Below are 55,477 nucleotides of genomic sequence, written 5' to 3'. Positions count from 1 at the left end.
CGTTCGCCGCCCTCCAAGGCAGTGACCTTGCTGAGCCCCTCCAGGCCGTGTTTGGCGGACACGTACGCGCTCTTGTAGGCGGAGGCCCGTAGCCCATGGACCGAAGAGATGTTGATGATCCGGCCGAACCCGTTGGCGTACATATGCGGGAGTGCGGCCCTGATGAGAAGGAACGGGGCCTCCAGCATCAGGGCCAGGATCCGCCGGAACTCCGCGGGCTCGAACTCCTCGATGGGGGCAACTTTCTGGATGCCGGCGTTGTTGACCAGGATGTCGCAGTCCAGACTGAGCGCGGCCAGCGCGTCCACGTCCAGCAGATCCACCGTCCAGGCCGTGCCGCCCAACTCGTCGGCGAGGGCTGCAGCTCCGGAGGCATCGACGTCGGCCACTACTACTTTCGCCCCGCGGGCGGCGAGCGCCCGGGCGCAGGCGGCCCCGATTCCGCTCGCGCCGCCGGTAACCAGTGCTTTGCGCCCGTTCAAGGAGTTGTCCATGGAACTAGCCTTTCGAAGTGGAAGGAGTGGTCAGTCCGTGGCGCTCGGCGTCCGCCTGGTCCACGGCCTCCAGCGCGATGCCCTTGGTTTCCTTCAGCGAAACGACGGCGACGACGGTGATGGCGCAGGCGACCACCAGGTAGATCGCGGTGGGAACCCAGGATCCGGTGTCCTTGAGCCACTGGGTGGCCAGCAGCGGTGCGAGTGAGCCGGCGAAGATGGATGTGACCTGCGAGCCGAGCGAGACACCCGAGTAGCGCATGCGGGTGGGGAAGAGCTCGGACATGATGGCCGGCTGCCCGGCGTACATGAACGCGTGGAGGCAGAGGCCGATGGTCACGGCGAGCACGATGATCACGGCGTTCTTGGTGTCGAACATGGGGAAGGCGAAGAACGGCCAGGTTGCGCCGGTGATGGCGCCCACCAAGTACACGGGCTTGCGTCCCCACGAGTCCACCAGGCGTCCCACCTGCGGGATGACCAGGAAGTGGATGACGTGGGCGATCAGGAGTGCCAGCAGGAGCGAGGACGTGTCGTACTTATGGACGCTCTTGAGGTAAACGATCGCGAAGCTCACCACGAGGTAGTACATGATGTTCTCCGCGAAGCGCAGACCCATCGCCTGCAGGATGCCCTTGGGGTACTTGCGGATGACCTCGCCAACTCCGTAGCTGATGGCTTTGGACTCCTCCACCTGTGCCTTGGCTTCGAGGAAGATCGGCGCCTCGGTGACGTGGGTGCGAATGTAGTAGCCGACGAACACGATCACTGCGGAGAGCCAGAACGCGACGCGCCAGCCCCAGCCGAGGAACGCTTCGCTGCTGAGGGTGGTGGACATGACGAACAGGACCAGCGTGGCCAGGAGGTTACCCACCGGAACTGCGGCCTGCGGCCAGGATGACCAGAACCCGCGCGACTTGTTGGGGCTGTGTTCTGCCACGAGGAGGACAGCACCGCCCCATTCGCCGCCGAGCGCGAAGCCCTGGATGAAGCGGAGCGCCACCAGCATGGCGGGTGCCCAGTAGCCGATGTCCATGAAGCCGGGGAGGCAGCCCATCAGGAACGTGGAGACGCCCACGATCACGATGGTCAGCTGCAGTGTGGGCTTGCGGCCCAGCTTGTCGCCGATCTGGCCGAAAACGATTCCGCCCAACGGCCGGGCAACGAAACCTACAGCGTAGGTGATGAAGGCCTGGATGATGCCGTCCAGTTCGTTGCCGGTGCTGGGGAAGAAGTACTTGCCGAATACCAGTGTGGCGGCGGTGGCGTAGAGGAAGAACTCGTACCACTCCACCACGGTGCCCACCATCGAGGCCGCGACGATCTTCTTCAGGCCGGAGCCTTTTCCAGCATCTTTCCCGGCTCTTGATGCGGAGCGCTGTTCTACGCTCATATCCATCTCCTCAGTGTCCTCTTTGACCCTTGTGAACGTGATGTGATCCACAACACGAAATGCTCCACTGAGTATTGCCGCAGATTTGCTGCGTCTCAATAACCAAAGTGGCACTGAGTATGTGCAAAATTGCAGATATGAAACCGAACCCGGACGACCTCCTCATCTTGCTCGCCGTGTCACGTTCAGGAAAATTTACGACGGCGGCACAAGCCTTGGGACTGAACCACACCACCGTTTCGCGCAGGATAGCGGCGCTGGAGAAGTCCTTGGGTGGCCGGGTTCTCGCGCGTGCGGCCGGCGGCTGGGAAGTGACGGAGTTGGGCGCCGAAGCCGTGCAGGTTGCAGAGCGGATCGAAGCTGCGGTGGGCGCACTGGGACCCAGCGACCGCGCACCCGACCCCATTACCGGCGTCGTACGCATGACCGCAACTGATGGGTTCAGCGCCTATATCGCGGCCCCGGCGGTAGCCCGCCTGCGAAGCGATCACCCCGGCCTCAGCGTCGAGATCGTCACGGTGACGCGACGTGCCCTGCAACAGCGATCGGGCCTGGACATTGAGGTGGTGGTGGGGACGCCACAGGTGCACCGCGCAGAGGCCATCAGGCTTGGTGAGTACAGGCTGGGAATGTACGCGTCGCGCGCCTACCTGGCGGACCACGGCACGCCCGCCAGCGTCGAGGAACTCACGCAGCACCAACTGGTCTACTTTGTGGATTCGATGCTGCAGGTGGACGACCTGGACGCTCCCCGCCGGCTGGTCCCCACCATGCGCGATGGCCTCAGTTCAACCAACGTTTTCGTCCATGTCGAAGCCACCCGGGCCGGGGCCGGCATCGGATTCCTGCCCTGTTTCATGGCTGATCGGCACACGGATTTGGTGCGTCTCCTGCCAGCCGACTTCGCGGAACTCCTCCCCTACTGGATGGTCCTCCGGCCGGACTCCATGCGCCGCCCCGCCGTAGCCGCCGTCGTGCAGGCCTTGCGGGAGGAGACGGAAAGCCGACGGGAGCAGCTGCTGGGGGCCGCCTAACGCGGGGGAATCAGGACCCCAGCGGGATCACCAGCGGCGTGTGGCTCACGGGGTCGTCGATCACGATGCACGGCAGACCGAAGACGCGCTCCACCAGCTCCGCAGTCACCACATCGGCGGGTCGGCCCTCCGCAACTACTGCCCCGTCCTTCATGGCGATGAGATGCGTGGCGTAGCGGCAGGCGTGATTGAGATCGTGGAGCACGGCCACCAGGGTGTTGCCTTCGCGATTGAGCCGCCGAAACAGCTCCAAGAGCTCGATCTGGTGCGCGATATCCAGGAACGTGGTGGGCTCATCCAGGAGCAATAAAGGGGTTTGTTGGGCCAGGACCATGGCCACCCACACACGCTGCCGCTGCCCGCCGGAGAGCTCGTCCACCAAACGGCCGGACAGCGATGTCACGTTGGTAGCTTGGAGTGCAGCAACGACGGCCGCCTCATCCGCCTCGGACCATTGACGCAGCAACTTCTGGTGCGGGTAGCGTCCCCGGGCCACAAGGTCCGCCACGGTGATCCCATCTGGCGCTATGGAGGTCTGCGGCAGGAGTCCCAACCGTCGCGCCACTTCCTTGGCCCCGTAGGAGGAGATGCTCTTGCCGTCCAAAAGCACGGACCCCGAGGTGGGCTCCAGCAGCCGGGACAGCGCCCGCAGGAGCGTCGACTTTCCGCAGGCGTTGGGTCCCACGATCACCGTGAACCCGCCATCGGGAATGCGCACATCAAGCGACTCCGACACTGTTCGTCCGGCGTAGCCGAGGCTCACGCCTTCGGCGCTGAGCCGCGAACCACGTGCCGGCGCCGAGCCAGATCCCAGCGCCGAGCCAACAGAAACAGAAACATCCAACACATCAGTCACAGCAATCTCCTTCAATTCTTCACTCATTGCCGCTTCACCTCACGGGCCAGGAGCCATACGAGATAGCAGCCGCCGATGCTGACGGTCACTACGCCTACGGGCAGTTGGATGGGCGCAAAAAGGTTCTGCGCCACGATGTCGCTGGCCACCAAGAGGAACGCACCCATGGCAGCAGAGGGAACCATTCCCACGGACGCGGACTTGGTGAGGCGGCGGGCCAACTGCGGCGCGGCCAGGGAAACAAAAGCGATCGGGCCGGCAGCAGCGGTGACCATTGCCGTCAAAGCCACGCCCACCACTGCGAGGACCAGCCGCGAGCCTTCCAGCCGAACGCCCAAGGCCCGGGCGGTGTCGTCGCCCATTTCCAAAAGGCCCAATCGCCTGCCGTACAAGGACAGCACAGCCAGCAGCACGACGAATACGATCACCACCGGCAGCACCTGCTCCCAGCCGAGCTTGTTCAAGGATCCAGCACCCCAGACGGCAGCAGACATGGCCTGCTCCAAGGACGCCTTGAGGATCATGAAGGTGTTCACCGACGCCAGCATGGCGCTCACTGCGATGCCGGCGATGATGAGCCGGAACCCCTGGATGCCCTTTTTGTAGGCGAACAGGTAAACCAGCGCGGCCGTCACCAGCCCACCCACCAGCGCGCCGGCAGACACAGCAAAGTAGCCTCCACCCATCAGTAGGATGACCACCAGCGCGCCCGTGTAAGCACCAGTGTTGAAGCCGATCACGTCCGGGCTTCCCAGTGCGTTGCGGGTCAGCGATTGGAAGATTGCCCCGCTGACCCCCATGGCCGCCCCCAATAACAGGGCCAGGAGGACGCGGGGCAATCTCCAGTCCACCACCACCATGTGCACGGCACCGCTGGACCGGCCCAGCAACGCCGAAACAACGTCCTGTACCGCAATGCTGAACTCGCCCAAGCCAAGGGCGACGACGGCGAGCGCCAGTGCGGCGGCAAACAGGACGGCGGTGACAACCAGGGTGCGGACGTCCACGCGGAGTGAGACGCGGCCGCCAAAGCGGCGGATGGCGACGGTGGGACGACCGAAGTCGATGGGCGGGACCTGCTTGATGGTCGGGGCCTGCTTGATGGGCGGCACGGGATCGGTGCGCATCACAGGGTGCTCACTTTCCGGCGTCGGATGAGCCAGATGAGGACGGGTGCGCCAACGAAGGCGGTGATGATTCCTACCTGCATTTCGCCGGGACGGAGAACAAGGCGCCCCAGGATGTCGGACACCAGGAGCAGCACTGGCGAGAGCACCAGGGTGTAGGCCAGTATCCAGCGCTGGTCCGGACCGACGATCCATCGGGCTACGTGCGGGACCATGAGTCCCACGAATCCGATGGGGCCGGCGGCTGCCGTCGCGGCGCCGCAAAGAAGGGTCACTGACACGATGGTCCAAACCCGGGTGCGAACGATGTTGGCACCGAGGGACTTGGCGGTGTCGTCGCCCATGGCCACGGCGTTCAAGGGCCGGGCCATGGCGAGGGCGATGAGCGTCCCAATAAGGATGAACGGCGCCCCGGTGGTGAAGATCTCCCACGTTCTGTTGCTCAACGTTCCGGCGCTCCAACTGCGCATGCTGTCGAAAACGGCAGGGCGAAGCAGCGTGATGCCGGACGAGATGCCGCCCAGCACGGCTCCGAGGGCAACCCCTGCAAGGGTGAGGCGGAGTGGGGTTGCCCCGCCCCTTCCCCGTGACCCGATGAAGTACACGGCCACGGTGGCCGCTACGGCACCGGCGAAGGAGAACCAGATGTACTCCTGGATGCTGGTGACTCCGAAGATCGCAACGCCGAGGACCACAAAGAACCCGGCACCCGCGTTGACGCCCAGGATGCCGGGGTCCGCCAACGGGTTGCGTGTCAACGCCTGGATCAGTGCCCCGGACAGTCCCAGGGCAATGCCAACCACCACGCCCGTCGCCGTTCGGGGCAGGCGGAGGTCGTGGATGATGACGTGTTCCGGCGAGCCGTCGTAGGCAGTGATGGCGGGCCAGAGAGCGGCCATGTCCACGTCCTTGGAGCCCACCACCAGGCTCAGCCACAGCACCAGCACCAATGCGCCAATTGCCGCGAGAAGACCCAGTAGCCGGTAGCGGTTCACCGCCACCAAGCCGGCCGGGCGTGCGTCCGAAGTGGAAACCGGCACCGCGTCCTGCACCTCAGCTGCAACAGAACGCGGCGCCATGGTTCCGGACGCCATTTAGAGGCCCAGCAATTCGAACTTGGCGTCCTGCAGGTCCACGATTTCCTCGCGATCGCGCTTCTCGTTGGACCAGAGATCGTCGAACCAGCGGCGGGTTTCGGCGTCGAGGTTTTCCCAGCGCTCTTCCCAAGCCTCGCTCTTGTCCGTCCAGTAGCCGATCAGCTTGTAGGACTCGGGCGTGAGCTTCTTCTCATGCCGGAGGTACTTGCGGATTCCGCGCAGCACCTTGGTTTCGCCGGCCACCCAGATGTAGCCCACCCCGCCGGGGAGCTCCATGGAGCGCAGGACCTCATCCAGTCGGGACTGGCTGTGGCCGTTCCCGCCGTAAATCCAGGCGACTTCGGTTCCGGCGCCGAGGGCGAGTTCCTGTTGGTGCGATGGATCCTCAACCTCGATCAGGACACGGGTGCGAACACCGGGCGGCGTCTGCTCCACGAGGCGCGCGACTGCCGGGAGGCCGGTGGCGTCGGCCAGCAGGATCTGCCACTGCAGCCCGGCCGGCGGTTCGTACAGTCCAGTGGGCGAGTTGAGCCCGACGACGTCACCCACCTGGGCGCGCTGCGCCCAGGAAGCTGCCAATCCGCCGTCGTGAACTACGAAGTCGATGTCCACGGTTCCTGCGGCGGAGTCCACAGCGCGGACCGTGTACGTCCGCATGGCGGACGGTTCGACGCCTTCGGACCAATCCCAGGAGTCCCCTGTGGAAATGGGGAGGCGTGCTTCATGCGTGCCCGGATCGGGCAGGAAGACGCGGAGGTATTCGTCGCCGACACCCGTGGTGTCGAAGCCAGCCAGGCCGGAGCCGCCGAAGGTTATCCGGACCATTCCCGGAGTCAGCAGGCGGGTGGAAATGACCTCAGCGCGGTAGATGCTCATCATGACAGGAGCGCCTTTTCGAACTTCTCCAGCAGTGCGTACTGGCCGCTGGGCGAGCCGTAGATCATTTCGAGGTCATAGGTGTGGATCTGCTTGTTGGCCACGAATGGCAGCGAGGTCCACAGCTTGTTGTTGGCCAGCGGAGCGAAGGCATCCGGGTTGGCACCGTCCTTTTCGGGGACCTCGGTGGTGATGATGGCGTCGATGCCGTTGAGCTGTTCGAGCTGCTCGGCACTCAGCTTGGCGCCTTCGCCGTCGGCCAGCGGGGAAACTTTCAGGCCGAGGTCCTTGATGACCAGGCACGGCGTTCCGTAGCAGCTGACCGTCACCTGGTCCTCGTAGTAGTCCACGGGGCCGATCACCATGTTGCTCTTGCCGGCCTCGGCCAGACGCTTCTTCACGTCATCAACCTTGGCCTGGTACTTGTCCATCCAGGCCTGGTACTGCTCGGTCTTGCCGAAAGCCTCGGCTACGGTTTTGAACTTGGTGCGCCAGTCGCTGCCGTCGAAGCCGTTGAAGGTGTACGTCGGGGCGATGTCGGAGAGCTTGCCGTCAAGCTCCTTCTCATAGCCCAGGCCGTTCAGGATGACGTCGGGCTGTGCTTTGAGAATGGCCTCGAAGTTGAATTCCGGGTAGTTGGTGAACGGCGTGATGCCCTCCAACGCCTTTTGGTCGAAGAAGTACGGGAAGCCCTTGTAGCCGCTGTCACGAATGGGTTGCTGGCTGGCCAGCGGAATGCCGAGGGTGATGAGCATGTCCAGGTCCGTGGTGTACATGCCCAGGGCTTTCTTCGGCTCGGCCGGCATGACTACTTCTTTGACCTCGCTTTGGACCGTCCGGGTTTCGGATTTGGTGGTGGCGCTGGCATCGGTGGTGGCGCAACCACTCAGAAGCAGGGCTGCGGAAGCCAAGGCCGCAACGGCGGCAGACATGGTTTTAGAGCGTGAAATCACTGCGGTCCTCTTGATTCTCAGGGGAGACGGAGAGCTCCCGGTAGCGGCCGCAGGTTATCTCGGCAGGCCGCCGAAGTTAGGTATACCTACCCTAACAACGAGTCCATGCAGAAAACCGCTCGATTCTATTCGGAACCGGCCAAAGACTGGTGGTTTCCGGCCTTAAGCGAGGAGACGTACCAGCCTGGAGTGTGCCCCATCACCTTTCGGAACACTTGGACAAAGGCGCTGGGATTGTTATAGCCCACCCTCCGGCTGACCGTGGAAACCGGGTAACCGGCCGCCAGGAGCCCCAGGGCCACACGCATGCGGGCATGGATGCGCCACTGGGCAAAAGTCATCCCCGTTTCCTTATGGAACAGGCGGGACAGGTTCCGGACACTGATGGCCACTTCCACACTCCATTCCTCCAGCGAGCGGTCCAGGGCAGGGTCATCCAGGAGGGCACGCGCAATTCGCTCCAGGCGAGGGTCCACGGGCATGGGCAGCAGCATGGGCCGTGCGTCCACCACCTCCAGCAGGCCCACCACCACCTGCTCCGAGCGCTTGCGGATGGAATCGTCCATGTCGAACTTGCTCATGTGGCGCAGCAGTTCCTGCGCGGCGGTGGGCACGGTAACGGCCACCGTGCGGCTTTCCAACTGCGGCGCCACCCTGGCATTGATGTGCGAGCAGTAGAAGCCTGTCCCCTGGGTGGACTTCACAGCGTGCACCACGCCGGCCGGAATCCACAGCCCCAGCGTGGCAGGGACGGCAAAGAGTCCGCCATCGGCCTCCACCGTCAGCACACCGCGGGCACCCCACAACAGCTCATGGGTATCGTGGACGTGGTCAGTCCAGGTGGCAGGAGTGGGGCACTCAAAGTATCCCGTGTAGACGCCGTAGACCTGCGACGACGTCCGGCCCTCAACCGGGGCATCCAACTGCTGTTCCACCTGGACGTCCAACTGGGGAGCTGCCTGTCCGGATTGCGATATAGCTTGGCGGGTCATCTGGCCTTCTCGAAGTTAGGTGAGCCTTACTATGGTAAGCATGCCCTCCAGTTCCGCCACTCCGTCCTGCCCGCCTGGGCGTAACAAGCAAGCACCCTGGACGGTTTCCCGTCTCTTCACTTTCACTTTGTTCGCCAATCGCCGCTGGAAGCTCCTGTTGGTGGGCTGCGCCGGCCTCGTTTTGCACCAGGTCAGCGAGGCTTTGGTTCCGGCCACCATCGGAGCCGCCGTGGACAACGCGATTTCACCGCACGACGCCGGCGCGCTCCTTTGGTGGATTGGCGCCTTGGCGGTCGTCTTCGTGGTGCTGGCACTTTCCTGGCGCATCGGCACCCTGGCCACCAACCGGTCCTTCCTTTACGGTTCCCATGACCTCCGGCAGCTCGCGGTGGAGCGGACCCTTCACCCGCGGGGCATGGCCGCCCGGCGAGCGCCCGGTGAAATTGTGGCCATCGCTTCCTCTGACGCAGACAGGGTTGCAGGCTTGTCCTGGCTCATCGGTGGCGGACTCGCGGCCGCTGCCGGCGTGGTGACATCGGCCGTGACCCTGCTGCTGATTTCTGTTCCACTGGGCATCGCCGTCCTGGTGGCCACCCCCATCATGCTGGTGGTGATGCATCGCCTCACCAAGCCCCTTGAGGACCGCAGTGACGTGGAGCAATCTTCCGCAGCCCGCGCGGGCGCACTCGCAACGGACTTCGTCACGGGATCGCGGCCCCTCAAAGGCCTCGGAGCCGAGGAAGCCGCGGTGTCCCGCTACAAGGCCGCCAGCCGGACATCACTGCTGGCAGGGCTGAGGGCTGTTCGGTCCCGGTCCGCTTACAACGGCGCCAGCACGGCTCTCTCCGCTGCCTTCCTGGCCGGCATCGCCTTCTTCGCCGCCTGGTTTGCCGTCCAGGGAAGCATCACAGTTGGGCAGCTAGTGGCAGTTGTTGGCGTGGCCCAATTCGTCCAGGGACCCATGGCCGCGCTTGGCTTCCTCAGCGTGGAACTCGCCCGCAAGCGCGCCTCCGCCGCACGCATAGCCGTGCTGCTCGCGGAACCCGACGCGGTGCCCGCACCTGAGCCGAAGGAACGCACGACGACGGCTGCCGGCTCAGCTTCGGCAGTCGCCCCGCTGCTGGAGGCAGCCCCGCTGCTTGAACTCCGCTCCGGCTCCGATGACGCGGCGTTCCCGCCCTTCACGGCGTCAGCCGGAGAAATCGTGGGCGTCGTCCTTCCGAACGGAACGCAGGCACGGCTCTTGGTGGACACTTTGGGCTTCCGCACACCCGCACCCCGTGGTCTGGTGTCCATCGACGGCCAGGACGCTGCAGACCTGGATCCTGTCCACGTCCGTTCGAGGGTGTTCGCCGACAGCCACGATGGCGTCCTTTTCCACGGCAGTGTCCGCGCGAATGTCGCAACAGCCGACGCCCGGCTGGAGGAACGCGCCATGGCGGCCGCCGCCGTCGGGGACTTCGTGTCGCAGCTGCCCGAAGGCACCGAAACTGTACTCACCGGGCACGGCCAAAGCTTGTCCGGCGGCCAGCGGCAGCGGCTGGTCCTGGGCCGTTCCCTGCACCAAAAGCAACCGGTGCTGGTGCTGCACGATCCCACCACCGCCGTCGATACCGCCACGGAAGCGGTGATCGCCGATGGCCTGCGGAACTTCCCTGACAAGGCCTTGGTGCTGGTGACCACCAGTCCCACGCTGCTGGCTGTCTGCGATCGGGTGGTGATGGGCGGGGGCGGCGCAGCATCTGAAAGCGGCACGCACCGCGAACTGCTGGCTACGTCCGCCGGATACCGCGAGGTGGTGGGCTCTTGAGCACCGATATCCTTCCCATTGCCACACCCCGCGAGACCCGGAAGGCCATGTGGCGCCTGTTGGCGCAGCGGCCCGGCAGGCTGACCATCACCATCCTGGTGCTGCTGGCAGCGTCCTGCTGCGGACTGGCAGCACCGGCCATCCTGGGCATCATGGTCAATATTGCAGCCAGCGGCGGAGACGTCATGTGGCTGCTCTGGCTGGCAATCGGGCTTCTGGTGGCCGGTGGATTGGGTGCCCTGCTGGGAATCCTTGGCCAGAACCTGCTGGCCCGGATCTGTGAGGAAGCCTTGGCCGGGTTGCGCGAGGAAGTGTTCGCGGCAGCTGTCCGCAAACCGCTCGCGCACATCGAAAAGGCGGGCATCGGTGACGTCGTGGCCCGCGTGTCCGGAGACGTTGAAGCCGTCAGCGAGGCGATTTCGGGTGTCCTTCCCGCGTTCACCAGCGCCGCCTTCACCATCGCTGTCACGTTGCTGGGCTTGGGCGTGATTGACTGGCGCTTCGCGGTGGCGGTGCTCATTGCCGCGCCATTGCAGGTGTTCACCTTGCGCTGGTTCCTCAAGCGGACCGCCCCCATCTACCGGACGGTCCGGATCACCGAGGCCAACAGGACAGAACAGATCATCGAGACGGTCCACGGCTCCCCCTCGGTCCTGGCCTTGGGGCTCGGGGAACATCACGCCGGGCTGGTGGCGGCGGCTTCCCGGGAAAACATCGGCCATGCCCTTAAAGGCGTCAACTACCTGACCCGCTTCTACAACCGCCTCAACCTTGCTGAACTCATCGGCCTGTCCGCGGTGCTGGTGGTGGGATTCTGGCTGCACGCCGAGGGCGCCGTGACCATCGGTGCAGCCACGGCGGCCGCACTGTATTTCTACCGGCTCTTCGATCCGATCGGCTTGGTCCTGGGACAGTTCGACGAGCTCCAGAAAGCCGCTGCCGGGCTGGGCCGGATGTTCGGTCTGACCATGTCCCCCGGGCCGGCGGCTACCCATGCTCCGGCGGCGGTAGCCAGCGCAGGCGTTGTGCTGAACGACGTCACTTTCTCCTATCCCGGGCAGCGCCCCGCGCTGAACGCCGTTTCCCTCACCGTGAAGCCCGGTGAGCGCGTGGCGATTGTGGGCACCTCAGGCGCGGGCAAGACCACCCTGGCCAAGGTCATCATGGGCTTGGAACACCCGGACAGCGGCACCGCTTGGGTAGGTGGCCTGGACTCGGCCAGTGCCGCCCCGGCTGAGCTGCACGATCGGATCGCGATGGTCAGCCAAGAGGTGCACGTCTTCTCCGGGACACTCGCCGAGGACCTACGGCTCGCCAAACCCGGCGCTTCTGCGGAGGAACTTTCGTGCGTCCTGAAAGCAGTTGGGGCTGCCTGGGTGGAAACGCTCGACGACGGCCTGGAGACTTCCGTAGGCGCCGGTGGCCACCAGCTCACGCCCGAGCAGGCGCAACAGTTGGCTCTGGCACGGCTCAAGCTCAAGGACCCGCCCATTGCGGTCCTGGACGAAGCCACCGCAGAAGCCGGCACCGGGTCCGCCACCATGCTGGATCAGGCCGCCGAAGCCGCATTGGCAGGGCGGACTTCCGTGGTGATCGCGCACCGCTTGAGCCAGGCTGCTTCTGCGGACACCGTCGTGGTGATGGAGCACGGCCGGATAGTCGAGTCCGGATCGCACCAGGAACTGCTGGCTAACGGCGGCCGATACGCCACTCTGTGGGAGGCCTGGAACAGCTCACTCAGCAGGAGTTGAGGCAGGCTCCGGCGGTGGAACGGGGTCATGCCGGACCGGCGTTCCGGCGGCGAAGGCGCGCACTTTGGCATCATCCCAGATATGCGCCGGAACTCCGCCGCCCAGGAGCTTCCGGGCCAGCGTGGGGTCGTCGCCGAACGGTGCGTGGCTGCCCGCCATGATCATGTTGCCGTAGCGGCGGCCTTTGAGCATGGCGGGGTCGGCGATGATCATGGTGTGCTGGAACGTGTCCGCAATGGTGGCAGCATCTGCCCTGGCGTTCTTCAGGTCCGGCGCGTCGCCTGAGTTGACCACATAGAGGCCATCGGGGGCGAGGACTGCGTCCGCATGGGCCGTGAATTCGCGGGTGGTGAGGGCCCGGGGCGTGAAGGCTCCGGCAAAGACGTCCCGGATGATGAGATCCCGGGTGTCCGGGGTGAGGGATTCGGTCACTTGCCGGGCCTCTCCAACACGGAGCCTCAACAGCGGGGCCTTCGGCAGATCGAACCAGCCGCGCACGTAGTCGGCCAGCTTGCCATCAAGTTCAACCACCACCTGCCTGGCTTCGGGGTACGCGGCATGGAAGTAGCGCGCCATGGAACATGCTCCCCCGCCCAGGTGCAGGGCACGAAGCTTCGGTTTCTGCTCCCGCGGCCAGCGGGACTCCACCAATGCCGCAATCCAGCGCATGTACTCGAAGTCGAGGAACAGCGGATCGGCGAGGTCTATGTGCGAGCTCATCACACCGTTGATTTTCAGTAGCCAGCCGTTGGAGTTGTCCTGGTCCTGGATGAGCTCGCAGTCGCCGGTGTCGATGTAGTAGACCCCCGCCACCGGACCGTCAGGGCGGGTACCGGCGGGCACCTCGACGACTCCCGCCGTCGACCTTTTACCGCGTTTCGCCACTATTTCCGCCCTGCCTGAGTCATGCGTCAAGCCTAATGGAGCGCCACAGCGACCACAGTAGTAAGGATGCTTACAACTTTGACCGATTGGGCCATAAGATCACTCCATGGAGCTTGGTGAATTGGTGTGGGCGGAGGTCTTGACCGTTGTTGCTGCGTGGCTGACGGTGGTTTGCCTCCTGGTGGCGCGCGTACCCAAGCCTCCAAGCCTCCTCGACCCGCCCCTGGAGCTGAATCAGCCCGAGGACCCGGAACCGCGTTAGGGATAGGCCGGAAGCTCACCCGGCCGACCGCAAGCGTCAGGTTCCGATGATGGACGTAGCCTGGTAGACCATCACCGATCCCGCTGCCGGCGCCAGGCAGGTCAGCTGGCAGGGCGGTGCGCGGTGGGCCAGCAGTTCAACATCGATACGGGCCGGATGCGGCGGGCTTCCAGTGAGACGAATGCGCCAGCGGTCCCCGTCACGCAGCGTCTCAGTGACGTGGAAATCATTCCGGCCGGCAGGGCCGAAACGCTCCAGCACGGCAGCGACAGCAACTTGTTGCGGTGGGAAGAGATCCGTATATCCGCGGAGATACTTCGCGGATATACGGCCGGCCAGATGATCTTGAATCGTGGCGACGGAGGACTCCACGTCGAGACCGCCGTAGTACACGCCGTCGGGAGCAACCACCGCGGTAGCTGCGAACCTGTCACCGCCAACGTGGGAGCATTCCCACACCAACTCCGGCCAACGCTCACTCAGGGCGCGTCCCACGGGCCGTCCACGCACCGCGCAGCAGGGGTCATGCCGGCCATGAGCGCAGACCAGGATGACCGGTGGAAAGCCGGGCTCACCGGGAGCCGCCAAGGCAGAAACTATTTCCGCAAGGTCCTCGTCCCGGTCCCATGTTCCCCACAGCTGCTGATAGGCGCCCGGGCTTTCATGGCGCAGCACGGCCCAGCGGCTGGGTCCGGGGCGCCGACGAGGGCCCGGGCGCCGCACCAACAGGACCCGTGCCCCCGCAGTCCGCGCAGCTGAGGAAATGAGGGCTTTTGTCCCAGCCTCCAGATCAAGGCCATCAAAGCCCTCGGGTGGCCATCCACCCCGGTACTCAATGAGAACCCACACCACGCCGGGTGAGGCCGTGCCTGCCATGGGGTCGCCGCGCATCCGGGCGCTATTGGCACAGAAGAAACGTTCCGTCTCGGCCACGGGGGCATCAACGATCAACGGGGACAAGAACTCCTGCGCGCAACAGCCTTTCGACGAGCTCAAGGCCGAGGTCTGCCGCCACGTGATCCCCACCGTCCAGCAAGCGCCTCACGGACGGAAGATTTGCCTCAGGGAAGTCGAGCCAACCCACCCGGGTGGTCAATCGTGAACCCTCCAGCCGAGCTTCCAGGGCATCTCGAAGCCGGACCCACGAGTCAGCGCCAAGGTTCTCGACGGCGGCGAGCTGGGCCACCGGACCCAGCGGGGCCGGACGTCCCTGTCCCCTCCGGGTGCGGTGGAAAAGCGCCGTGGCATCGGCCTTCAGGACGGCGGCCGCCAAACGTTCACGGACGGCATCGATCTCACCGTTGGGTCCATCGACACCCAACGGCAAGGACCGGCGCATCTCAGGATCGTCACCCATTGCTGCAAGGGCAGCCTGTACGAGGTGCTCGGCCAAGGCATGGCGGGTCCAGCTGTGAACTCCCAACGTGAGATGGATGGAGACCTTGCCCTGTGCCTGGGCAGCATGCAACCACCCACGCGGCAAATAGAGGACATCGCCGGGCTCAAGGACTGTGTCGATGTATGGCGTGCCTTCAGCGGCCTCGGCCACGGCAGAGCGGCGGTCGGTCCACGGCTGGCTGCGCAGCGGATCCACGTGGACCGGCTCATGGATGATCCAGCGCTTGGTTCCCTCGATCTGCAGCACAAATACGTCGTGGATGTCGTAGTGGTCGTCGAAGCCACGGTTCTGAGGTGGGGTGATGTAGGCGTTGGCCTGCACAGGGTGTCCCAGCTCAGTGCTCAGCTGGGCGCTGAAGCTCGACACCGGCTCCCAAGTGCGATGCAGCGCTTGCAAGACCAAGGTGGCACCATCAGCGAACTTGCGCCAAAGCTCCGTGTCATCCAGTTGGTCAGAGATGGTTGCGCCAACGCCTGCCGGGGAAGTGAACGAGGACTCGGGAAGTGTAGAGCCACCCTTGGCCACGCGCAGGAAAGGCGTCCGCAGCCCTCTACGCGAAATCAATTCATCGACGGCGTTGGCAGAGAAGACATCGGAGAAATCGCTGACTCCGCGCGCGAGAAGCGCGGTGCGTCCCCAGACGTCACTGGCGAACTTCTCACGGCCAATGTCAATCAGGCGTGTTTCCAGGACCCCGGCGCCCTTCACCGCACCGGGGTCCTGGACATCAGTGCTGGTTGAGCTCAAACTTAGTTGCCTCGCTGTTCGGCGCCACCGTCAGCGCCGCCGTCTGCGGGGCCTTCAGCGCCACCATCAGCGCCGCCGTCGGCACCGCCGTCCGCACCGCCGTCGTGGACGCCCGCTGTTCCGGACGCGCCGCCGTCTGCGGGGCCTTCGGCACCACCATCAGCGCCACCATCGGCACCGCCGTCCGCACCGCCGTCGTGGACGCCCGCTGTTCCGGACGCGCCGCCGTCTGCGGGGCCTTCGGCACCACCATCAGCGCCACCATCGGCACCGCCGTCCGCACCGCCGTCGTGGACGCCCGCTGTTCCGGACGCGCCGCCGTCTGCGGGGCCTTCGGCACCACCATCAGCGCCACCGTCGGCACCGCCGTCGTGGACGCCCGGGGTTCCGGCTGCACCGCCGTCTGCGGGGCCTTCGGCACCACCATCAGCGCCACCGTCGGCACCGCCGTCGTGGACGCCCGCCGTTCCGGACGCGCCGCCGTCTGCGGGGCCTTCGGCACCACCATCAGCGCCGCCGTCAGCGCCACCATCGGCACCGCCGTCGTGGACGCCCGGGGTTCCGGCTGCACCGCCGTCTGCGGGGCCTTCCCCTTGGCTTGGATCCTGCTCTGGAACAGACATGCTTCCTCCCGGGAATCGAATGGCGTACTCAGGCCCCGGTGATCGGAACCTGATTCCAAACCGGACGATCTTTGTCCATACCGCCCGTGATCACAATATCGAGATGGGTCAGCTCTGGGAACAGCTCGTGAGCATTCAGAGCCGCACCATCCGATGCTCCGGCAGCGAGAACCACGACGGGTCACAGAGCTGCCGCTTGCCATCGGGTGCGAATCCGTTGCGCCGGTAGAAGGCCTGGGCACGGGGGTTGTCGTCGAGGACCCACAAGTAGGCAGGTCCGTCGCCGATCAAGGCGTCCACCAACGCTTGCCCAACCCCGCGGCCATGGATGCGCTCCAGGGTATAGAGCATGAAAAGTTCCCGTTCGCAGGGGCTGTCTTCATCTTGTCCGGGACCGGCCGCGCCAAGGCCCACCAAGTGCCCCTCGGAGTCATGGGCCAACAGCCGGGTGTGGCCCGCAGCGATGAAATCCCGGTACCGCTCGATCCTATGGGGCAAGGCAGCTTCCTGCTTCTCGAAGAACTCAGGGGGCAGCAGGCGCCCGTAGCTCTCTTTCCAGGACTGGACGTGCATGAGTGCCATGGCTTCGGCGTCGTCCACCGTTGCCGGGCGAAGTGTGAAATCCATGCGCTACCGCACCCTCGCTATCGCAAAACCGTCCCAGCCCTTGCTGCCGACGGTCTGAATGGCCGTAGCGTCCAGGCGGGGATCCTCCCCCATCATCTCCAATGCCTTCACGATGCCCGGCGCATTGACCTCGTCCCGCCCGGGCTCAAGGATGGCACCGTCCCAGATGACATTGTCCACCACAATCACCGTGCCCGGGTGGCCGAGCCGAATGGCCCAGTCCAGGTAGTTCGAGTCGTTCTCCTTGTCCGCGTCGATGAAGACAAAGTCGAACGATTCCTGGCCAGCCAAGGCGGGAAGAGTGTCCAAGGCAGCACCCACCCTGATGTCCACTTTGTGCCCTACCCCCGCGGCATCCATGTTGGCGCGCGCCACGTCGGCGTGCATTTGGAGGAATTCGCACGTCACTATGCGGCCGTCGTCGGGCAGTCCCTGCGCCATCCAGATGCTGCTGAATCCGGCAAGGGTGCCGATCTCCAGGACGCGCCTGGCCCCGGACATCTGCACCAGCATCCGCAGCAACTTGCCCGCGTTGGGTGCCACTTCGATGGCTGGCATGCCTGCCTCCACGGCGGACGTCAGGGCACGCTGATGGGCAGGATCGGGACGGACGACGACGTCAGTCAGGTAACGCTCGACGTCGACCCAACCGGGTTCGGTCACGTGTTCAATCATGGCCCCCAGTCTGGCACTCGCCGTACCCCGGGGGAAGGATCTAGTCCGTGGCGGAAATGGCGTCTTCGAGCCGCTCCACTTTGCCGGTGAGCTCACCGCTGTAGCCGGGGCGGATGTCGGCCTTGATCACCAGGGAGACGCGGCTTCCGTAGCGGCCAACGGCCTCCGTGGCACGCTTGACGACGTCGAATACCTCATCCCATTCACCCTCAATGGTGGTGAACATGGAATCGGTGTGGTTGGGCAGGCCGGAATCACGGACGATCTTGACGGCCGCGGCAACGGCATCGTGCACAGAGGCATCAGGGGTGGGTCCGTCATTGGCGGCGGAAGCGGGCTGGCCCGAAGGCGCGACAGAGAATGCAAGCAACATGAAATCCAGTGTTTCACGTACCGGTTTGTCATATAACAACGTACTCCCGCGTAACAACGGGCCAGCACGCCTGCATTGCTACTCTGACAAACATGGAACAGCCCTCTGAACGCAAGCCCCTCAGGGCAGATGCCGCACGCAATGTGGACAAAATCATTACCGCTGCCAGGCAGTGCTTCCGGGAACACGGTCCCGAAGTCCCCCTGCAGACCATCGCCGCCACCGCTGGAGTTGGCCCCGCGACGCTGTTCCGCAACTTCTCGGACAAAGAGCAACTGGTCCTGGCCGCGCTGTCCCGGCAATTGCGCCTGCACGTGGATCCGGTGGCCGCAGCTGCGCTCGACGGCATGGACGCCGCCGAAGGACTCATCAACGTCATCGATGCCGTGATGAAGGTAGCCAGCGACGACGCAAACCTCCTGGACGCCGTCGCCGGCCGACGCGGACTCCTGATGGGCATCACCGGAGGGCTCATCGGTTCCATGGCCACTCTGCTTGAGCGCGGCCAGGGCCAGGGTTCATTGCGGCGCGACATCACCATTGAGGACATGGTCCGGCTGGTGGCCATGCTCATCGGCGCGGTGGACACCATGGAACCCGGGTCTGAGGCCTGGAAGCGCCCTGTGGCCTTGATCGAGGATGCCATCCGGACCGAACGCCCTTCCCGTCCGCTCCCGGAGCAGTCGGGCATTCCGGGCGTGACGTTTACAGAGACGGTCTAGCTCTTAGCCCCAGCCCAGCAGCCTGAGCACGGCCGCAGCAGCAGCACCGGAAATGACTACTACGAGGAACGGCGCGCGAAGCCACAATGCGACGGCGGCCGCCACCAAGGCTCCGATGCGGGCATCCAGGACCAAGCCTTGTCCCGACGCCACCGCGTTCACGGCCGTCAAGGACGCCAGCAAGCCAATGGTCATGGTGCCGGCCACGTGCATGATCCGTGGACTCTCCAGCAGCTTGGCCGGGACAAAGTACCCCACCAGTTTGGTGAGGTACGCCAGGGCGCAAGCGATAAGGATCCATAGCCAAAGGTTCATTTCTTGCCCTCGTGATCGCGCTGGTGCTTCTCCGCGTAGGGATCAACATCCGGCTCAAGCCCTTCATCCATGCGGGCGTGGCTGAACCAGCCGATCACACCGGCCACCACGGCCGCCACCAGAATGGGAACCCCTGATGGCACGAACGGCACGGCCAGGATGGTGGCCAAGGCGCACGCAGCGGCGATAGCCCACGGTTCGCGGCCTTTCAGCCGCGGCCACAGCAAAGCCAGGAACGCCGCAACGGCAGCACCGTCCAAGCCCCACTGTTTAGGATCTCCCATGGCATCCCCGGCCAATGCCCCGATGGCCGTAAAGATATTCCACAAAATGAATATACCGATGCCCGCAGTCCAGAAACCGCGCCGTTGCTCGTCAGGATCCGACTGGCCGGACGCCGTAGCGGTCGATTCATCGATGGTGATGTGCGCAGAGATGTAACGTTTCCAACCCCCGGGGCGCAGCATCGCATTGATCTGCATGCCATAAATGCCGTTGCGGAGACCCAGGAGGGCACTGGCCGTCATGGCCGCAACCCCGGAGCCGCCACCCGCCACGACGCCGATGAACGCGAACTGCGATCCGCCGCTGAACAGCAGGAGGCTCAGCACCATCGTCTGCCAGAAATCAAATCCCGACGCAACCGCGAGGGCTCCGAACGACACACCGTAAAGACCCGTGGCGATGCTCAGGGAGACTGCGATTTTGAACGCCGGCGACTCCCTGAGTTTCATGGGAGCAGGACCGCTGGTCATTTCCGCAGGCTCCACGACCAGAGGATGAGTGGAATCTGGAGGGGCAGCCGAACAGTGTGGATGCGGCGCTCATTGGCAGTGCCATGGGGCCCGTAGGCGCGTCGCAGGGCATCAATATGCCCGGCAAGGAATGCAGCAAACATCGCGGTGGTCGCGTCCGCGGCAACCTTTCGCGTCGCCGGAATCAAAAGCCCGACGGCGGCGGCCACCTCAAGCAGGCCCGACGACGCAACCCATTCCTCGCGGGACATAACTGCCAGGGGACCGTTGGGAAGGCTGCCCGGCTCATCCTTGCGGCACAGGTAATCCGGAACCACAGGATAGTAGAACTTGGGATTGCGGAAGTGCTTTGCGGCGCTGGCCAGGAGCAATCCGCTTAAAGCGACTGCGGAGGTGGTTCGGGTTGCTTGTGCTGACCAGCGAAATGACATGAGACCACTCAATCACAAGCGCGGTAACCCCCAAAGTCAGCTGGAGACCATGAGCTGCGCGAGCACCTGCGCCGGCTTGTTGGTGGTGATCTCCTGGATGCCCAGGCCCTGGCAGAGAGCAACGTCTTTTTCCGAGTCAACGGTCCACACCCGGAAAATGCGGCCCGCTTCCAACCAACGCTGAACGTTGCGGGCATGCTCCCTCACGTATTCAATGCCCGGGCCGGCAATGTCCACTTCGCCTTCGTCCAGAACGCGTTCAGCCTCGAGCTGGGTTGCCCGCATGACATTGGCCACCGCACCTCCGGTAAGGAATCCCAAGCCGAGCTCCTCCCGGATCTCCTTCACAGTGAAGTCATCCACCAACTGGCAGATGTGCTGTCCCGGAACACTCTGCAGAAGCCGCTGGACCGAGTCTGTATCGAAGCTCATGAAGGAGATCCGGATGTTCTCCAGCCGTGATTCTTCCGGAGTCCATCCCTCATCCTCCAACAGGGCCAGAACTCGCTCCTCCAACTTCAGTTTGTAAGGGCTGGGGTGTTTGAGCTCGATCGCCAGGCCTATCTCGCGTCCCGCCCCGCGCAGGATGTCCAGCAACTCCGGCAAGGTGAGGAACTGATCAGACACTCCCCCGTAGGCCTCCGGAATCCGTGCGCCCTTCCACGAGGAGAAGTCCAACGCCCTGAGCTCCTCCAAGGTGTGCTCTGCCACTGGCCCTGTCCCGGTGGATGTCCTGTCCAGGTTGGCGTCGTGCAGCAGCACCACATGCTGATCCCGGGTCAGATGGACATCGCACTCCACACCGTCGGCGCCATCAGCGATTGCCTTCAGATAGGCGGCGCGGGTGTGCTCTGCGAAAGCAGCGCTGGCACCGCGGTGGGCGTAGACCTTGGGCCGGCCAGGGGCGAAGTCGTCGCTAGTCATGGGGACACGGTAGCCCACCTGGCTGGACACGCGGGGGCTACGCTGGGCTAATGCAGGTGAACTCTGAACAAATCCCAACCGAAGACGTCACCAACCCCACCACCCCGGCCCCGGCCCCGGCCCCGGCGACAGGTGCCGCACGCGCGCGGGGCCGTTCCGCCGTCGTCGGTCTTTCCGCTGGTGATCTTGAAAAAGCGGCTGCCCTTCTCCGCATGAAGAGGCTGGCACTGGGCCTGTTGATCGCCATGGCTGTGATCTTCACGCTGGCTTTCGCGTTTCAGAAGCAGTACCCGTGGCTGGAGTACGTCCGGGCGGCAGCTGAAGGCGGCATGGTGGGCGCCCTGGCCGACTGGTTCGCCGTGACCGCGCTGTTCAAGTACCCCATGGGCCTGAAAATCCCGCACACTGCCATCATTCCGCGCCGCAAGGACCAGATCGGCGAATCCCTCAGCGACTTCGTGGAAAGCAACTTCCTGTCGCAGGAGGTGGTGCAGGACAAGTTGGCCAGCATCGATATTGCCCGGAAAGCCGGGACGTGGCTGTCAGCCCCGGGCGGCGCAGAGCGCGTTGCCAAGGAAGGCGGCGCGATCATCCGTGGCGCGTTCACGGTGCTGAATGATGACGACGTGCAGGCCGTCATTGAGGGAATGGTCCGCAAGCACCTGCTCACCCCGCCGTGGGGCCCGCCCGTGGGACGGATGGCCGAACGGATCTTCGCTGACGGACACCACCACAAGCTGGTTGACCTGCTGGTTGACCGCGCCGCCGACTGGGTGGACGCCAACCATGCCACGGTGAACAGGCTGGTCTCCGACCGGTCTCCGCTGTGGGTGCCCACCTTCGTGGACGGTCTGGTGGGAGACAGGGTCTACGTTGAACTGTCCAAGTTTGTCCGCGCAGTCCAGTCCGATCAAAACCACCAGGTGCGCCAGTCCATTGACGCGTACCTCACGGATCTGGCGCAGGACCTGCAGCACGATCCCGCCATGATCGAGCGTGCCGAGACCATCAAGTCGCAGATCCTTGGCGACCCCGAAGTCCGGGAACTGGCCTCCCGCACCTGGGGAACGGTGAAGACCGCGCTGCTCAACGCCGTCGACGATCCCGACAGCGAACTGAGCCAGCGTTTCAAGGGTGCCGTACGCGACTTCGGATCGCGGCTGGTCAACGACGACGAACTCGCGGGCAAGGTCAACGCCTGGATCGGCGATGCCGCCGGCTACCTCGTCAACACCTACCGTTCGGACATCGCCGGCGTCATCTCGGACACCGTGGCACGGTGGGATGCCCAGGAAACGTCGCAGAAGATCGAGCTGCAGGTGGGCAAGGACCTTCAGTACATCCGGATTAACGGCACAGTGGTGGGTGCGCTGGCGGGGCTGGCAATCTTCACCGTGGCGCACCTGCTTTTCGGGTAGGTTCAGCTGTTCGGGTAGGTTCAGGGCTTACCCGCGCCCCTTTTCAGCGAGCTGCTGGACCTGCCATTGGTGCACATCGGCCAGCCACTCCAGCGGGGCCCCCGGACTGACGCGGGGATCGTCAGCAGCCCGGCCGTCACGGAGGGCCTCCACGTACGAGCGGTCCTGCGCGATGCGAGCCCGCAGTTGGCCCACACCTACCGAGCCATGCCCTGGGACCACCAGGCTGACGTCATCCGCCACGCTTTCGAACAGCCGCAGCCCGGCGAGGTAGTCGGTGATCGGATCCTCGGCTTGAAGGTCCAGGAAAGGCATCAAGGTATCGGACAGCATGTCCCCGGCCACCAGGACTCCGCGTTCCTCGATGAGCAATCCCGCGTGACCTGGCGCATGGCCCTGGTGTTCAAGGATCCGGACGGTGGGGCCATCCCAGGGGATCTCCGCCGCATCGGCAGGGAGCCCGGAAATGAGCCCCAGCAGCTCCATGGGAATTTGGTGGGCGTGTTCCGGGGGCAGCCCCTCCGCGACGAGTTCCCGCCAGTCGGCCCGCTTCAGCACTCCCTGAATGGAGTCCGCACAGCGGGCTGTCCCGTAGCGTGGCGGGTGGCCGAAATCGGGGTGCCACAGCACATGGTCCCAATCAGGATGCGTCGAGAAACCCGCCACCACCTGCTGGCCCAGCCCGTGGAGATCCTCGGCGAGGGATGCCATCTCAGCTGCGGTTATCCCGGGGTCGATGAGCAGTACGCCTTCCCGTCCCTGGACCACCAAGGAATTACTCTGGATGAACTCGCTCTGGTGAACCAGAACGCCCTCAGCGATTTCCTTCAGCATCACGCGCCTCCCAGTAGATGCACCATCTGTCCCGGCCTTGCTTGGCCGATCATGTCCAGGTCTTCGTCGCGGACCACCGCGATCACAGGCGACTCCGCCGTGGCCGGGTGCCCGGCCAGTGCAATGACAGGAAGGCCCGACGGCGGCAACAGGACCGAGCCGGAAGTCAACGGTTGGGGCTGGGCTGCTGGAGCTGCAGTCACCCCCAGCGGCCGGCCCACCAACCGCGCCCCCACCCGGTCCGACTCCGGGGAGAGAATCCATGGTTCTGTGGTCAACCGCAGCCACGTGCCGGCGTCGTCAATGGTGGCGTGGGCTGAGCGGGAAACCCGGGCCACCACCGGCCGTTTGGGGTCCACTGCCCGTCGAGCCGGTGCGTGATCCAACCGCGGAGCGTGTCCGTGGGGCGGCCCAAAGGTGAGGGATGCACCGGCGCGCAATGGTTCAGATTGGACCGGAATGCCTCCCTGCACGGCCACGTAGTACCGGATCCCGAACAACGCCGGAGCACATTCCAGGACTGCGCCGGGAGCCACCCGGACTGCCGTGTTCAGGGGCAGCTCGGCACCGTTGAGCGTCACCAAGCCCTCGGCGCCGGTGACGGCAATGGACGTTCCGGTGACGAAGCGGAGCCGGAGGCCACCCACCAGCACTTCGAGGCCGGCGGCAGAGTCCCGGTTTCCCAACAGGGCGTTGGCCAAATGCAGGGATGCACGGTCCAAAACCTGCCCGGGACTAAGTACAAGGGTCAAGGACCCCGGATCCACCACAACGGCACCCATTAGGAACTCCTCTACAAAGAACTGCGTCCCACCACTGATCTGCTCACGACGCTACGCGAATGCCTCAATTTGCACGCCGGCCTGTTCCAGGCCCTCCTTGACGGCCGCCGCCATGTCCACCGCACCCGGGGTATCGCCGTGGATGCACAGGGAGTCAGCCTGAACGGGAACAATTGATCCATCGATGGCCAGCACTTCCTTGCGCGTTGCCAGCCGGACGGCCTGGGCCACCACTGCAGCGGGATCGTGCAGCACGGAGCCTTCCTGCGTCCGGGGAACCAGCGTGCCGTCGGGTAGGTAGGCCCTGTCCACGAAAGCTTCCCGGAACACTGGATGTCCGGATTCCTCTGCCAGCCGCAACCACTCCGAACCCGGCAGGCCGAGCACAGGGAGCCCAGGATCGTAGGCGTGGACCGCCGCAACAACGGCCTCGGCCTGCTCGGCGTCACGGACAATCCTGTTGTAGAGGGCGCCGTGCGGCTTCACGTAGTCCACGGACGCTCCCACCGCGTGGGCCATGCCATCAAGAGCGCCCAGTTGGTAGAGCACGTCCCCAAAAAGCTCGTCGAACGTCATGTCCAGGGAACGCCGGCCGAAGCCTGCCAAATCCCGGTAACCCACGTGCGCCCCCACACGGACATCCAGTTCGAACGCGGCCCGGCAGCTGTCCAGCATGGTGAGGGGATCTCCGGCATGGAATCCGCAGGCCACGTTTGCGCTGCTGACGATGCCGAACATGGAAGCATCGTCCCCCATAGTCCAGGAGCCGAAGGACTCCCCCAGATCAGCGTTCAGATCCACTGTTGCCACCTTCCAGCGTCAGGTTGTCGGGTGTCGCCTCGGGAGCGACAACGTTATGTGGTGCGTTGGGGAGCAGTTCGCCCGGAACAGTGTCCGGCAGCGGGCCGAATGCCTCCTTCGCCGTGGAAACGACCGCCCGGCCCATCATCAGGTTGCCGGCACCACCCACCACGGCGCCTACACCGAACGGCAGGGCGCGGCCAAGGAACGCAGAACCTTGCCGCTTCACGAGGTTCTTCAAGAACGCACGTTGGATGGAGTCCCGGATGACGCCAAAGCCGCTGCCTGGGATCTTCTTGGTGAGGGTCCTGCCCCAGGCGTTGGTCACGCCTTTGCCGCGTCCCAACGACTGACCGCTCAGCGCGCCCAACATGGACGTGCCTTCCTCACCCAGCATGATGGCCATGACCATGGTCTGTGCGCGCACGGGATCGGTGAGCCTGATGCCGTGAAGCTCCGCCAAGGATGACGCGTACAGTGCGGTGGTTTCCAGGAAACCGACGGTCGCCAGCGCGGACAGTCCCAGCGATGCTGCGGTTCCGATGCCAGGTACGACCGCAGTAGCACCCACTGCAGCGCCCCCTCCGGAGATGGCCAGCAGGTAGTGGCGTTCAAGTTTGGCGGCAAGCTGCGCCGGGGAGTCGTTGGGGTGGCGTCGTTGGAGTCTTCGCAGATTGGCCAGGACCAGGGGTCGCTGGACCTCCACTGCTTTCAGCAGCACGTTGTGTACGCCTGGCTTGGTGTTGCCTTGCTCATCAAACACAGCATTGTGGGCTGTTTCCTGGGCGATTTTCACCGCAGGGTTGGGGCGCTTGGGCATCTTCACCTCTCCTTGGCAGCGGGGTCTAAAACGGGGGAACTGCTGGGTTCAGACTATGTCACACGCTTGTGGTGCGACGCCCTCACTTCGCCTTATGTGGACAGTATTCCGCGCAGGGCGGACCTCACAACGGCACACCTGCGGCGTAGACTGGGAGGCACTCACGGAAGCAGTCCAGCAAGGACAGGAAGTATCCGTCATGAAGGCCACAGACAAGAACGAGCATGTCATCCGGCACCATACCGACGCTCCTGCGGAGGGTGAAACGGAAGGCTGGGTTTCACACGATACCGGCATTCACAGCCAGGACCCGGCGGAAGGCCCGGACATCGACGACGACGCCCCGCCGTCGGGCGCTTCATGACGTAGCTTCCTCCCGCACCCCGCTACGGTGGCCCGTGCGGCCTCCACCATAGGCACCCCTCCACAGCGTCCACGGCCAGGCTTAGGCTAGTGAAATGGCCGCTTTGAGGGCGCTGCGTCCTTTTGCGCACCGTGAATTCCGGGTGCTGATATCCGCGCTGTCCATCTCGATCTTCGGATCCGGCATGTGGGCCGTGGCGATGGTCTATGAGGTGATCCACCTCGGCGGCGGCCCTTTGGAGTTGTCCCTGGTAGCCACCGCGGCCAGTGTGGGCCTGGTGGGGTTCGTGCTTGCGGGCGGCATCGCGGCCGATCGCTTCCCGCAACGGCTCCTGATCATCGCCGTGGAAGGTGCCAACCTGGCAGTCATTGGCACCATCACGCTGCTGGCAATGCTCAACGTCCTTCAACTCTGGCACTTGGCCATCGGCGCTTTTGTTCTGGGGGTGGGGCAGGCGTTCTTCTTCCCTGCCTACTCGGCCATGCTTCCGCGTATCCTGCCGGCAGAGGACCTTTTGGCCGCGAACGGCCTGGAGGGCACGGTGCGGCCGATCCTCCAGCAGGCTGCGGGTCCCGCCATTGCGGGAATCCTGGTGGCAATCCTGTCCCCCGCGCATGCCGTGGCCGGCGTGGCCGTTTGCCACTTCCTGGCGTTCGGGATTGTGAACCTGCTCAGCCGTCAGGCACCGAATGGCCCCGGCACCGCGGAACCGGACACCCAAGCACCGGACACCCAAGCACCGGACACTCAAACTCCTGCACTGGAATCTCAAACTCCGAGCAGAGTGCCGGCCAAGTCCTCATTGTTCAAGGACCTTCGGGAAGGATTCAGCTACACCATCCGGACCCCGTGGTTGCTGTGGACCTTGATCTGGGCATGCCTGTCCGTCCTGTTCCTGATCGGCCCCATCGAGGTGCTGCTCCCCTTCGTCGTCCGCGATCAGTTGGGCGGGGACTCGCGGATGTTCGGTTTCCTGCTGGCGGTGATGGGCGTCGGAAGTGCCTTGGCTGCACTGGCGACGGCGTCCTTCCCTCTGCCCCGGCGCTACCTGACGGTGATGGTGGTGACGTGGGGCCTGGGGAGCCTGCCGGTTGCCGCCATTGGTTTCATGGACAGTGTGTGGATGCTCGCGGCCGCGATGCTGATCTTCGGTGTCACCGAGGGCATCGGCGTCGTCATCTGGGGAACGCTCCTGCAACGACGCGTCCCACGGCATTTGCTCGGCCGGATATCCAGCCTGGACTTCTTTGTTTCGCTGGCACTGATGCCGGTTTCCATGGCCCTGGCCGGACCGGTTGCCGAGGTGGTTCCCATCTGGCTCATCTTCTTCATTGCCGGCCTGGTGTGCCCCATCATGGCCTTTGTGGCGCTGTTCGCCGCACGCATGATGACGGACGAGCTCCGGAATCCGCTGACATCGGCTGCCGAGGACCCGGAATCTGCAGACGCACAGCCCGACTCTGTGTAGCGTGTTCACTACTTCAGGAAGAAGACAACCATGGCCGCTGGAACCAAAGACGATCCCTGGCAGCTGACCACGCCACCGGGCTCTTCCGACTACACCATGTATAGGGATGAGGCCGCGGATCCCCCGGCCATCGTGTGCCAGGTCGGGTCCACAAAACTGTTGTACCAGCTCCGCGCCATCGAAGACCTGCATGCCTGGCTCGTGGAGCAGGGTGATTGGGTTCCGCTGGGAGCCGCCGACGAAGGCAAGGACGCAGCCGAAGGAACGGTGGAAGCGTGGGGCCGCAGCGAGAGCAACCCCGTGGGCGGTTGGTACGGCCTCAGGAAGGGCTACCGGGGCAGGTTCGGCATGTACATGCCGCCACTGCTCGAAGCCCTCGGCTTGGCTGAGCTCACCCATGAGAAGCGAAACAACAGCATGCGGGCGATCACAAAGTAGAAGCTCCGGCAGGCGGCACCGCAGTGCTAGCGGGCCCCCGCGGGCCCTGCCTGCGGGGCACACGCTTGGGATGCGAAGATGTTCAGGCCCAACACCCGGGAAAGGTAAGCCGTGGCCTGCTGCCCGCGGACGCTGTTGCCGGCCCGATCCAACCGGGGAGAGAAGGCGCCGATTCCGGCCTTTCCCGGAGAGACCGTCAGCAATCCACCGGAAACACCGGACTTCCCGGGAAGCCCAATCTCAAAGAGCCACTCACCGGACCGTTCGTAGAGCCCGTTGGCTGCCAGCACCGCCAGGGTGTCCCGGCAGACATCGGCTGAAACCACCCTTTGGCCGGTGACCGGGTTGACGCCGCCATCGGCCAAGGTTGCGCCCATCAGGGCAAGGTCACGGGCGCTGACACGCAGCGAGCATTGCCTGGTGTAGACGTCCACTACCTGTTGCGGGTGCCGGTCGATTCGACCGTAGCTTTCCAGGAGGCCTGCGATGGCCCGGTTCCGGGTGTTGGTGGCGGCCTCCGACTGGTAGACCTCCTCATCCACTTCCAAGGCCCTCCCGGCGAACGCTGACAGGCCGGACTGAACAGCTTTCCATTGCTCGTCCGGCGTTGACCCGGGCATCAGCGCCGTGGTGGCGAGGGCGCCGGCGTTGACCATGGGGTTCATGGGGTGCCCGTCGTTGAGTTCGATGGCCATCACCGAGTTGAAAGCCAGGCCCGTGTTGTTCACACCCACCAAGTCAGCTACCGCGGCATGTCCGTACTCTTCACAGACCAGCGCATAGACAAATGCCTTGGAGATGGATTGGATGGAGAACTCCACGTCCGCCTGGCCAGCCACATGCACTCCCCCGTCCACTTCCACCACGCAGAGTCCGAACAGCTCCGGATCAGCCCTGGCCAGGACCGGAATGTAGTCAGCTACCGCGCCGTCGCGGCAGGCACGGTTCCGCTCATGGGAGGCGACCACCAGCGAGTCAACACGTTCCCATTCCGGCAATGTTCCCGTGGAAACCGACTGTTCCACGCCTTCAACGTTCGATTCCAACACCGCTGACCCCCGAAGATTCCGTGGCTGGAGGATATGACCTATTTGCTGGACCCAAGGGTTCCAAGCTGGGTTCCGTCCTGACCGAACACCGCCAGCTTGCCGTCCTCCTGGATCCTTGCGGTTGCGGCGTTGGACAGCCAGGTGTCAACACCCTCGCAGGCCATTCGGGACGAGGAAAAGCCGCTAAAACTCACGGTCTTCCCGTCCTCTTTCCAGGAGCCGATCAATCTGTTGCAACCGTCCGTTCCTGTTGCGCTGCCGTCGGACTTGAGATCCAAAGAGGGTTTTTTGGCATCGTTGGGCTCACCCCAGGCGCCAACAAACGGGCTGGTCCCGCTGCCCGCACAGCCGGCGAGGAAAGCCAAGGTCACGAAGGCAAGGGAGACGACGCGGAACATGCGGGGCTGAGTCTGCACCATGCGGTCAGTCTAGGTTTGCCTCTCTGTGTTTCACCAGAGTCCGGTGCCCGGGATCGTGCGGTCGGTCGCGACTCAGACGACCGACCGCACTAGCCCGTTTACGCAGCGATGGCGCCCCGGGCGGGCCCCAGAACCCGCCACACCCATCGCTGTCACGTCGTCGATGCGCTGCAACACGGCCGAAAAGGGCAACGGGCGCATTCAGCGGTCCAACGACATGGGCACTGGATATGTGCTCTGACCTGCGCAAACGTGACGCGGAGTTTAAAAAGAAACTTCACGGACCTCGTGCGCAGACTCCGGGATAGACACCACGCCAGTTCGGGCAGCGCGTCCACGCCTGAGCAAATCCGCGCGGTTTAATGTGCCCATGAGCACCGTGGACCCCATCGCCCTCAAGAGACTGCGTGCCAACAAACGCCCAGGACCGATCAGTATTGTCGTGTCGCTGGCCTTCCAGTTCCTCGGCGGATTGGCAGCGGGCTACGGCTGGCCGCATGTGGAAGCGTTTGAGGACATCGAACCACCACTACTCCCCCTCGTGGCCGTCATCTCAAGCATTCCGATATTGGTGCTGAGCTCCATCGCCTGGACCGCAGTGGCCATGAAGCACAACAAACTCGGCCTGCCCCTTGGCGGAACCCTGGCGTGGCTGGGCGCCGCGCTGGGAGTGGCAGCGGCCGCCGTCGGGCTTGGCTATCCAACCGCCCTGATCTGGGTGGGGGCCGGATGCCTGGCGATTTCACTGCTGCTGGCGGTCCTGGGAGTTTGGGCTGCCCACAAACGCAGGACCATCGCCCACCTGGAAGCAACGGTGATGAGCACAGGCACCATGACATCCGCGAGGGTCAGCGACAAGGGGTACCTCTCGTTCAGCGACAGTGCGAAGATCCTCACCACGGTGACGTTCACGTTCCACGATGCGGGCGGGGTTCAACGTTGGGTGCAGCGCCCGTTGCTGATAACTGCCGCTGAGCCTGTGGTGGACGGCCAGGAAACAACCCTCTGGTACGACCCCCTGGACCCTGGCAACGACCAGAAGATCGTTGTGAAATTGGCCAAGGACATGCCCCTGCGCCGCCCCTGATCAATCTGACTCCTGAACCCGCAACACTATTGCGGGGTTCCGGCCACTCATAAGTAGCCGGAAAAATCAGCCCCGGATGCGCTGCAGGAGCACAAGTGAAGTCACCCCATGGAATGGCCGCTACCGCCGTCTTGTCGTTACCCGATGTACCGGACATCCGCCTGCTGTTCATGGGCGGACTGGTAGTGCTGACATGCGCCGCTGCGGTAAGTACGGGGATCCTGCTCCTGCTGTTGGCACCGCTCGCCGCGCTGATGAGCGTCAGTTACCGGCGCCGTTCTGTGGCCCCGGACTTCCCGGCCCGCACCCCCGGCCCGGCCCCCGCTTCCGGCCTCGCCCCCGCTTCCGGCCCAGCAAAAGGACAGTGGCGTTCGCCGCAACAATCAGCCCAATCCCGGCCCACTGCCCCACAGCAAGGTCCTGGCGCAGGGCCACCGCCCCGATGATCGCAGCGAACACCGGGTTGATGCTCATGAGGACACCGAACAGGTTTGCCGGGACCCTGCGCAGAGCCATCAGATCAGCCACGTAGGGCAGCACAGATGCCAGGATTCCGGCGCCCACAGCACAGAGAACCGAAAAGCCGTCCACGGGCTGGTTGATGAAAATCACGACGGCGACCGGCAGGAAGAGCGTGGCGGACACTCCCGTTGCGGCTGCTGTTCCCTCGATCCCCTGGATCCTTTGGCCGACCGTCCGGTTGAGAAGGATATAAGCCGCCCAACTGCACGCCGCGATGAGCCCGAATCCAATGCCGGGAAAGTCCATGGAGGCTTCCGGCTGCGTAATGGCCACCACCCCGACTGCTGCCGCCATGGCACACAGCGCACTGCTTTTCTGCCGCGAGCTGATCAGTGCCACAGCAAGGGGCCCAAGGAACTCAAGGGTCACTGCCAAGCCAAGGCCAATCCTTTGAATGGACGAGTACAGGGCCAGATTCATGGTCCCGAAGGACAGCGCGAGGAGAAGAACCGGCCACCATTGGGGCCAGCTCAGTTCGCGCAGGCGCGGGCGGACCACCGGCAGGAGCACGACGGCGGCTATGAGTTGGCGGACGGCGACCACGCCAACGGGCCCCAGGACCGGGAAAGCAAGGGAACCACTCGCGGCACCAAGCTGGTTGGAAAGTGCGCTGGCCACGAGCGTGGCAGCTCCGCCTGCCTTTCCGGACGGCTTTGCGCCGGCTGCACGTGTCTGGATCATGGTGAGATTCTGCGCTTGCACCACGCATCCCCTAAATGCATGGACAACGCTATTTATACGCTGGGCGCATGAATAGGATGGGCCTCATGGACGTTGAATTGAGGCAGTTACGGTGCTTGGTAGCCGTGGTGGATGAGGGCACCTTTACCGATGCCGCCATCGAACTCCGAATGTCCCAAGCCGCCGTGTCACGCAATATTGCAGCCCTGGAGCAGTCCCTCGGGACAAGGCTCGTGGAACGCACCACCCGGAGTGTGGGCCTTACCCCGTCCGGTGAGGGTGTGCTCGCCAAGGCCCGGCGAATCCTGGCTCTGTTGGCTGACCTGGAGGGCGAAGCCAGGGCAGGCACGGGACGCCTCCGGATCGGCTATGCCTGGTCCGCGCTGGGTCAGCACACCGCCGAGTTCCAGCGCCGGTGGGCAGCCACTTTCGCATCCACTGAGCTGCACCTGGTTCGCTCCAATACGCCCACCGCGGGTCTGGCCGATGGGAGCACAGACCTCGCCATCCTCCGCCGGCTGCCTGAGTCTGCCGCCGTCGAGCATGTGCGCATCGGTGAGGAGAAGCGGTACTGCTCCATGTCCTCCGACGACCCCCTGGCCCACAAACGATCGGTGACGTTGGCACGGATCGCCCAGCGGCCGGTCGCCATGGACCTGCGGACCGGCAGCACCACGCTGGATCTCTGGCCCGAATCGGAGCGACCTGGCGACGTGATTCCCACCCATGACGTTGACGATTGGCTGAACCTGATCAGCAGCGGCAAGGCCCGTGGGATCACGGCTGAGTCCACAGCGCATCAATATCGTCGGCGGGGCATCGTCTACAGGCCGGTGCGTGATGCCCCGCCCGTGCGGGTTTATGCGGCATGGTCCAGGAAGGAGCCACCCCGGGAGTGCGAACAGGTGGTGCAGTTACTGAAGGGGTTGTACGCCTGACTCCGGTGCGCAGCTGGCCTTCCGCCGGCCAACGCTGATGGCTAGCCTAGGCCCATGGAATCGGCATTGGCCTCCTGGAGCGAGTTCAACGTGGCGATCGCCGGTGCGGGGGCGGCGCTCGGAGGCCTGTTGATTGTGGCGCTGTCCGTCAACATCAAGCAGATCGCCGAGTCACGAGGCCTTGCCGCGCGGGCGGGTGCCGCCATCTCGGCGCTCATTCTGGGCGTGGTCCTGGCGTGCGCAGCGCTCATCCCGGAGCAGGAGTTGTGGACCTTCGGCGTGGAGGTCCTGGTAGGAACGCTGGCTGGTGGGATCATCGCATTCCTGGCGGCCCGCGCAATCGTGCAGGACCGCACTCCCGGTCCTCCGCATCGCTGGGACGCCCAGCACATCTTGTCCTTCGTTTTCCCGCTGGTGGTCTATGCCGTGGGCGGGGTGCTTTTGGTGGTGTCGCTTCCGGTGGGTCTGGTGGTGGTGGCCCTCGGAACCATCGTGGCGCTGATCGGCGCGGTGGTGTTTTCCTGGGTGGCGTTGGTGGAGATTTTGCGCTGAAAAAGCGAACGACGACGGGAACCTCCCGTCGTCGTTCGCTTCGCGTTGGTCTTTAGTCAGCTTTTCCGGCCAGTGCCACCAGGACGCCGGCGGTGGCGAAGAATTTGTTGCTGCCGAGGTCGCGCACCGTCTTGATGCCCAGCCCTGCCAGTAATTCATCGTGTTTGTCGGTCAGTCCGGCAAGTGCAGACGGCGGTGCGGCAAGGACCTCGTCCAGGCTCGCATTTTCGTAGGATTTGTCGAGTGCTTTGCCCAATTCAACAGAAACAGCCAAGGCATTTCCTTTCATCGATACAGAACAATTGCAACGTGCGGAACGTGGATCAACAACATTATTACTAAGCAGCCTGCGGACTCTCCCGGAGGAATTTCCAATGTGCGCCGCCTAACGATCAAGATAGCCCACAATGGCGCAATTTTGTGATCCTTCACCCGATAAATTGCCCTGCGCCCCGCGTTTACTGCGGAGAACCAAGGGCCACTCCATCGCCCTGGGAAGCCCACCTGCCGGACGCGGGCGTTAAGAGCGCGTCAAAATTTGGAGCCGCCGCGTTAAGGAACCGTAAGGAACGCCTTTTCGCCACTTTCACGGGAGTTGACTGACATCAGCCCCGCGAACGGGGCGTGGATGAAAGGACGTTCCAATGGCCGACGTGGCTGTTGTGGCGATTCTCGTGGCGAGCATGGGAATCGTGATGTGGGTGGCCCACCTCTTGGGCACAATGATCGACGGTGACGGCCCGGTGAGCGGTCAATGAACATGGATGCCATCATGTGGATTGCATTGTTCGTCGTTGGCCTGGCAATGGCCGGATACTTGCTGGCTGTGTTGCTTCACCCGGAAAAGTGGTGACGGCAGATGGTTTTCAGCACTGCATCATTCATCACCCAAATAGTTGTCCTGCTCCTCGCATTGGTTCTGTTGCACAAGCCTTTAGGCGCCTATATGGAACGGGTTTTCGCGGGAAGTACGCATTCCTGGCCTGAGCGGGTGTTCTATCGCCTGGCGGGGGTGGACGCCGGAACTGAACAGAGCTGGTCTGTATATCTGCGCAGCGTTCTGGTCTTTTCGGCCGTTTCCATCCTGGCAATTTTTGTCCTGCAGCGGCTTCAAGGCGTGCTGCCCGGGAGCAACGGACTTCCGGGGGTGGATCCCTGGATCGCCATGAACACGGCCATCTCCTTTGTTACCAACACCAACTGGCAAACGTACGTGCCGGAGGCCACCGTGGGCATCTTCGTCCAGATGTGCCTCCTGGCTGTGCAGAACTTCCTCTCTGCTGCGGTTGGAATTGTGGTGGCGATGGCCTTGATCCGCGGCATCGTGCGAACCAAAACCCACCGCCTGGGCAATTTCTGGGTAGACGTCACCCGCGCCTCCTTCCGGCTTCTCCTGCCCATCGCCGTGGTGGGCGCCACCGCATTGGTGGTGGGCGGCGTCGTACAGAATTTCTGGTCCACCGAGGTTGTTAACCAAGCCACCGGAGTCGCCCAGGTGATTCCTGGTGGACCGGTGGCCTCACAGGAAGCCATCAAAGTACTGGGCACCAACGGCGGCGGCTACTTCAACGCCAATTCAGCCCACCCCTTCGAGAATCCGAGCGTCTTCACCAGCCTGTTCCAGGTGTTTCTGATCCTGCTCATCCCGTCCGCCCTGCCCTACACCTACGGAAGGATGGTGGGTGACCGGCGCCAGGGCTTCACAGTTGCCGGCGTGATGGCCGCTCTTTGGCTGACCTCCACTGCCCTGATGGGCTGGGCGGTCGCTTCGGGCCAAGGCGCTGCTTCGACGGCGGCCGGCGGCTTGGGTGAGGGCTTCGAACAACGCCTGGGTCCGGCCGCAAGCTCGCTCTTCGCCGCGTCCACTACCCTCACCTCCACGGGAGCCGTGAATGTGGCGCATGATTCGCTTCCCCCACTGGCGGGCGGAATCGCCATGGTGAACATGATGCTGGGTGAGGTGGCCCCCGGAGGCACCGGCTCCGGGCTGTACGGAATGCTGGTTTTGGCCATCATCGCAGTCTTCATCGCGGGGCTGATGGTCGGCCGGACACCGGAGTTCCTGGGCAAGAAGATCGGCCCGCGGGAAATGAAGCTCGCAGCCCTGTACATCCTGGTCACGCCAACCTTGGTGCTGGTGTTGGCCGGCATCACAGCGCTGCTCCCGGACGTCATGGCCAACGCACCGGCGGCGGGACCCCACCAATTCAGTGAGTTGTTGTACGCGTTCACCTCCGGCGCCAACAACAATGGCTCAGCTTTCGGCGGCATCACCAGCTCCGGGCCATACCTGTCCGTGATGCTGGGAATCGCCATGCTGCTGGGGCGGTTCCTTCCCATCGCGCTGGTGCTGGCACTGGCAGGTTCCTTGGCACAGCAAAGGAAAATCCCGGCATCATCGGGAACTGTGCCCACCCACGGAGGTCTCTTCGGATCACTCCTGCTCAGCGTCACGGTGATCATGACAGCCCTCAGTTACTTCCCGGCCCTCGCCTTGGGTCCCCTCGCAGAAGGACTTATCAAATGACCCGGTCCACCACGGCAACAGCCGCGGACACGTCAGCACTGACCTATGCTGACGGCAACCCACTCGGAACCCCCGGGGAGCACAAACACCACACCAAGGCGCCGGCGAAACTCAATGCCGCAACCATCCGCGCCGCTCTCCCCGTGGCCTTCAAAAAACTGGACCCCCGGCAGATGGTCCACTCCCCCGTCATGTTCGTGGTGCTGGTGGGCGCTGCCGTCTGCACGTTGATTTGCGTGGTCAAGCCGGCCGTCTTTGGCATTGTGGTGACCGCGTGGCTGTGGCTGACTGTCCTTTTCGGCACGCTGTCCGAGACCATCGCCGAGGGCCGCGGAAAAGCCCAGGCGGACAGCCTCCGGTCCAGCCGCAAGGGTGTGATGGCCCGGCTCCGCCTGGACGACGGAACCACCAAGGAAGTGCCGGGCACTGACCTCACACTGAACGACGTTGTGATCTGCGAAGCAGGCGATGTCATCCCCTCTGACGGCGAGATCATTGACGGCCTGGCCAGCGTGGACGAGTCCACCATTACCGGCGAATCTGCGCCGGTCATCCGGGAATCCGGCGGTGACCGCTCCTCCGTGACCGGCGGTACCAAGGTCTTGTCGGACCGGATCCTGGTCCGCATCACAGCGGAACCCGGAGCTACGTTCATTGACCGGATGATCAAACTCGTTGAGGGAGCAGTCCGCCAAAAGACTCCCAACGAGATCGCCCTGCATGTCCTCCTGGTGTCCTTGACCATCGTGTTCCTGGTGGTCACCATGACCCTGGCACCTTTCGCGTCGCTGGCGGGAGCAACGCCGTCGCCCATCGTCCTGGTTGCCCTGTTGGTTTGCCTCATCCCCACCACCATTGGCGCCTTGGTTCCGGCCATCGGCATCGCAGGCATGGACCGCCTGGTCCAGCACAACGTGCTGGCAACCTCCGGCCGCGCCGTGGAAACAGCCGGCGACATCACCACACTGTTGCTGGATAAGACCGGAACCATCACGTACGGCAACAGGCGGGCGGTCAATTTCTTCCCGGCAAACGATGTGGAATTGCATGACCTCATCGCTGCGGCACGGTTGTCCAGCCTGGCAGACGAAACCCCTGAGGGCCGCTCCATTGTGGAGCTGGCCAATGACAAGGGCGTAAACGGCCCTGAATTGGAAGGACTCCGCACAGGATCCAAGGAACTCACCATCGTGGAGTTCACGGCCAGCACACGCATGAGCGGCCTGGACGTGGACGGGCGCCGGATCCGCAAAGGCGCCGCGACCGCCGTCGAACTTTTCGTCAGCGAATCCGGCGGGCACATGCCTGCAGAAGTCCAGCAGCGCGTACAGGAAATCTCCGCCCAAGGCGGCACGCCACTGCTGGTGGCCGAAGACACGCACGACGGCGGCGCGCGGGTATTGGGAACAGTGCACCTTGCCGATGTGGTCAAGCCCGGCATGCACGCCCGGTTCGCGGAGCTGCGCAGGATGGGAATCCGCACCGTGATGATCACCGGAGACAACCCCGTGACGGCCAGAGCGATCGCGGCCGAAGCCGGCGTGGACGATTTTGTGGCCGAAGCCACGCCCGAGGACAAACTGGACGTCATCCGGCGCGAGCAGGGCGAAGGGCGGCTGGTGGCCATGACGGGTGACGGCACCAACGACGCCCCGGCTTTGGCAGCCGCGGATGTTGGGGTGGCGATGAATTCGGGAACGCCCGCTGCCAAGGAAGCGGCCAACATGGTGGACCTGGACTCCGATCCCACCAAGCTGATCAACATCGTGGGCATCGGCAAGCAACTGCTCATTACCCGCGGGGCGCTGACCACGTTCTCGGTGGCCAATGACGTGGCCAAGTACTTCGCGATTGTGCCGGCGCTGTTCACTGCTGCGTTCCCGGGGCTCGGGATGCTGAACATCATGGGCTTGGCGAGTCCGTCGTCCGCCATCCTTTCGGCGGTGATCTTCAACGCCCTCATCATCCTGGCACTGGTTCCCTTGGCGCTCCGCGGCGTGAAATACCGCGCAGTGTCCGCCAACCAGGCGCTTGCCAGGAATCTGCTGCTCTATGGCCTGGGCGGCCTGGTGGCGCCTTTCCTCGGAATCAAGCTCATTGACCTGTTCATTTCCCTCATCCCCGGCATCGGCTAGGACACCACCATGAACGTGTTTATCGGTTATCTTCGTCAGGCAGGCACCGCCGCACGGTTCCTGCTCCTCGCCACAGTTGTCCTGGGACTCCTGTACCCGCTTGCGGTCTTTGGGGTCGGACAGCTGATTGCGCCCTTCCAGGCAAACGGTTCCGTGGTCAAGGACTCCGCGGGCAACCCGGCCGCATCAGCCCTGATTTCCCAGGTGTCCGCAGACGACGCCGGCACGCAGGACCCAGCATGGTTTCATGCGCGCCCGTCGGCCGTGGGGTGGGATCCGGCGTCGTCATCGGCCAGCAACCTGGGACCCAACGATGCAAAGCTGCTCGACGCCGTTCCCGCCAACCGCGCGGCCGTCGCCCAGGCTGAGGGCGTCAGTGAATCCGAGGTGCCTGCCGATGCCGTAACGGCCAGCGGGTCCGGCCTGGATCCACACATCTCACGCGGGTATGCGGACCTCCAGATCGCCCGGGTTGCTGCAGCCCACGGGCTCAGCACGGACGTTGTGCAGGGGCTGGTGGACCAGCGGACAAGCAGCGGACTGGAAGCGTTCCTGGGCCAGCCCTCGGTGAACGTGACGCTGCTGAACCTGGACGTCGCAGCCGCCGGACACGATGATTAGGCGCCCGTTCCGAGTGGAAGAATGACGTTATGGCGCGGGCAACACTGAGAATTTTCCTGGGGGCTGCCCCTGGCGTCGGCAAAACCTACGCCATGCTGGAGGAAGCCCACAGGCTGCTTGGCCGCGGCGAGGACGTGGTGGTGGCCTTCGCCATGCACCACGGCCGCGCCGACACCCGCGCGCTGACGCAGGGACTCGAGGTCATCCCCACCCGGAGCATCGACTACCGCGGCAGTTTGTTTGAGGAGATGGACCTGGACGCAGTCCTGGAACGCCGTCCCCACACCGCAATCGTTGACGAGTACGCGCACACCAACATCCCGGGCAGCCGCAATCACAAGCGCTGGGAGGACATTGAGGAACTGCTGGAAGCGGGCATCAATGTCCTCTCCACCGTCAACGTCCAGCATCTGGCATCCTTGGGCGACGTGGTCAGCGCCATCACCGATGTGCACCAAGCGGAGACTGTCCCGGACGACGTGGTGCGCCGCGCCGACCAGATCCATCTGGTGGATATCTCACCGGAACTGTTGAGGCAGCGGCTGGGTGACGGCAAGATCTACACCGCGGACAAGATCGATGCGGCCCTGTCCAACTATTTCCGGATGGGTAACCTGACGGCACTCCGCGAGCTTGCCCTGCTGTGGCTGGCGGACCGGGTGGACGAAGGCCTGGCGAGGTACCGTGAAGAAAACCAGATCGAGGAGAGCTGGCCCGCCAGGGAACGCATCGTCATCGGATTGACCGGGGGGCCTGAAGGTGAGGTCCTGATCCGCAGGGCCGCCAGGATCATCAAGCGCGTCAACGGTGGCGACCTTCTGGCCGTCCATGTTCGCGCGGCTGATGGCGTTGCTGCCGAATCCCCCCAGGCGTTGGAAGCCCAGCGCACCCTCATCCGGGACCTTGGCGGCAGCTACCACACGGTGGCTGGCGAGGACCCCGCGAAGGCCTTGCTCGACTTTGCCCGCAGCGTCAACGCCACCCAGATCGTGGTGGGCGTATCGCGTCGGAAGGCCCTGGCCGGGCGGCTCACCGGCGGCGTGGGGAACAAAGTGGTCCGTGACTCCGGCGACATTGATGTTCACATGGTCTCCCACCCCCTGGGTGGCCGGGGCAAGGAGCCCTCGCGGCCACGTGACCTTGGCCGCGTCCGGGTGATGGTGGGCTTTGCGATGGCCGTTGTGGTGCCTGTCCTGCTGCAACTCCTGCTGGCCGCCAGCCCATCGCATAACATCGCCACGGCAGTCCTGGTACAGCTCAGCGGTTCTGTTGCCGTTGCGCTGGTGGGCGGCCTGTGGCCCGCGTTGCTGGGTGCCCTGTGGAGCAGCGCCCTGGTGAATTTCTTCTCTGTCCCACCCTTGGGCACCCTGACCATCAGCGATCCCCAGAACCTGTTGGCGCTGCTGGTCTTCGCTGGCGTGTCCTCAGCTGTGGCCGTGGTGGTGGACCTTTCAGCGAGGAGGTCCAAGGAGGCCGCCCGGGCCCGATCGGAAGCAGCCACCTTGGGCGATCTCACCCGCGGAGCAACTACGGCCGAGGACACTGTGGTGGGTCTGCTGGAGCAGGCCGTGGACGTCTTCCAAGTCCGCCGGGCTGCCCTCTACGAGTCAGCGCCCCGCGACGAATCAGCTCCCGGCGACGACGTATGGCGGCTCATAGCCGCGGCCGGCGATGACGCCCCCGGAGACAACGAGAACATTGAACAGATCGATGCCACCACCCGGCTGGTCCTTACGGGCAGGGTTCTCCCTGCGAGCGACCGCCGCCTTCTCGGTGCTTTTGGCTCGCATCTCTCAGCGCAGCTGGAACGCCGACACCTTGCAGCAAGCCGCCGCGAAGTCATGCGGCTGGCCGAAAGCAACACCATGCGCACCTCCATTCTCCGCGCCGTATCGCATGACCTCCGTACCCCCTTGGCCGGCATCAAACTGGCCGTCGGCGGCCTGCGGCAACCCGGAGTCCGTTACACCGAACAGGAGGAACAGGAGCTCCTGGCCACCATCGATGAGTGCTCGGATCGCCTGGACGTACTGGTGGGCAACCTCCTGGACATGTCCCGCATTACCTCCGATTCCGTGAACGCCCTGATCAAGCCGCTCCGTTGGTTCGACGTGATTCCGGCGGCACTTCACGGGGTCCCGGCCGGAAGGGTCCGGGTGGATCTCCTCCCCAACATGCCCGAGGTGGACGCCGACGCCGGGATGCTTGAACGCGTGGTCGCCAACATCGTGGAGAACGCCGTGAAGTACGCGCCGAACTCCGACATCGTAATTGTTGGCGCCGCCGGTGGACTCAGCACCACCACATTGGCCGGACAGCCAGCCAGCGAGCTGCGGATCATTGACCACGGCCAAGGAGTCCCCGCCGCCAGTGTGCTGCAAATGTTTCAACCCTTCCAGCGACTGGACGATGTCCCAGCCGCCACTGGAGTGGGATTGGGGCTCGCCGTGGCCAAGGGTTTCACCGAGGCAATGGGCGGCACCCTCACTGCTGAAGAAACTCCCGGTGGCGGCTTGACCATGGTGATCCGGCTGCCGTTGTCCACCGGCGTGTACTCCCTGCCATCTCCCGAAAGACCCTCCAGCGAACGGCGTCCGGCATGAACAGCATCCTGGTAGTGGACGACGATCCCCACATTGTCCGCGCCCTGGCCATCACCCTCAAAGGCCATGGATACACCGTCACAACAGCCATGGATGGCGAATCGGCTCTCCATGCTGCAGCCCAGCGTCCAGTCAACGTGGTCATCCTTGACCTCGGCTTGCCGGACATCGACGGCACCACGGTGATCACCCGCCTCCGCGAGTGGAGCGCTGTACCCATCCTGGTCCTGTCAGCGCGGCACGGCTCCAACGACAAGGTGGAAGCACTGGATGCCGGAGCCGACGACTACATCACCAAGCCTTTCGGACTCGACGAATTGTTGGCACGGCTCAGGGCCATCCTGCGGCGGAACACCGATTCAAGGGAGGAAACCACCACCATCGAGACCAGCTCATTCACCGTGGACCTGGCAAAAAGGCAAATCACCAAGTCAGGTCAGGACGTCAGAATGACGCCTACCGAATGGAACATCCTGGACATCATGGTCCGCAATCCGGACAAACTGATCACCCAGCAGCAACTCCTCACCGAGGTCTGGGGCCCGGCATACGCCAAGGAAGCCAACTACCTTCGCGTGTACATGGCCCAACTCCGCCGGAAGCTGGAAGTTGAACCGGGTACCCCACGCCACTTCATCACTGAACCCGGGATGGGTTACAGGTTCGTCCCGTAAACAAAAGCCGCCCACCGGCGTCGTGCGTTCAGAGAAGCACGACGCCGGCAGGCGGCTTAAGCGCGAAACGTTGCCTAGAGGTTTTCCACCAGTGAGACGTCGCGGACGGCGCCCTTGTCCGCAGACAATGCCATGGCGGCGTAGGCACGAAGCGCTGGAGACACGTGACGTTCGCGGTCCTTCGGCTTGTAACCACCGTTGGCTTCGAGCTTTTCGCGGCGTTCGGCGAGGATCTCGTCGGAGACCAGCACCTGGAGGGAGCGCTGCGTGATGTCGATGCTGATGATGTCGCCGTTTTCCACCAGGGCGATGGTGCCGCCGGAGGCAGCTTCCGGTGAGATGTGCCCGATGGACAGGCCCGAGGTGCCGCCGGAGAAGCGGCCGTCCGTGATGAGGGCGCACTTCTTGCCCAGGCCGCGGCCCTTGAGGAAGCTGGTTGGGTACAGCATTTCCTGCATGCCGGGACCACCCCTGGGGCCTTCGTAGCGGATCACCACTACGTCGCCTTCCTTGATGGTCTTGTTCAGGATCTTCTCCACGGCCTCATCCTGTGACTCGCACACAACTGCAGGGCCTTCGAAGATCCAGATGGACTCGTCCACGCCCGCGGTCTTCACCACGGCGCCGTCCACTGCCACGTTGCCGCGCAGCACCGCCAGGCCGCCATCCTTGGAGAAGGCGTGCTCCACTGAACGGATGCAGCCACCCTCGGCGTCGGTGTCCAGGGAGGTCCACTGGTTCGACTGCGAGAACGCGGTGGAGGAGCGGACACCACCGGGAGCCGCGTGCCACAGGGCCTGTGCTTCCTCAGTGGCCTTGCCGCCGCGGATATCCCAGTCGTCCAGCCAGCCGTCCAGGTCGGTGGAGTGCACGGAGTGGACGTTCTTGTGCAGGAGGCCGCCGCGGTTCAGCTCACCCAGCAGTGCGGGGATGCCGCCGGCGCGGTGCACGTCCTCCATGTAATAGGTCTTGTCCCCGGCGACGTTTGGAGCCACCTTGGCCAGGCAGGGCACCTGACGGGACTTGGCATCCATCTCGGCCAGGCCGTACTCCACGCCTGCCTCTTGGGCCGCGGCCAGCAGGTGCAGGATGGTGTTGGTGGAGCCGCCCATGGAGATGTCCAGGGCCATCGCGTTGTCGAATGCCTCAGCCGTTGCGATGGAACGCGGCAAGACGGAGTCGTCGTCGCCGTCGTAATAGCGCTTCACGAGCTCGACGACGGTGGCGCCGGCCTTCTCGTACAGCGCCTTGCGGGCGGTGTGGGTCGCCAGCACGGAGCCATTGCCCGGCAGTGCCAGGCCGATCGCTTCGGCCAGGCAGTTCATCGAGTTCGCGGTGAACATGCCCGAGCAGGAACCACACGTGGGGCAGGCGTTCTCTTCGATGAGGTTGATGTCTTCATCGGAGATGGATTCGTCCACAGCATCGGCAATGGCATTCACCAGGTCCAGCGAGCGCACGGAACCGTCGGTCAGGGTCACGCGGCCGGCCTCCATGGGACCACCGGAGACGAACACCACCGGGATGTTCAGGCGCAAGGCGGCCATGAGCATACCCGGGGTGATCTTGTCGCAGTTGGAGATGCAGACCAGGGCATCGGCGCAGTGTGCGTTGACCATGTACTCAACGGAGTCGGCGATCAGGTCGCGGGAAGGCAGGGAGTAGAGCATGCCGGAGTGGCCCATGGCAATGCCGTCGTCCACGGCGATGGTGTTGAATTCGCGCGGCACAGCGCCCGCGGCGAGGATGGCGTCGGAGACGATCCGGCCCACGGGAGCGAGGTGGGTGTGGCCGGGGACGAACTCGGTGAAGGAGTTGGCCACGGCGATGATCGGCTTGCCGATGTCCGTGTTGGCGACGCCGGAGGCGCGCAGCAGTGCGCGGGCGCCGGCCATGTTGCGGCCATGGGTGACAGTTCGTGAGCGTAGTGCAGGCATGAATACCATCCTGCTGTTCTTCTACGACGGGTGGAAGACGGTGTTGCTACTAGTAGTGAAAGTACCAGAGTAATAGTGTTGAGGACGTGAAAGACGAGAGGCGCAAGGAGCTGGGGCTCTTCCTCAGGACGCGCCGCACCCAGGCCCTGCGTTCGGACTACGGGCTGCCCCCGGTAGGCCGATCCCGCGAGCGCGGGCTGCGCCGGGAGGAGATCGCCTTCCTGTCCGGGGTCAGCGTCACCTGGTACACCTGGCTGGAGCAGGGCCGGGATATCAGTCCCTCACGGCAGGTCCTCGAGTCCATTGCCCGGGCGCTGCATCTCTCTGACACCGGGTTGAGCTATGTGCTTTCCCTGGGCGGCTACTCGTCCGCTCCGCCGAAGGGTCCGGTGGCGGCCGATGCTCCCGCACATGTGCAGCGCCTGTTGGACGCCCTGGACCCAAACCCTTCCTATGCACTGTCACCGGACTGGGGCATCGCCGGGTGGAACCGCGCTTATGAGGCGCTGTACCCCAACATCGGCACCTTCGATGCCTCGGACCGGAACCTCCTGTGGCTCGTCTTCACCGACCCCTACATCCGCGATCTCCTGCCCGACTGGGATGTCACCAGCAAGAGATTCCTGGCAGAGTTCAGGGCCGAAACCGGGCAGCGACTGGGTGATCCCGACGTCGAATACCAAGTGGAGCGGCTCAAGGAGGCCAGCCCGGAGTTCCAGGAAAGCTGGGCCCGCTACGACATCCTGGGCTTCGAGTCCCGCGAGCGCCAGTTCCACCATCCGGCGGTTGGCGTGCTGCAACTGGAACACCATCAAGTATCGCCTTCGGACCGGCCGGACCTGCACATCGTGGTCTACACCCCTGCACCCGGGAGCGATGCCGGGGAACAGATGCGCAAACTGATGGGGACGTAGCTTGCGGAGAACTACACTCTGAGACAGGCGTCCGCGTACTGCGGTACCGCTCCATCGCTACAGCAAAGCCACTTACTGAGGGGTGCACCAGTGACAGACGGCCATTCTCAGACGGAACGCCAGCGCATGATCACATGGCAGGACCCGGCCGATGGAGTGGCAGCCATGCCCAGCATGAGTGGCCTGGAATATTTGCGCTCAATGATGGGCAACACCCTGCCTCCACCGCCCATGAACCACCTGATGAACATGACGCTGGTGGAAGCGGGCCAGGGAACAGCAACGTTTACCTGCCAACCGGATGAATCCCACTACAACCCCCTGGGGACGGTTCATGGCGGACTGGTGTGCACCCTGCTGGATTCAGCACTGGGTTGCGCCGTACAGACCACGCTCCCCCAAGGTATGGGCTACACGTCCATCGAAATCAAAGTGAACTACCTTCGCCCCGTCCATGCGGGCTCAGGTCCGCTGACGTGCGTTGGCGTCGTGACGAAGCCGGGCAACCGTGTGGCTTTCGCGGACGGGACCGTCAAGGATGCGAAGGGCAAGGTGGTGGCGACGGCCAGCGGTTCGCTGCTGGTCTTTCCCATCGCTTGACGTCTTAGCTGCCGGGCTCTGACCGACCACGAACCGTCAACGTGCCGGCCAGGTCCACGTCGCTTCCGGAGCCCGTGACACCGGCCTGCGAAAGAAGGGTGGCTCCGAAAGCCGCGCTCCAAAACGTCCTGGTTTCCACATGCAGCGGCCGTTCCACTTCCCAGTCCCTGTGGTTCAGGATTCGCGCAAGGTAGCGGCCGGACTGGCGGAACAGCAGATTCAGATGCTGGTCCACCACCGCAGCGAGGGCCGGGCGGGATGTTCCCACGGCCAGGGCGCGCACCACCAGCGGCATGGACGGGAGCATCAAGGCTGTGCGGGCCATGTTCCTGCGAAATGATTCGGGACTTCCGGCGCTGCGCCCGATCGACTCAACGCGCTTCGCGTCGTGGAGCAACGCGAGGAAAGCTGCGTGGATGAAGAGCGAGTCCTTGGAACCAAAGTAGTACGTCACCTGGTTGGGAAATACTCCGGCATCGGCGGCAATCGCCGCCACGCTCACCTCAGCGGAGGAACTGGCGAGGTAGAGCTTGACCGCGCTGTCCAGGATCCGGCCCCTGGTCGAGTGGCCACGGGCTTGGGATGGGCCACCCGGTTGGCGTTTACCCTTGCGCTCTGCGGTCATGAGGGAAGCTCTGCGGTCATGCGGGAAGCTCTGCGATCATGCGTGAAGCTCTACGGTCATAAAAAAATTGTACTTGATACAACTATCTGGATATCTTGTATGCCATACAAGAAAGGGAGTTGCCATGAGGGCACGAGATATAGCAGTGACAGGACTGGGCGCCACCACGCCGTTGGGAGGCACCGTCGAGAGCACCTGGGCCGCCCTCCTTGAGGGCGTTTCAGGGGTCCGCGACGTCGGGCAGGAGATGCTGTGCGACAGCGGACTCCCGGTAACCATCGCCGCGCCCATGGCTACCGACCCCGCCAACGGCCTTGACGCCGTCGAAGCCAAAAGGCTGGACCGGGTTCAGCAGGCCGCCATGGTTGCCGCGGCAGAAGCCTGGGCGGATGCCGGTTCACCAAAGGTGGACGGCACCCGGCTGGCCGTAGCCATCGGAACAGGCGTGGGCGGAATCGGCACACTGCTCCGGGAGGACGACACCCTGGAGAACCGCGGACAACGCCGCGTCTCCCCACGCGCCGTACCAATGCTCATGGCCAACGGACCCGCCGCGGCAGTAAGCATCCGCTATGGCGCCAAAGCAGGTTCATACACCCCGGTCTCAGCGTGTTCCTCCGGCGCCGAAGCAATAGCCCAAGCTGCCAGATTGATCCGCTCCGGCGAAGCTGATGTAGTCATTGCCGGCGGTGCCGAAGCCGCCATTACGCCCTTCACCGTCGCCGCCTTCCTGCAAACGAGGGCACTCTCAACCCTCGCGGCAGACCCGGCTTCCGCATCACGACCCTTTGCCTCCGACCGCGACGGCTTCGTCCTCGGCGAGGGAGCAGGCATCGTTGTGCTCGAAAGCGCCGAGCATGCACTGGCGCGCGGCGCCACCGTCCACGCGGTCCTGCGCGGAGTCGGTATCGCCTCCGACGCCTTCCACATGACGGCACCAGCGGACGATGGCCAAGGCCAGATCACCGCCATCACCAAAGCCCTCAGCGACGCCGGCATGAATGCTGCGGAGGTGGGCCACGTCAACGCCCACGCCACAGGCACCTCCCTGGGCGACCTTGCTGAGGCGAAGGCCATTAGGGCCATCTTCGGAGACGCTATCCCCGTGACCGCCCCCAAGGCATCCCTTGGACATCTCTTCGGAGCCGCCGGCGCCGTCGAAGCAATCATCGCGGCACGGAGCGTTGCGCAGGGGATCATCCCTCCCACCCGCAACCTCCACCCTGGAAACGTGGACCCGGAGATCGGGCTGGACCTGGTTACCGAGCCGCGCCCTATCACCGAGCAGCGTCACATCACCGAGCAGCGCCACATCAACGAGCCGCGCCGCGGAACACCTCCCACAGCACTGTCCAACTCCTTCGGATTTGGCGGCCAGAACGTCAGCCTGATCTTCGGTAAACCTGGCCCTCAGTAAGCCTGCCCCCGTGAGCTCTAAGCGGCGGCGTTGCTGTCCACCCGCGGAGCCACCGGCGCCGGCAGGCCTTCGCCGGACTGCCCGTAGAGCCAGTCGTTGTACTGGAAATCATTGTCCTTCCGGCTCTTGAACAGCAGGTTGCGCAGGGTTCGGCCCAGGCCGGAGACGTGCCAGGATTCACCCCAGATGCGGGCAGTGCGCTGTACGCGGGCGGTCCGGGCGGCACGCGCGGAATTGAATGCGGCCAGGGCGCCGTCCCACGCGGCCGGATTGACGCCGTCGGCCGTGAAAACGGTGCCGGCAGTGACGTCCTGCAAAACGGCGGCGTCTTCGAGGGCCTGGCAGGCGCCTTGGGCAAGGTACTGAAGCATGGGGTGGGCGGCGTCGCCCAGAAGCACCATGCGGCCGGCCACCCAGTTTTCGATCGGGTCGCGGTCGTACATGGGCCAGCGGATGCTGGTGCCCAGGTTCGCAAGGGCTGCCTGCACTGCGGGAACGCAGTCCTTGTAGGCGGCCTGGAGCTCGTCCACTCCCCCATACTGCTCTTCACCGCGCTCAAAGGATGGTGACTTGAAGACGGCCACCGTGTTCAGCAGTTCGCCCTTACGCAGCGGGTACTGCACCAGGTGGCAGTCGGGGCCGAGGTAGACCACAACGTCCTCGAGGTCGGTGGCCGGAGTCTCAGAGGTAATGGGAACGGTGCCGCGGTAGGCGACGTAGGCGGAGGAGACCGGTTCATCGGAGGCCACCAGCGAACGGAGCGTTGACTTGAGTCCGTCCGCCCCGATCACCACGTCCGCTTCATAATCCACACCGGCCGCGGTATGCACGATGCCCCGTCCGTTCAAGGTTTCCACGTTGTCCACCATGACGTCGTTCACCAGCTTCACGCCGGCCGCTTCACATCCTTCCAGGAGCACCCGGTGAAGGTCGCTGCGGTGGATCACCACGTACGGGGCGCCGTACCGTTCTTCAAACTCGCCGCGCAGAGATTGCCTGGTCAGCTCTTCACCGGTCACGGCATCCCGGAAGACCAGATGCTTGGGCTGCACCCCGATCTCCAGCGCCTTCTCCAGAAGGCCCCACCGCTTCAGGACACGGGAGGCGTTGGGGGCCATCTGCAGCCCCGCGCCCACCTCGCCGAACTCCGGCGCCCGCTCCACCAGCGTGACGTTCGCGCCGTTTTCGCGGAGGGCCAAGGCACCGGCCAACCCGGCCATGCCCCCTCCCACCACCAGGACATCGGTGGACATTGACTGCTCAGACATTGCTTGCTCCTTGGGAGATTTTGGTTTTGATGGTGAATCTGACGGCGGCCAGCAGAACCGCTGCGATGGCGGCGGCACCGGCGAACGCCAGGAAGTTGGAGTTGACGCCCAACCCGGCCGCCAGCAGCAGGCCACCCACCTGCGGTGCGACGACGGCGCCGATTCGGCCCGTGCCAAGCGCCCAACCCAGCGCGGTCCCGCGCAGGTGGTCAGGGTAGTGGCTGGCAACAGCCGCGATGATGAGGCACTGCGTGCCATGGGTTCCGACGCCGGCCAACACCAGCGCCAGATAGACAACAGTCACCGGCGGGCTTGCCAAGAGGACCGAAAGCCCGACGGCGGCGACGGCGGCTGCCGCTATCGCCGTCGGAATCGGACCGAAACGTGTGCCCGCCCAGGCTGTGATGACCGAACCGGCTACTGCGCCCAGGTTCAGCGCCAACGCGAAGGTCAACGCCGATCCGAGGTTGTAGCCGGCCAACTGCATGAGGTTGGGCAGCCAGGTACCCAGGCCGTACCAGGCGAACAGGGTGGCGATGGTGGCCAGGGCGAAAAGTAGGCTGATGCCGAGGTAGGGCGCCCGGAGCAGTGAGCCGAATCCGGCGGGTTCCTTGGAGGTTTTTCCTGTGGATCCGGTGCGCACCAGCGTCTCCGGGATGTATTTCAGCCCGAGAGGCACCACGATCACCAGAGCCAGTACTGCCACCAGGAACATTGCCTGCCAGCCGAATGCCGGAATCAAGGGGATACCTACCAAAGCGGCAAGGGAGCCACCAATCGGGACGCCGGACATCATGAGCGTGGCAATGGTGGAGCGCCACGTGGCCGGAACCAGTTCTGCAACCAAGGCATTGGCGGACGGAACCAAACCTCCGAGTCCGATGCCCGCAAGGAGCCGCAATGCTCCGAAGACGGCCGCGTTGGGTGCAAAGGCGCAGAGGATGGTGAAAACGGAGAACACGATTGCGCAACCCAGGATCGTTTTGCGCCGCCCCCAGGAATCGGCCATGCGGCCCGCGAAGATGGCGCCGATCATCATGCCGAGGAAGGCCATGGAGCCGATGGTTCCGGCGGTTGCCTTGCTCAGGCCCCAGCCAGTCTCCGAAATCAGGGACGACTGGACGGTGCCGTACACAATGAGGTCGTAGCCGTCAAAGACCACCAGCAACCAGCAGACCAGGACGGCCAGCGCTGAAGCTTTGGAAAAGCGTGGCGCTTCGCCGGGAGCGTCAGCAATGACGACTCCGGAAGCTTGCCCTTGCGACGCTGCATCGGGGAGTGTGTGATTCATCCCACCACTGTCCGGTCTCTTGCAAAGGGAGCACCATACAATTCTGTTGTGCAGAACAAATCAGCAGGGCCCTCCACCAGGAAAACTGCGGCCTCCGCCCGAAAACCCGTGCAGAAGCGGCCCACCTATTCAATCGAGGCCGTGGACAACGCCCTGCAACTCCTTCAGCTCCTCCGGGACGGCGGCGCCCTTCGCCTCAAGGACGCGGCGGCGGAGCTTGGGGTGGCTCCCTCAACCGCCCACCGCCTCCTGGCGATGCTGGTTTACCGGGGCTTCGCGGTCCAGGACGAGAACCGGCGCTACGTCCCCGGCCAGGCCATGGGTGTGGGCCCGGCCGGACTCAGCTGGACCCGGCTGCTGCGCGACATTGCCCAGCCCCACATGGAACTCCTCTCCGCTCAACTGGATGAGACGGTCAACCTGATGGTCCGCGTGGGCACCAAGGTGCGCTTCCTGGCCACGGTTGAAGGCAGCAATGTGCTGCGCATCGGAGACCGCCAGGGCACAGTGATGCCGGCCGACAAGACCTCCGGCGGCAAAGCGATGCTCGCCGAGCTGGAACCCTCCATGATCGAGCAACTCTTCCGCAGCCACAACGCGGAGATCGGTGGGGACACCATTCCGGACGCCGGGTACCCCGCCTTTCTCCGCGAGCTGGACAGCATCCGCGGCAACGGTTTCGCGGCCAACTTCGAGGGCACGGAGGAAGGCGTCAGCGCACTCGGCATGGCACTCCACAACCGGGACGGCCACGTGGTGGGGGCACTGAGCGTCGCGACGCCCGCCACGCGCTTCCGGAAAGTGTTCGACGCCGGTTTGGTCGCCGCCCTGCGCTCAACGTGCCGGCAGGTGGAGATCGACATCGCCGCCAACCCGGCCCAGCCAGAACACTAGATTCTGCACAACAGAATCTTCTGGGAGTCTTGATCATGCCTCCCTAGGGTCGAACAAACGCCACATCTGTCCGGACCCTACCGAGGAGGCTTACGTGTCCATCAGCGCCGAGAACACGACCCATGAATCTGTGGCTGCGAGCCACGCCCTGCCGGAACCGACTCCGGAGGAAGCTGCCCAGTTGGAGCAGCTCTACAAGGACTTCGCCGCGGGCAACATGGTGCCGTTGTGGACGGAGATCGGTGATTTGATGCCGATGGTCCCCACCCCCAAGGCCGTCCCGCATGTGTGGCGTTGGAATGACCTGTACCCGCTGGCTGCCCGTGCCGGGGATCTGGTTCCGGTGGGCCGGGGTGGCGAGCGGCGGGCCATAGCCCTGGCCAACCCGGGCCTGGCCGGCACGCCCTATGCGACGCCGACGTTGTGGGCCGCCATCCAGTACCTCGGACCCCGTGAGGTTGCTCCGGAGCACCGGCATTCCCAGAACGCATTCCGTTTTGTGGTGGAGGGAGAGGGTGTGTGGACGGTGGTGAACGGGGACCCTGTGGCGATGCGCCGCGGTGATTTCCTGCTCACCCCGGGCTGGAACTTCCATGGCCACCACAACGACACCGACCAGCCGATGGCCTGGATCGACGGCTTGGACATCCCGTTCGTGCACTACGCCGATGCCGGGTTCTTCGAGTTCGGCACCGAACGCGTCACTGACGAAGCCACCCCGGACATTTCCCGCTCCGAACGGCTTTGGGCACACCCGGGCCTGCGGCCCCTCTCCGGTCTGGATGACACCACCAACTCCCCCATCGCCGCGTACCGCTGGGAACACACCGACGCCGCCCTGCGTGAGCAACTGTTGCTGGAGGACGAGGGCCACCCGGCCACTGTGTCCCAGGGCCACGCCGCCATCCGGTACTCGAACCCCACCACGGGCGGGGATGTCATGCCCACCATCCGGGCCGAGTTCCATCGTCTCCGCGCCGGCGCCTCCACCGAACCACTGCGCGAGGTTGGCTCCAGCGTCTGGCAGGTCTTTGAGGGCACGGGCACCGTAGTCCTTAACGGCGAAAACAAACAGCTGGCCAAGGGCGACCTGTTCGTGGTCCCGTCCTGGCAGGAATGGTCCCTGACGGCAGACAACGACCAGCCAGGGTTTGATCTGTTCCGTTTCAGCGACGCCCCCATCTTTGAACGACTGAACTTCAACCGCAGCTACACCGAAGGACGCAAGTAAATGAGACTGCTCACCCTCCGCACCGAAACCGCCGACGGTAAAGGCACCGTGGCTGTCCGCCAGGACGGCGACACCCTCACCGAAATCCCCGGGTTCGCCGATGTCGGCGCGCTGCTGGCCGACCCCGCCTGGGAACAAAAGGCCAAGGCGGCCAACGGCGCCACGCACGCGGCCGACGACGCCGACCTCGCCGCCGTCGTGCCCGCACCCGGGAAGATCATCTGCGTCGGCCACAACTACCGCAACCACATCAAGGAGATGGGCCGGGAGATCCCGGAGTACCCCACCTTGTTCGCCAAGTACCAGGAATCCCTGATCGGCCCGAACGATGACCTCGCCTTGCCGCAGGAATCGGACACCGTGGACTGGGAAGCCGAACTCGCCGTGATCATCGGCAAGAAAGGCCGCCGGATCACCGAGGCCGACGCCGCGGAGCACATCGCCGGGTACGCGGTCCTGAACGACATCTCCATGCGCGACTACCAGTTCCGCACCATCCAATGGCTCCAAGGCAAGACCTGGGAGAACTCCACCCCGTTCGGTCCTGCCCTGGTCACCAAGGACGAATTCACCGCCGGCCCGCTCATGACCTCGGCCGTGGACGGAGAGGTCCAGCAGTCCACCCCCACCGGCGACCTCGTCTTCACCCCCGAATTCCTGGTCTCCTACATCTCCACCATCATCACGCTCAACCCCGGGGATGTGATCGCCACCGGCACTCCCGGCGGTGTAGGCCACGCCCAGGACCCCAAAAGGTACCTGCAGGAAGGCCAGCTCCTGGTCACCACCATCGAAGGCCTGGGCCAGCTGAACAACCGCGTGGTCAAGGAAGCCTGATGGCAGCCCGCCACGACCAAACCACCGATCCGGGCCTGCAGGAAGACCTCCTGCAGGCCCGGCGGGGCACCGCGTTCTTCGCCCGGAAACTCAACGAACTCACCGACGCAGAGCTCGACGGCGGCACCCTCCTCCCGGACTGGACCCGCCGCCACGTTGTGGCACATGTGGGCTACAACGCCCGCGCGATAGCGCGCTTGGTCGAATGGGCGGCCACGGGAGTGGAGACGCCCATGTATCCCTCCCCCGAGGCACGAAACCACGACATCAACTTCGGCGCCACTCTCTCCCCCATCGCCCTACGGAATCTCTTCGACCACTCGGCAGTGCACCTGTCCGTTGAATGGCGCGACCTCCCGGACACGAACTGGGCCAACCAGGTCCGCACCGCCCAAGGCCGCACCGTGCCGGCGTCGGAAACCGTGTGGATGCGCACCCGCGAAGTCTGGGTCCATGCCGTAGACCTGGACAACGGCGCCAGTTTCAGCGACATCCCTGGCCAGGTCCTCGAACGTCTGCTCCAAGACATCACGGGCGCTTGGAAAACCCGCGGTACCGACACCGGACTCCTCATCAAGGTCACCAGCACTGCCGGGAACGGCGCCGGCCTCACGTTCGGCGACACCAGCGCCACCAACCCTACGATCATCACCGGCGCCCTTCCCGCCGTCGTCGAATGGGCCACAGGCCGCGGCGCCACGGGCGTCACCACCACCGGAGAGGTCCCGGCTGCACCACCGTGGATCTAAGCCACGCCACCCATAGCCATGTGTGTCCAGTAGGCGCACTATGGGTGGATGAACGCCCACAATGCCGCAGGTCCGGCGCAGGGTGGTTCCGGTAACTTCGGGGCTGGCCCGCACCCGTGGAGCCGCTATGTGGCCTTGGGCGATTCCTTCACTGAAGGCGTGGGCGATCCCGAGCCGCGCAGTCCAGGGGGACTTCGCGGTTGGTCGGACCGGGTGGCCGAAGAGCTGAGCGTGGGACACCAGGATTTTGCCTATGCCAATCTGGCCATCAGCGGACGGTTGCTCCGCCAGATCCTCGATGAGCAGGTAGCTCCCGCGCTGGCCTTGCAGCCCGATCTGATCACCCTTAACGCCGGGGGCAATGATCTCCTGTTCCACAGGACCGACCCCGATAAACTCGCACTGGAACTGGACGCCGGCGTGGAAGCCCTGGCCACCACCGGGGCAACCATCCTGCTGTTCACGGGTCCCGATTGGGGTGCGACGCCGGTGCTGGGCCGGACCCGCGGCAAGGTGGCCATCTATAACGAGAACATCCGGGTGGTCGCCGCCCGCCATGACGCCGTGGTGGCCGATCTATGGGCGCTGCGCCAACTCACGGATCCCCGCATGTGGGATCCGGACAGACTCCATTTCTCCCCGCTGGGCCAGCACACCATCGCCGTCATGGTGCTGGATACCCTGAATGTCCCACATTCGCTGGAACCGCTGATCCCCAAGGCGCTGCCCGAACGCAGTTGGCGCGAAGCCCGCTCCGGCGACATCATCTGGGCGCGTGAACACCTTTTTCCGTGGGTGGTGCGCCGCCTGACGCAACGGGATACCGACGACGGCCGACACCCCAAGCGGCCACTGCCCGGCCCGGTCTTTGGTGCTGCGATGCCACCGGGAACCTATGTGGGCAACGATCCCAGGAACCTCTTAGACCCAGGCTAGCCTGCGGGTTGGGCTTCCGTCTGCGCCCGAATGCTCCACGCTGACCAATCCAGCGGGTGGACCGAGGGACGCCCCAGGAGGTAGCCCTGCGCAGCGGTGACGTTCAGCGCGGTAACTTCCTCAAGTTCCTCGGCCGTTTCGATGCCCTGCGCATGGACTTGGGCACCTATTTCACGGGCCAGCTCAACGATTGCCTTGGCCCGGATTTTCTGGCCCTCGTTGCGTTCGATTCCTTCAATGAGGTGGCGGTCCAGTTTGATGATGTCCGGGCGCAGTTGTTCAATCCGTTCAAAGGACACCAATGCGGCTCCCGAGGCACTGATGGCCAGGCGCAACCCCAACGCGCGCAATGGTCCCAGCCCGGCGTCGCCGGTTTGACCTTCAACCGCTTCCAGGCTGCCGGTAAGTTCAACGATGATCCTGTCAGGGGCCAGGGCTGCCGCGGCCAACAGGTTCCGCACCCGGGGGTCGCTGGAGGTGGCGGGGGTGAGGTTCAGGGCTACTGACATGGTGTCGGGAACCTCGTGCGCCGCTGTCAGGGCGCAGTGCAGGGCGGCAATTTCCAGCTCGGTGCCCAAACCGGCGGCTGCGGCCTCGTTGAACCAGACATCGGCGCCGGCCCCATCTTCGCCGACGAATCGGGTCAGTGCTTCCACGCCCACCACGTCACCGCCCGGCAGTCCGTGAACGGGCTGGAAGGCCGTCAGCAGCAGCTTGTCAGCCAGGATCGCCTGGATGCCTTCGCGCACTTCGTGGCTGACCGGAACAGACACAGTCCTTGCCGCATCCGCCGATTCCAGGTGCAGGCTGGCAGGCTCCCGCTGTACCGGGACGGGGGACGCAGCAGCGGTCTCCTTGCGGGTTTCCAGCAGATGCTCCAGCAGGGCTCCCTCAGGATCCTCGGGGCGGGACTCAATCAGCGCC

At 64.4% G+C, this 55,477-nt stretch carries 58 protein-coding genes (2 of these 58 cut by a window edge); 27 read left to right on the top strand and 31 right to left on the bottom strand.

Annotated features, from left to right (window positions below; all coding sequences use genetic code 11):
• Together BLW08_RS19600 and BLW08_RS19595 are read right to left on the bottom strand one after the other, a co-directional pair.
• A protein-coding gene (locus BLW08_RS19600) for a 3-hydroxybutyrate dehydrogenase (RefSeq protein ID WP_017200737.1) crosses the window boundary here: on the bottom strand, nucleotides 1-494 show its 5' portion. It extends 256 nt beyond the left edge of the window; the window shows 494 of its 750 coding nt (coding positions 1-494); its start codon is at nucleotides 492-494; the stop codon falls past the left edge of the window.
• Between the two features lie 4 nt (nucleotides 495-498).
• Entirely contained in the window at nucleotides 499-1,887 is a 1,389-nt protein-coding gene (locus BLW08_RS19595; protein ID WP_091327455.1) for an MFS transporter, read from the bottom strand.
• Nucleotides 1,888-2,024: 137 nt separating this feature from the next.
• On the opposite strand from BLW08_RS19595, the gene BLW08_RS19590 reads away from it, so the two are divergent.
• Nucleotides 2,025-2,921 carry a LysR family transcriptional regulator gene (locus BLW08_RS19590; protein WP_091327412.1) on the top strand — a complete coding sequence of 299 codons (897 nt, stop codon included), beginning with the start codon at nucleotides 2,025-2,027 and terminating at the stop codon, nucleotides 2,919-2,921.
• Nucleotides 2,922-2,931: 10 nt separating this feature from the next.
• On the opposite strand, the gene BLW08_RS19585 is transcribed toward BLW08_RS19590, so the two are convergent.
• The 6 genes from BLW08_RS19585 to BLW08_RS19560 form a co-directional block, all read right to left on the bottom strand.
• Nucleotides 2,932-3,804: an ABC transporter ATP-binding protein gene (locus BLW08_RS19585; protein WP_091327410.1), complete on the bottom strand. Its 873-nt coding sequence runs from the start codon at nucleotides 3,802-3,804 to the stop codon at nucleotides 2,932-2,934.
• The gene (locus tag BLW08_RS19580) at nucleotides 3,801-4,904 is read right to left on the bottom strand and encodes a FecCD family ABC transporter permease (protein ID WP_091327408.1); all 1,104 of its coding nucleotides are present in this window, start codon (nucleotides 4,902-4,904) and stop codon (nucleotides 3,801-3,803) included. The genes BLW08_RS19585 and BLW08_RS19580 overlap by 4 nt, the downstream gene beginning before the upstream one ends.
• A complete protein-coding gene (locus tag BLW08_RS19575; protein ID WP_091327405.1) occupies nucleotides 4,904-5,998 on the bottom strand; it encodes an iron chelate uptake ABC transporter family permease subunit in 1,095 nt (364 codons plus the stop codon). The genes BLW08_RS19580 and BLW08_RS19575 overlap by 1 nt, the downstream gene beginning before the upstream one ends.
• Complete coding sequence (locus BLW08_RS19570) at nucleotides 5,999-6,880, bottom strand: siderophore-interacting protein (RefSeq protein ID WP_091327403.1); 882 nt, start codon at nucleotides 6,878-6,880, stop codon at nucleotides 5,999-6,001. It abuts the gene before it with no gap.
• The gene (locus tag BLW08_RS19565; protein WP_254779983.1) at nucleotides 6,877-7,830 is read right to left on the bottom strand and encodes an ABC transporter substrate-binding protein; all 954 of its coding nucleotides are present in this window, start codon (nucleotides 7,828-7,830) and stop codon (nucleotides 6,877-6,879) included. Before BLW08_RS19565 ends, BLW08_RS19570 begins: the two co-directional genes overlap by 4 nt.
• 125 nt (nucleotides 7,831-7,955) lie before the next feature.
• Nucleotides 7,956-8,822 carry a helix-turn-helix domain-containing protein gene (locus tag BLW08_RS19560; protein WP_254779982.1) on the bottom strand — a complete coding sequence of 289 codons (867 nt, stop codon included), beginning with the start codon at nucleotides 8,820-8,822 and terminating at the stop codon, nucleotides 7,956-7,958.
• Between the two features lie 127 nt (nucleotides 8,823-8,949).
• Between BLW08_RS19560 and BLW08_RS19555 the strand changes: the two genes are divergently transcribed.
• Nucleotides 8,950-10,632 (top strand): ABC transporter ATP-binding protein, encoded by a 1,683-nt coding sequence (locus BLW08_RS19555; RefSeq protein WP_254779981.1) that lies wholly within the window; start codon nucleotides 8,950-8,952, stop codon nucleotides 10,630-10,632.
• Nucleotides 10,629-12,383, top strand: a complete 1,755-nt coding sequence (locus BLW08_RS19550) for an ABC transporter ATP-binding protein (RefSeq protein WP_090823664.1) — start codon at nucleotides 10,629-10,631, stop codon at nucleotides 12,381-12,383. The genes BLW08_RS19555 and BLW08_RS19550 overlap by 4 nt, the downstream gene beginning before the upstream one ends.
• Here the strand turns inward: BLW08_RS19550 and BLW08_RS19545 are convergent.
• Nucleotides 12,366-13,268 (bottom strand): spermidine synthase, encoded by a 903-nt coding sequence (locus BLW08_RS19545; protein ID WP_091327397.1) that lies wholly within the window; start codon nucleotides 13,266-13,268, stop codon nucleotides 12,366-12,368. The genes BLW08_RS19550 and BLW08_RS19545 overlap by 18 nt on opposite strands.
• 106 nt (nucleotides 13,269-13,374) lie before the next feature.
• Here BLW08_RS19545 and BLW08_RS23970 point away from each other — a divergent pair, with 106 nt between their 5' ends.
• Nucleotides 13,375-13,530 (top strand): hypothetical protein, encoded by a 156-nt coding sequence (locus BLW08_RS23970; RefSeq protein WP_175538772.1) that lies wholly within the window; start codon nucleotides 13,375-13,377, stop codon nucleotides 13,528-13,530.
• A gap of 36 nt (nucleotides 13,531-13,566) precedes the next feature.
• On the opposite strand, the gene BLW08_RS19540 is transcribed toward BLW08_RS23970, so the two are convergent.
• The gene (locus tag BLW08_RS19540) at nucleotides 13,567-14,490 is read right to left on the bottom strand and encodes a sucrase ferredoxin (RefSeq protein ID WP_254779980.1); all 924 of its coding nucleotides are present in this window, start codon (nucleotides 14,488-14,490) and stop codon (nucleotides 13,567-13,569) included.
• Nucleotides 14,471-15,676 carry a cupin domain-containing protein gene (locus BLW08_RS19535; protein ID WP_175538771.1) on the bottom strand — a complete coding sequence of 402 codons (1,206 nt, stop codon included), beginning with the start codon at nucleotides 15,674-15,676 and terminating at the stop codon, nucleotides 14,471-14,473. The genes BLW08_RS19540 and BLW08_RS19535 overlap by 20 nt, the downstream gene beginning before the upstream one ends.
• On the opposite strand from BLW08_RS19535, the gene BLW08_RS23965 reads away from it, so the two are divergent.
• Nucleotides 15,667-16,341 carry a hypothetical protein gene (locus BLW08_RS23965; RefSeq protein ID WP_175538770.1) on the top strand — a complete coding sequence of 225 codons (675 nt, stop codon included), beginning with the start codon at nucleotides 15,667-15,669 and terminating at the stop codon, nucleotides 16,339-16,341. The genes BLW08_RS19535 and BLW08_RS23965 overlap by 10 nt on opposite strands.
• Nucleotides 16,342-16,434: 93 nt before the next feature.
• Here BLW08_RS23965 and BLW08_RS19525 read toward each other — a convergent pair whose 3' ends face one another.
• From BLW08_RS19525 to BLW08_RS19515, 3 genes are read right to left on the bottom strand one after another with little or no spacing between them, the layout of a single operon-like run.
• The gene (locus tag BLW08_RS19525) at nucleotides 16,435-16,926 is read right to left on the bottom strand and encodes a GNAT family N-acetyltransferase (protein WP_091327391.1); all 492 of its coding nucleotides are present in this window, start codon (nucleotides 16,924-16,926) and stop codon (nucleotides 16,435-16,437) included.
• Between the two features lie 3 nt (nucleotides 16,927-16,929).
• Entirely contained in the window at nucleotides 16,930-17,601 is a 672-nt protein-coding gene (locus BLW08_RS19520; protein ID WP_091327388.1) for an O-methyltransferase, read from the bottom strand.
• 40 nt (nucleotides 17,602-17,641) lie between these two features.
• Nucleotides 17,642-17,974 carry a thiamine-binding protein gene (locus tag BLW08_RS19515; RefSeq protein WP_090823674.1) on the bottom strand — a complete coding sequence of 111 codons (333 nt, stop codon included), beginning with the start codon at nucleotides 17,972-17,974 and terminating at the stop codon, nucleotides 17,642-17,644.
• A gap of 92 nt (nucleotides 17,975-18,066) precedes the next feature.
• On the opposite strand from BLW08_RS19515, the gene BLW08_RS19510 reads away from it, so the two are divergent.
• Nucleotides 18,067-18,696, top strand: coding sequence for a TetR/AcrR family transcriptional regulator (locus BLW08_RS19510; protein ID WP_090823676.1), 630 nt, complete (start codon nucleotides 18,067-18,069; stop codon nucleotides 18,694-18,696).
• Between the two features lie 3 nt (nucleotides 18,697-18,699).
• Here the strand turns inward: BLW08_RS19510 and BLW08_RS19505 are convergent, their stop codons facing one another.
• Genes BLW08_RS19505 through BLW08_RS19490 form a run of 4 tightly spaced genes read right to left on the bottom strand, consistent with a single transcriptional unit; the run spans nucleotide 18,700 to nucleotide 21,121 of the window.
• The gene (locus BLW08_RS19505; RefSeq protein WP_090823678.1) at nucleotides 18,700-19,011 is read right to left on the bottom strand and encodes an AzlD domain-containing protein; all 312 of its coding nucleotides are present in this window, start codon (nucleotides 19,009-19,011) and stop codon (nucleotides 18,700-18,702) included.
• Complete coding sequence (locus BLW08_RS19500) at nucleotides 19,008-19,766, bottom strand: AzlC family ABC transporter permease (RefSeq protein ID WP_091327384.1); 759 nt, start codon at nucleotides 19,764-19,766, stop codon at nucleotides 19,008-19,010. The genes BLW08_RS19505 and BLW08_RS19500 overlap by 4 nt, the downstream gene beginning before the upstream one ends.
• Nucleotides 19,763-20,197, bottom strand: coding sequence for a DoxX family protein (locus BLW08_RS19495; RefSeq protein WP_091327381.1), 435 nt, complete (start codon nucleotides 20,195-20,197; stop codon nucleotides 19,763-19,765). The genes BLW08_RS19500 and BLW08_RS19495 overlap by 4 nt, the downstream gene beginning before the upstream one ends.
• Before the next feature lie 36 nt (nucleotides 20,198-20,233).
• Entirely contained in the window at nucleotides 20,234-21,121 is an 888-nt protein-coding gene (locus BLW08_RS19490) for a glycerophosphodiester phosphodiesterase (RefSeq protein ID WP_090824075.1), read from the bottom strand.
• A 50-nt stretch (nucleotides 21,122-21,171) separates the two neighbouring features.
• Here BLW08_RS19490 and BLW08_RS19485 point away from each other — a divergent pair, with 50 nt between their 5' ends.
• A complete protein-coding gene (locus BLW08_RS19485) occupies nucleotides 21,172-22,539 on the top strand; it encodes a DUF445 domain-containing protein (RefSeq protein WP_091327378.1) in 1,368 nt (455 codons plus the stop codon).
• Between the two features lie 27 nt (nucleotides 22,540-22,566).
• On the opposite strand, the gene BLW08_RS19480 is transcribed toward BLW08_RS19485, so the two are convergent.
• From BLW08_RS19480 to BLW08_RS19465, 4 genes are read right to left on the bottom strand one after another with little or no spacing between them, the layout of a single operon-like run.
• Complete coding sequence (locus BLW08_RS19480; RefSeq protein WP_091327375.1) at nucleotides 22,567-23,373, bottom strand: MBL fold metallo-hydrolase; 807 nt, start codon at nucleotides 23,371-23,373, stop codon at nucleotides 22,567-22,569.
• Nucleotides 23,373-24,155, bottom strand: coding sequence for a 5-oxoprolinase subunit C family protein (locus BLW08_RS19475; protein ID WP_091327372.1), 783 nt, complete (start codon nucleotides 24,153-24,155; stop codon nucleotides 23,373-23,375). Before BLW08_RS19475 ends, BLW08_RS19480 begins: the two co-directional genes overlap by 1 nt.
• A 51-nt stretch (nucleotides 24,156-24,206) precedes the next feature.
• A complete protein-coding gene (locus BLW08_RS19470; RefSeq protein WP_090823689.1) occupies nucleotides 24,207-24,956 on the bottom strand; it encodes a LamB/YcsF family protein in 750 nt (249 codons plus the stop codon).
• Nucleotides 24,940-25,776: a hypothetical protein gene (locus BLW08_RS19465; protein ID WP_090823691.1), complete on the bottom strand. Its 837-nt coding sequence runs from the start codon at nucleotides 25,774-25,776 to the stop codon at nucleotides 24,940-24,942. Before BLW08_RS19465 ends, BLW08_RS19470 begins: the two co-directional genes overlap by 17 nt.
• A 199-nt stretch (nucleotides 25,777-25,975) precedes the next feature.
• Between BLW08_RS19465 and BLW08_RS23960 the strand changes: the two genes are divergently transcribed.
• The 3 genes from BLW08_RS23960 (at nucleotide 25,976) to BLW08_RS19455 (ending at nucleotide 28,046) form a co-directional block, all read left to right on the top strand.
• Nucleotides 25,976-26,140: a hypothetical protein gene (locus tag BLW08_RS23960; RefSeq protein WP_175538769.1), complete on the top strand. Its 165-nt coding sequence runs from the start codon at nucleotides 25,976-25,978 to the stop codon at nucleotides 26,138-26,140.
• Nucleotides 26,141-26,234: 94 nt separating this feature from the next.
• Complete coding sequence (locus BLW08_RS19460; RefSeq protein WP_091327369.1) at nucleotides 26,235-27,608, top strand: MFS transporter; 1,374 nt, start codon at nucleotides 26,235-26,237, stop codon at nucleotides 27,606-27,608.
• A gap of 30 nt (nucleotides 27,609-27,638) precedes the next feature.
• Entirely contained in the window at nucleotides 27,639-28,046 is a 408-nt protein-coding gene (locus BLW08_RS19455; protein WP_090823695.1) for a DUF6855 family protein, read from the top strand.
• Between the two features lie 26 nt (nucleotides 28,047-28,072).
• On the opposite strand, the gene glsA is transcribed toward BLW08_RS19455, so the two are convergent.
• Both glsA and BLW08_RS19445 read right to left on the bottom strand, forming a co-directional pair.
• Nucleotides 28,073-29,095 (bottom strand): glutaminase A, encoded by a 1,023-nt coding sequence (gene glsA, locus BLW08_RS19450; protein WP_091327366.1) that lies wholly within the window; start codon nucleotides 29,093-29,095, stop codon nucleotides 28,073-28,075.
• 38 nt (nucleotides 29,096-29,133) lie between these two features.
• Nucleotides 29,134-29,514 carry an META domain-containing protein gene (locus BLW08_RS19445; RefSeq protein ID WP_091327365.1) on the bottom strand — a complete coding sequence of 127 codons (381 nt, stop codon included), beginning with the start codon at nucleotides 29,512-29,514 and terminating at the stop codon, nucleotides 29,134-29,136.
• A 370-nt stretch (nucleotides 29,515-29,884) separates the two neighbouring features.
• Between BLW08_RS19445 and BLW08_RS19440 the strand changes: the two genes are divergently transcribed.
• Nucleotides 29,885-30,601: a hypothetical protein gene (locus BLW08_RS19440; protein ID WP_091327362.1), complete on the top strand. Its 717-nt coding sequence runs from the start codon at nucleotides 29,885-29,887 to the stop codon at nucleotides 30,599-30,601.
• A 261-nt stretch (nucleotides 30,602-30,862) separates the two neighbouring features.
• On the opposite strand, the gene BLW08_RS19435 is transcribed toward BLW08_RS19440, so the two are convergent.
• Nucleotides 30,863-31,804, bottom strand: a complete 942-nt coding sequence (locus BLW08_RS19435) for an EamA family transporter (RefSeq protein ID WP_090824077.1) — start codon at nucleotides 31,802-31,804, stop codon at nucleotides 30,863-30,865.
• 86 nt (nucleotides 31,805-31,890) lie between these two features.
• Between BLW08_RS19435 and BLW08_RS19430 the strand changes: the two genes are divergently transcribed.
• The gene (locus tag BLW08_RS19430; protein ID WP_090824079.1) at nucleotides 31,891-32,742 is read left to right on the top strand and encodes a LysR family transcriptional regulator; all 852 of its coding nucleotides are present in this window, start codon (nucleotides 31,891-31,893) and stop codon (nucleotides 32,740-32,742) included.
• A 54-nt stretch (nucleotides 32,743-32,796) separates the two neighbouring features.
• Complete coding sequence (locus BLW08_RS19425) at nucleotides 32,797-33,294, top strand: hypothetical protein (protein ID WP_091327361.1); 498 nt, start codon at nucleotides 32,797-32,799, stop codon at nucleotides 33,292-33,294.
• A 52-nt stretch (nucleotides 33,295-33,346) separates the two neighbouring features.
• On the opposite strand, the gene BLW08_RS19420 is transcribed toward BLW08_RS19425, so the two are convergent.
• Nucleotides 33,347-33,568 (bottom strand): hypothetical protein, encoded by a 222-nt coding sequence (locus BLW08_RS19420; protein ID WP_090823705.1) that lies wholly within the window; start codon nucleotides 33,566-33,568, stop codon nucleotides 33,347-33,349.
• A gap of 480 nt (nucleotides 33,569-34,048) precedes the next feature.
• Between BLW08_RS19420 and BLW08_RS19415 the strand changes: the two genes are divergently transcribed.
• The 6 genes from BLW08_RS19415 to BLW08_RS19390 are packed head-to-tail and all read left to right on the top strand — an operon-like array spanning nucleotide 34,049 to nucleotide 41,854.
• Nucleotides 34,049-34,147 (top strand): potassium-transporting ATPase subunit F, encoded by a 99-nt coding sequence (locus tag BLW08_RS19415; protein ID WP_090823707.1) that lies wholly within the window; start codon nucleotides 34,049-34,051, stop codon nucleotides 34,145-34,147.
• A gap of 6 nt (nucleotides 34,148-34,153) precedes the next feature.
• Nucleotides 34,154-35,821 (top strand): potassium-transporting ATPase subunit KdpA, encoded by a 1,668-nt coding sequence (gene kdpA, locus BLW08_RS19410; protein ID WP_091327358.1) that lies wholly within the window; start codon nucleotides 34,154-34,156, stop codon nucleotides 35,819-35,821.
• On the top strand, nucleotides 35,818-37,956 hold the full coding sequence (gene kdpB / locus BLW08_RS19405; protein ID WP_091327355.1) for a potassium-transporting ATPase subunit KdpB: 2,139 nt from the start codon (nucleotides 35,818-35,820) through the stop codon (nucleotides 37,954-37,956). Before kdpA ends, kdpB begins: the two co-directional genes overlap by 4 nt.
• 9 nt (nucleotides 37,957-37,965) lie before the next feature.
• A complete protein-coding gene (locus tag BLW08_RS19400; protein ID WP_091327352.1) occupies nucleotides 37,966-38,577 on the top strand; it encodes a potassium-transporting ATPase subunit C in 612 nt (203 codons plus the stop codon).
• 29 nt (nucleotides 38,578-38,606) lie between these two features.
• On the top strand, nucleotides 38,607-41,180 hold the full coding sequence (locus tag BLW08_RS19395; protein WP_091327351.1) for a DUF4118 domain-containing protein: 2,574 nt from the start codon (nucleotides 38,607-38,609) through the stop codon (nucleotides 41,178-41,180).
• A complete protein-coding gene (locus tag BLW08_RS19390) occupies nucleotides 41,177-41,854 on the top strand; it encodes a response regulator (RefSeq protein ID WP_091327348.1) in 678 nt (225 codons plus the stop codon). Before BLW08_RS19395 ends, BLW08_RS19390 begins: the two co-directional genes overlap by 4 nt.
• A gap of 74 nt (nucleotides 41,855-41,928) precedes the next feature.
• On the opposite strand, the gene ilvD is transcribed toward BLW08_RS19390, so the two are convergent.
• Entirely contained in the window at nucleotides 41,929-43,791 is a 1,863-nt protein-coding gene (gene ilvD, locus BLW08_RS19385) for a dihydroxy-acid dehydratase (RefSeq protein WP_090823717.1), read from the bottom strand.
• 86 nt (nucleotides 43,792-43,877) lie between these two features.
• On the opposite strand from ilvD, the gene BLW08_RS19380 reads away from it, so the two are divergent.
• On the top strand, nucleotides 43,878-44,705 hold the full coding sequence (locus BLW08_RS19380) for a helix-turn-helix transcriptional regulator (protein WP_090823719.1): 828 nt from the start codon (nucleotides 43,878-43,880) through the stop codon (nucleotides 44,703-44,705).
• Nucleotides 44,706-44,831: 126 nt separating this feature from the next.
• Nucleotides 44,832-45,305: a PaaI family thioesterase gene (locus BLW08_RS19375; protein WP_091327346.1), complete on the top strand. Its 474-nt coding sequence runs from the start codon at nucleotides 44,832-44,834 to the stop codon at nucleotides 45,303-45,305.
• A gap of 4 nt (nucleotides 45,306-45,309) precedes the next feature.
• Here the strand turns inward: BLW08_RS19375 and BLW08_RS19370 are convergent, their stop codons facing one another.
• Nucleotides 45,310-45,930 (bottom strand): TetR/AcrR family transcriptional regulator C-terminal domain-containing protein, encoded by a 621-nt coding sequence (locus BLW08_RS19370; protein WP_091327342.1) that lies wholly within the window; start codon nucleotides 45,928-45,930, stop codon nucleotides 45,310-45,312.
• A gap of 124 nt (nucleotides 45,931-46,054) precedes the next feature.
• On the opposite strand from BLW08_RS19370, the gene BLW08_RS19365 reads away from it, so the two are divergent.
• Entirely contained in the window at nucleotides 46,055-47,347 is a 1,293-nt protein-coding gene (locus tag BLW08_RS19365; protein WP_091327339.1) for a beta-ketoacyl-[acyl-carrier-protein] synthase family protein, read from the top strand.
• A gap of 17 nt (nucleotides 47,348-47,364) precedes the next feature.
• Here the strand turns inward: BLW08_RS19365 and BLW08_RS19360 are convergent, their stop codons facing one another.
• Together BLW08_RS19360 and BLW08_RS19355 are read right to left on the bottom strand one after the other, a co-directional pair.
• Nucleotides 47,365-48,615, bottom strand: coding sequence for an FAD-dependent oxidoreductase (locus tag BLW08_RS19360; RefSeq protein WP_091327336.1), 1,251 nt, complete (start codon nucleotides 48,613-48,615; stop codon nucleotides 47,365-47,367).
• Nucleotides 48,608-49,906, bottom strand: a complete 1,299-nt coding sequence (locus BLW08_RS19355) for an MFS transporter (protein WP_254779979.1) — start codon at nucleotides 49,904-49,906, stop codon at nucleotides 48,608-48,610. The genes BLW08_RS19360 and BLW08_RS19355 overlap by 8 nt, the downstream gene beginning before the upstream one ends.
• 48 nt (nucleotides 49,907-49,954) lie before the next feature.
• Between BLW08_RS19355 and BLW08_RS19350 the strand changes: the two genes are divergently transcribed.
• From BLW08_RS19350 to BLW08_RS19330, 5 genes are all read left to right on the top strand, one after another.
• The gene (locus BLW08_RS19350; RefSeq protein WP_254779978.1) at nucleotides 49,955-50,800 is read left to right on the top strand and encodes an IclR family transcriptional regulator; all 846 of its coding nucleotides are present in this window, start codon (nucleotides 49,955-49,957) and stop codon (nucleotides 50,798-50,800) included.
• A gap of 94 nt (nucleotides 50,801-50,894) precedes the next feature.
• A complete protein-coding gene (locus BLW08_RS19345; protein WP_091327332.1) occupies nucleotides 50,895-52,031 on the top strand; it encodes a cupin domain-containing protein in 1,137 nt (378 codons plus the stop codon).
• Nucleotides 52,032-52,868, top strand: a complete 837-nt coding sequence (locus BLW08_RS19340; protein WP_091327329.1) for a fumarylacetoacetate hydrolase family protein — start codon at nucleotides 52,032-52,034, stop codon at nucleotides 52,866-52,868. It abuts the gene before it with no gap.
• Complete coding sequence (locus BLW08_RS19335) at nucleotides 52,868-53,617, top strand: maleylpyruvate isomerase family mycothiol-dependent enzyme (RefSeq protein WP_091327328.1); 750 nt, start codon at nucleotides 52,868-52,870, stop codon at nucleotides 53,615-53,617. Before BLW08_RS19340 ends, BLW08_RS19335 begins: the two co-directional genes overlap by 1 nt.
• Nucleotides 53,618-53,665: 48 nt before the next feature.
• Complete coding sequence (locus BLW08_RS19330; RefSeq protein ID WP_091327325.1) at nucleotides 53,666-54,553, top strand: SGNH/GDSL hydrolase family protein; 888 nt, start codon at nucleotides 53,666-53,668, stop codon at nucleotides 54,551-54,553.
• Here BLW08_RS19330 and BLW08_RS19325 read toward each other — a convergent pair.
• Nucleotides 54,550-55,477: the 3' portion of an EAL domain-containing protein gene (locus tag BLW08_RS19325; RefSeq protein WP_091327322.1), read on the bottom strand. It continues 179 nt past the right edge of the window; 928 of the gene's 1,107 nt are visible here — the last part of the coding sequence; the start codon falls outside the window, past its right edge; it ends in the stop codon at nucleotides 54,550-54,552. The genes BLW08_RS19330 and BLW08_RS19325 overlap by 4 nt on opposite strands.

Origin of the sequence: Arthrobacter sp. cf158 (assembly GCF_900106835.1) — a bacterium.
GTDB lineage: Bacteria > Actinomycetota > Actinomycetes > Actinomycetales > Micrococcaceae > Arthrobacter.
Note: the sequence above shows the minus strand (reverse complement) of the source record. Positions and strands in the feature narration are given on the sequence as shown.

Coding starts and splice junctions, on each gene's coding strand:
- BLW08_RS19490 (WP_090824075.1), bottom strand. CDS start 21,121: ATGACTAGCGACGACTTCGCCCCTGGCCGGCCCAAGGTCTACGCCCAC.
- BLW08_RS19575 (WP_091327405.1), bottom strand. CDS start 5,998: ATGGCGTCCGGAACCATGGCGCCGCGTTCTGTTGCAGCTGAGGTGCAG.
- BLW08_RS19335 (WP_091327328.1), top strand. CDS start 52,868: ATGGCAGCCCGCCACGACCAAACCACCGATCCGGGCCTGCAGGAAGAC.
- BLW08_RS19515 (WP_090823674.1), bottom strand. CDS start 17,974: ATGTTGCTTGCATTCTCTGTCGCGCCTTCGGGCCAGCCCGCTTCCGCC.
- kdpB (WP_091327355.1), top strand. CDS start 35,818: ATGACCCGGTCCACCACGGCAACAGCCGCGGACACGTCAGCACTGACC.
- BLW08_RS19500 (WP_091327384.1), bottom strand. CDS start 19,766: ATGACCAGCGGTCCTGCTCCCATGAAACTCAGGGAGTCGCCGGCGTTC.
- BLW08_RS19445 (WP_091327365.1), bottom strand. CDS start 29,514: ATGGTGCAGACTCAGCCCCGCATGTTCCGCGTCGTCTCCCTTGCCTTC.
- BLW08_RS19365 (WP_091327339.1), top strand. CDS start 46,055: ATGAGGGCACGAGATATAGCAGTGACAGGACTGGGCGCCACCACGCCG.
- BLW08_RS19510 (WP_090823676.1), top strand. CDS start 18,067: ATGGAACAGCCCTCTGAACGCAAGCCCCTCAGGGCAGATGCCGCACGC.
- BLW08_RS23960 (WP_175538769.1), top strand. CDS start 25,976: ATGAAGGCCACAGACAAGAACGAGCATGTCATCCGGCACCATACCGAC.
- BLW08_RS19435 (WP_090824077.1), bottom strand. CDS start 31,804: ATGATCCAGACACGTGCAGCCGGCGCAAAGCCGTCCGGAAAGGCAGGC.
- BLW08_RS19525 (WP_091327391.1), bottom strand. CDS start 16,926: ATGGATTTCACACTTCGCCCGGCAACGGTGGACGACGCCGAAGCCATG.
- BLW08_RS19595 (WP_091327455.1), bottom strand. CDS start 1,887: ATGAGCGTAGAACAGCGCTCCGCATCAAGAGCCGGGAAAGATGCTGGA.
- BLW08_RS19455 (WP_090823695.1), top strand. CDS start 27,639: ATGGCCGCTGGAACCAAAGACGATCCCTGGCAGCTGACCACGCCACCG.
- BLW08_RS19415 (WP_090823707.1), top strand. CDS start 34,049: ATGAACATGGATGCCATCATGTGGATTGCATTGTTCGTCGTTGGCCTG.
- BLW08_RS19355 (WP_254779979.1), bottom strand. CDS start 49,906: ATGAATCACACACTCCCCGATGCAGCGTCGCAAGGGCAAGCTTCCGGA.
- BLW08_RS19425 (WP_091327361.1), top strand. CDS start 32,797: ATGGAATCGGCATTGGCCTCCTGGAGCGAGTTCAACGTGGCGATCGCC.
- BLW08_RS19340 (WP_091327329.1), top strand. CDS start 52,032: ATGAGACTGCTCACCCTCCGCACCGAAACCGCCGACGGTAAAGGCACC.
- BLW08_RS19390 (WP_091327348.1), top strand. CDS start 41,177: ATGAACAGCATCCTGGTAGTGGACGACGATCCCCACATTGTCCGCGCC.
- BLW08_RS19395 (WP_091327351.1), top strand. CDS start 38,607: ATGGCGCGGGCAACACTGAGAATTTTCCTGGGGGCTGCCCCTGGCGTC.
- BLW08_RS19580 (WP_091327408.1), bottom strand. CDS start 4,904: ATGCGCACCGATCCCGTGCCGCCCATCAAGCAGGCCCCGACCATCAAG.
- BLW08_RS19520 (WP_091327388.1), bottom strand. CDS start 17,601: ATGATTGAACACGTGACCGAACCCGGTTGGGTCGACGTCGAGCGTTAC.
- kdpA (WP_091327358.1), top strand. CDS start 34,154: ATGGTTTTCAGCACTGCATCATTCATCACCCAAATAGTTGTCCTGCTC.
- BLW08_RS19560 (WP_254779982.1), bottom strand. CDS start 8,822: ATGACCCGCCAAGCTATATCGCAATCCGGACAGGCAGCTCCCCAGTTG.
- BLW08_RS19585 (WP_091327410.1), bottom strand. CDS start 3,804: ATGAGTGAAGAATTGAAGGAGATTGCTGTGACTGATGTGTTGGATGTT.
- BLW08_RS19485 (WP_091327378.1), top strand. CDS start 21,172: ATGCAGGTGAACTCTGAACAAATCCCAACCGAAGACGTCACCAACCCC.
- BLW08_RS19440 (WP_091327362.1), top strand. CDS start 29,885: ATGAGCACCGTGGACCCCATCGCCCTCAAGAGACTGCGTGCCAACAAA.
- BLW08_RS19370 (WP_091327342.1), bottom strand. CDS start 45,930: ATGACCGCAGAGCGCAAGGGTAAACGCCAACCGGGTGGCCCATCCCAA.
- BLW08_RS19505 (WP_090823678.1), bottom strand. CDS start 19,011: ATGAACCTTTGGCTATGGATCCTTATCGCTTGCGCCCTGGCGTACCTC.
- BLW08_RS19460 (WP_091327369.1), top strand. CDS start 26,235: ATGGCCGCTTTGAGGGCGCTGCGTCCTTTTGCGCACCGTGAATTCCGG.
- BLW08_RS19590 (WP_091327412.1), top strand. CDS start 2,025: ATGAAACCGAACCCGGACGACCTCCTCATCTTGCTCGCCGTGTCACGT.
- BLW08_RS19360 (WP_091327336.1), bottom strand. CDS start 48,615: ATGTCTGAGCAGTCAATGTCCACCGATGTCCTGGTGGTGGGAGGGGGC.
- ilvD (WP_090823717.1), bottom strand. CDS start 43,791: ATGCCTGCACTACGCTCACGAACTGTCACCCATGGCCGCAACATGGCC.
- BLW08_RS19375 (WP_091327346.1), top strand. CDS start 44,832: ATGATCACATGGCAGGACCCGGCCGATGGAGTGGCAGCCATGCCCAGC.
- BLW08_RS19400 (WP_091327352.1), top strand. CDS start 37,966: ATGAACGTGTTTATCGGTTATCTTCGTCAGGCAGGCACCGCCGCACGG.
- BLW08_RS23970 (WP_175538772.1), top strand. CDS start 13,375: ATGGAGCTTGGTGAATTGGTGTGGGCGGAGGTCTTGACCGTTGTTGCT.
- BLW08_RS19480 (WP_091327375.1), bottom strand. CDS start 23,373: ATGCTGAAGGAAATCGCTGAGGGCGTTCTGGTTCACCAGAGCGAGTTC.
- BLW08_RS19330 (WP_091327325.1), top strand. CDS start 53,666: ATGAACGCCCACAATGCCGCAGGTCCGGCGCAGGGTGGTTCCGGTAAC.
- BLW08_RS19570 (WP_091327403.1), bottom strand. CDS start 6,880: ATGATGAGCATCTACCGCGCTGAGGTCATTTCCACCCGCCTGCTGACT.
- BLW08_RS19465 (WP_090823691.1), bottom strand. CDS start 25,776: ATGCCCAAGCGCCCCAACCCTGCGGTGAAAATCGCCCAGGAAACAGCC.
- BLW08_RS19495 (WP_091327381.1), bottom strand. CDS start 20,197: ATGTCATTTCGCTGGTCAGCACAAGCAACCCGAACCACCTCCGCAGTC.
- BLW08_RS19475 (WP_091327372.1), bottom strand. CDS start 24,155: ATGGGTGCCGTTGTGGTGGATCCGGGGTCCTTGACCCTTGTACTTAGT.
- BLW08_RS19430 (WP_090824079.1), top strand. CDS start 31,891: ATGGACGTTGAATTGAGGCAGTTACGGTGCTTGGTAGCCGTGGTGGAT.